A 45611-nucleotide genomic window follows, 5' to 3' on the forward strand; every position below is an offset into this window, starting at 1 on the left:
GAACTACACCACACTAAGGGGCACTACTCGGTCGGCGGGGTTGGCTCTTTTCTTCGCTGCTCCATCTTGGATGGTGGCTACTCCGCGATGTGCCGCCCCGTCGACGCCGACGCTCGGTGGAATGATGTGGCCTGATAGGGAGCCTGCGCGACTGTCGTCGTGCTCGATTGAGGCGTGCCCATCGGCCGCTGGGCGTCGGGCCGTCATTGGTGGAACGACGAAGGAGTCGGCATGATCACGGTTGGTATCGACGCGCACAAGGACAGCTACACACTCGTCGCGATCGACGAAGTAGGTAAGCGCGTCGCCGCGCTCACGGTCCCGGCCCGGAAGGCGGGTCACACCCGCATGCTCGAGTGGCTCGACGGGTTCGGGATGGTGAAGGTTGCGGTCGAGGACTGCCGTCACCTCACCCGCGCCCTGGAGGCGAGCCTTCTGCTCGCCGGTCATCAGGTCCTGCGGGTGCATACCCGGTTGATGGCCGGGATGCGGAGGTCATCCCGTGAACCGGGCAAGTCCGACCCGATCGATGCTGAGGCCGTCGCTCGTGTCGCCCTGCGGGAAGACCACCTCCCCACGGCTCATCTCGCCGGACCGGATCGCGACTTGAAGCTCTTCTCCGATCACCGCAAGAGGCTCGTCGAGCACCGCACTGGATTGCAGGCGAAACTGCGCTGGTTCTTGCACGAGCTGGTGCCCGACTTCGAGGTTCCGTCCCGCGGGATTCGACGTCCCGCCGTGTTCGAGCAGATCACCCGTGCGATCGCCGGAGTCGACGGGGCAGTCGCCGAGATCGCTCGTGACCTGCTCGCCGATATCGTCGCTCTCACTCAGCGGATCACCGCCATCGAACGACAGCTGACAGCGATCGTGAAAGTCGAGTATCCGATGCTCCTCGCCGTCCCGGGAATGGGCGCTCTCGGCGCGGCAGCGATCATCGGCGAGACCGCCGGTGTCAACCGCTTCACCAGTAAGGACGCCTTCGCGCGGTTCAACGGCACCGCACCCATCCCCGTCTGGTCCGGCAACAACGTGAAGGTCCGACTCTCGCGAGGAGGCAACCGACGCATCAACACATCCCTCCATATGGCTGCGGTGACCCAGCAGCGACTCGGCGGCGAAGGCGCTATCTACTTCGCAAAGCAGGTCAGCGCCGGCAAGACACGAGTCGAGGCACTCCGGCTGCTGCGACGGCGGATCTCCGACCGCGTTTTCGCCGCCCTCCGCCAGGACGAAGCCGCGCGAGCCGAGACCGAGCAACGAACCCTGATCACCCTGAACACGACCCCAAAGAGCATTCTCGCCACCGCAGCTTGACATAGGAGCATCGGGGAACTCGACCCCCGACGCCGCTGATCCTCGCGTTCATCGAGGAGCAACGCGTCAAGCACCGCTCGGTCGGGTCGATCTGCAAGGTCCTGCGGGAGCAGGGCGTGCCGGTCGCCGAGCGGACATATCGAGCGTGGAAACACGCGCAGCCCAGTGATCGCGACCTCGCGGACGCGGTCGTCATCGACACGATCCGAGCCGTGCGGATCAACGAGAAGGGCGAGGCAACACCGGAGTCGATGTATGGGCGGAGGAAGATGACCGCGCTGCTGCGCCGACAAGACCTCGCTGTGTCGAAACGACAAGTGGATCGGCTGATGCGTCAGCTCGGGATCAATGGCCTCGTGCGCGGCAAGGGCGTGCGGACCACGACCCCTGATCGCAACGCCGCGAGGGCACCTGACCTCCTGGATCGGGACTTCACCGCGCCAGCTCCGAACCGGCGTTGGGTCGCGGACTTCACGTATGTGAGGACGTGGGCCGGGTTCGTCTATGTGTCGTTCGCTGAAACACTTGCCCTCGAGGGCATCGCTGCGTCGATCGGATCCATCGGGGACGCGTACGACAACGCCCTCGCCGAGTCCACGATCGGGCTGTTCGAGAACGAAGCGATCCGCGATGGCTCACCCTTCCGGACAGGGCCACTACGCACGATCGACGACGTCGAATGGGTCACCACCGATTGGGTCGATTGGTACAACGCGAGACGCCTGCACTCGACCATCGGCGATGTCCCGCCCGACGAGCTCGAAGCCGCGTACTACGCTGGCCTCGAAACGCCAGCCCACCCGGTGCTGGCACCCGCATAGGAGCGGCAGGAAACCGGGGTCGGTTCACCCATCACGTCCAGCGACGTGGTGGAGGGGTATGGCCCTGTCATTCTTGACTGGCCGAGGGGTGTCGTTTTGTCTGGCCCAACTCGGCGGTGCGTGGGGTGTCGTTGTCGCTGCTGCGGCTCAGGATCCTGCTGTCGCCGCCAGTGGTCTGGATGATTGCCACGCCGCAGGGCTGCGCTTGGGTCGCTGCTATTTCCGGCGGCCGGGATCGCGGTGCTCCTGCTCGCCGTCGCGCTCCCCGGGGAAGACTCGCCCCGCGTCGACAGCCGATCGCGCGCGGTCACTCGTCGTCGTCGATCAGCCCTGCCGCATCCCAGGCCTGTTCGACGCCGTGCGCGTGGGCGAGTGCGTCACCCCCCGCGGCGGACAGAAGCACGGCGTGAGCGACGCTGGTGAGCGCGACGAGCGAGGGCGCCGGTCCCGCCGAGGCGGTGGAGGCGACCACCACCTCATCTGCGTGCGCTTCGAGCCGAGAGCCCTCGATGTCGGTCAGCAGACACACCGCCACCGCGCGGGATCGGGCGAGTGCGACGAGCTGGCGCAGCGTGCGGGTGGTGCGCCAGACGTTCACCGCGACCAGGCAATCGCCCGCGCCCAGGAGCTGCACGGCCGCGATCTGTGAGGTGGCGGCGCCCAGTGCGACCCGGACGTCGAGTCCTGCGATGAGGCCCAGATGCCCAAAGACATCCGCCGGCACCGATCCGAGGCCGCTGCCCACCACCAGGATCCGACGCGAGCGCGCCACGCGCGCGCCGACCGCTTCGATGGCCGCGCGGGTCTTCGGGTTCTGCAGGCCGGAGACGTTCTCGATGTCGTGCTGGATGAGCTGTTCGACGACGGATCCGGATGCTGAGGACGGCCGGGCTTCGACGCCGTCCGCACTGACCGAACGCACGTACACCTCGCGTAGGGACCCGCGCAGATCGGGCCAGCCCTCATAACCGAGCGCCTGGGAGACCCGCGTGACCGAGGAGGGGTTGATGTTCGCCCGTGTCGCCAGCTCCCCGGTAGTCGCGTAACTGGCGAAGTGGGGTTCGCGGACGATGGTGGCGAGCATGCGCGAGGCGCTCTTGCCGAGCCGGCCGTGAGCGGACCTGCCCCGGATGTCGGCGACCCATTGCGCGACGCTGGGGGCGGAGCTCTCGTCCGTCTGCGCGCTCACCCTTCCAGCGTACTATTGCGCAGCCCACCCGCCGAGGACAGCCGTACGCCATAGCCGGACGAGCTCACATCCTCCATCGAGGCGATGAAGGCCGCCAGCCCGATCGCCCATTCCTGGCGACGCGGATCGCTGTACCAGCGCTGCATCTGCGCGAGGTCGCTCCAGCCGGTCACGACGATGAGGGTGTCCGGGTCGGTGTCCTCGACGGCCAGGTGGGACCACAGGCAGTCGGCGGCGTCCAGGATGCCGTGGTGGCGGTAGTAATCGATGATGTCGGAGGCGGTTCCCGGTTTCGCGTGTAGTCGCAGAATCGAAATGTGCATGCAACAATCATTGCGTAGCTTTGTGTTTGCATCTAGATTCAGTCCACTTCGATCCGATCGGAAGGACGGCCCGTGCCCACCTCTCCCCCATCGAACACACAAGCCGCAGCGCTTCTCACTCGCCTCGACCAGCTCCCCCTCACCAAGGAGCACCGCCGCGTCCGCCGCCTCGGCGGTCTCGGCTATCTCTTCGACACCTTCGACGGCACCCTCATGGGGTACGCGATGGCGGCGGTGATCGCCCTGTGGGCGATCGAGGAATCCACCGCCGGCTGGCTGCTGTCGGCGATCTTCTTCGGCTACCTCATCGGCTCCCTCGCCTCGGGAGTGCTCGCCGACCGATTCGGCCGGAGACGCCTCATGATGGCGGCGCTGCTCATCTTCACCGTCTTCAGCGTGCTGATGGCCACCTCCCAGTCCCCCACGGAGCTGTTCATCTGGCGCATGCTGAGCGGCATCGGGTTGGGCGCCGAGAGCGTCCTGGTCGTGCCGTACCTGTCCGAGCTCGTGCCCGCCCGCTACCGGGCCAGTTTCCTCGGACGGACGGTCGCCTTCTTCGGATACGGCGGGGTGCTCGCCGGCATCGTCGCACTCCTGGTGATCGGCCCGAACGCGCACACCTGGTGGGGCTGGCGCATCGCCGGCGTCATCGCCGTGGTGCCCATCGTCCTGCTGCTGATCATGCGCCGCTCGCTGCCCGAGTCGCCGCGCTTCCTCATCTCGCAGGGCCGCATGACCGAGGCGGAGCAGATCGTCGAGCGCTTCGAGCGCTCGGCGGGTGTCGATTCGGCTCAGGCCGCCGCGCAGGCGACCGCCCAGGCGGAGGCGCAGGCACTGCCGGATGCCTCGCCGGTCGCGGCGAGCAGGCTCAGCCTGGGAGCGCAGCTGCGCGCGGTCTTCGCACCCGGTCTGCGCAGACGCACCCTGGTCATCTGGCTGCTGTGGTTCTCTCTCACCGGCGTCAACTACGGATTCGCCAGCTGGATGGTGAACATGCTCATCATCGCCAAGGGCTTCACGGTCAGCAACAGCTTCCTGTTCGCCTTCACGGCGAGCGGCGCACAGATTCCCGGCTACCTGTTGGCGGCATGGCTGGTGAACAAGTTCGAGAAGAAGTGGGTGATCGCCTCCTTCGCCGCCGCAGCCGCGTTGTCGGCCATCGGCGTGGCGATGGCCGAGGACGTCGTGGTGCTGCTGATCGCGTCCGCCCTGCTGGCCGCCTTCATCAACGGTTCCGCCGCCGCCTACTACGGATACACCGCGGAACTGTACCCGACGGCCATCCGCACCACCGGGGTCGGGTTCGCCTCCGCCGCCGGGCGCGTGGGCGCCATCCTCGCACCGATCACCATCGGCTACGTGTTCGCGGCCGCCGGTTTCGCGACCGTGTTCCTGGGGTTGACCGCCCTGCTGCTGTTCGCGGTGACGATCACGGTCATCTTCGGGGAACGCACCAACGGCCTCAGCCTTGAGAACATCGAATCTCTGGCACAGACGGAAGGGACAGCTGTATGAGCACCGGAGTCCTCATCACCTCGGCGACGCTGATCGATCCGGAGGACGGCGAGCGGACGGAGGGATGGCTGCGCACCGCCGACGGCAAGATCGTCGAACGTGGCAGCGGACCCGCACCCGCCGTCGGCGACGATGTCCAGGTCATCGATGCCGCCGGAGCCAGCGTCATCCCGGGCCTCATCGACGCCCACGTGCACCTGGCGGTGACCTCTCTGAACATGGGCGACGTGTCTTCGTGGACGCAGGCCTATGCCGCCGCCCGCACGTTCGCCGAGGCGAAGCGAATGCTGCACCGCGGCTTCACGACCGTGCGCGACGTGGGCGGAGCGGACCGGGGCCTCGTGCGGGCACTGGCCGAGGGCCTGGCTTCGGGCCCGCGGGTGGTCCACGCCGGGCACATGATCTCCCAGACCGGCGGCCACGGCGACCTGCGTTCGCTCGACGAGACCCACCGCTGCGCGTGCGACGCCGTCTCGGGGATCGCGGTGATCGTCGACGGCGTCGACGCGATGCGCGCCGCGGTGCGCGAGGAGCTGCGTCAGGGCGCGTCGTTCATCAAGATCGCCGCCTCCGGAGGCGTCGCCTCACCGCACGACCACATCTCCGCGGTGCAGTACACCGAGGAGGAGCTGCGCGCGGCGGTGGTCGAGGCCGAGAATGCCAACACCTATGTCACGGTGCACGCGTACCACCCCCGCTCGATGGGGCAGGCGCTGCGCGCCGGGGTGACCTGCATCGAGCACGGGAACCTGCTCGACGAGCCGACCGCCCAGCTCATGAAGGAGAAGGATGCGTGGCTCGTGCCCACCCTGATCACCTATGAGCTGCTGGCCAGCCAGGGCGCGGCCTCGGGCCTGCCCGCCGAGTCGATCGCGAAGGTCTCGGACGTGCGCGATCGGGGCCTGGCCGCCTACGCCCTGGCCCACCAGGCAGGTGTCAAAGTCGCCTTCGGCACCGACCTGCTCGCCGAGATGGGTGTGGCACAGCCCCACGAGTTCGCCCTGCGGGCGCAGGTGGCCCCCACCGCCGACATCCTGCGGGAGGCGACGGTCGCCGGTGCTGATCTGCTGGGCTACGCCGGGCAGCTGGGAACGCTGGCCCCCGGAGCCATCGCCGATCTGCTGATCGTGGACGGCGACCCGCTGGAGGACATCACTCTGCTCGCCCGTCCCGAGCAGAGCCTGCGTCACGTCATTCAGCGGGGTGTGGTCGCCGCCCCGTAGATCTCGGCCCACGCCGCGGCCGGTGCCGGCGCGCAGCGCCCGACCGGCGCGCGCCGGGCCGCGGCGACGCGGGCGTAAGTGAGCAGTTCACGGCGCGGCCGTTCGGGAAGATCGACGTGCCGCTCCGTAACCTGCCCCCCGTTACTTTCTTCGTAGCCCGGATGGAGGGATCCTGAGGGGTGACGGCCTGCCGGGTCCGGCATGACTCTCTGCCCCCTGTCCTTGATGATCTGGGGGGGTGTTGTCACCGGGCCTGGTTGGCGGTGTGTGATCGCTGATAGGGGCTGGACCCGAGTGCTCTGGTGCTTGAGGCCGTTCGTAACGTGGATGCCGAGACTCACCGCCGGTGGACGCCGTCATGCACCGGAAGCGGAGGACCAATGATGGTCAGCAGCATCGACAGATACGACGAGGTCGACGTGTTCATCGGCCTCGACGTCGGCAAAGGCGAGCACCACGCCGTCGCTCTCGATCGGGCAGGAAAGCGCCTGTTCGATCACGCGTTACCGAACGACGAGGCGCGGTTGCGGGGCGTGCTCGAGCAGCTGAGCACGCATGGGCTGATCCTGCTCGTCGTTGATCAGCCCGCGACGATCGGTGCACTGCCGGTCGCGGTCGCGCAAGCGAGCGGCGCGCTGGTCGGTTACCTGCCGGGTCTGGCGATGCGCCGCATCGCGGACCTGCACCCGGGTGAGGCGAAGACTGACGCGCGGGACGCGGCGATCATCGCCGAGACCGCCCGGACGATGCCGCACACGCTCCGTTCGATCCAGGCCGCCGACGAGCAGGTCGCTGAGCTGTCGATGCTCTGCGGTTTCGATGATGACCTCGCCGGGCAGATCACCGCGGTCTCCAACCGGATCAGGGGCCTGCTCACCCAGATCCACCCCGCCCTCGAGCGCGTGATCGGGCCCAGGCTGGCCCATCCGGCGATCTTGGACCTGCTGCAGCGTTACCCGTCGCCCGCGTTGATGCGGGCCGCCGGCGAAAGGCGGCTCGGGACTCGGCTGCTGAAGAACGCGCCTCGCAAAGGCCGCGTCTGGGCCACCCTGATCATCCAGGCCCTCGACGAGCAGACCGTCGTCGTCACCGGCACGGACGCTGCAGCCCTGGCCCTGCCACGCCTGGCAGAGCAACTGACCGCGTTGCGCCGGCAACGTGATGAGATCGCGGCTGAGGTCGAGAGGATCGTCGACGCGCACCCTCTTTCCCCGGTCCTGACGAGCATGCCCGGAGTCGGCGTCAGGACCGCCGCGAGGCTCCTCACCGAAGTCACCACCAAGACCTTCCCCACCGCCGGCCACCTCGCCGCCTACGCCGGCATCGCACCCGTCACCAGACGATCCGGGAGCTCGATCCGCGGCGAGCACCCCTCCCGAAGCGGCAACAAGATCCTGAAACGGACCCTGTTCCTCTCCGCCTTCGCCGCCCTCCGCGATCCCGAATCACGCGCCTACTACGACCGCAAGATCGCCGAAGGCAAGCGCCACAATCAAGCTCTCATCGCCCTCGCCCGACGCCGAGCCGACGTCCTCTTCGCCATGCTCCGCGACGGCACCCTCTACCAACGACACGACTCAGCAGCCAGCCTCGCCGCTTGACAAACGACATAGGGGCACCCCCCGGGGCCACGCGAGATCGGGAAACAGGCTCACGACCCGCCCGGCCGCGACCAGGCGGATGTGGCTGACCAGGTCGGCCACCTCATAGCGGACGTTCGGCTCGAAACTGGCGGTCGGCACCGCTGGACGCACCCCTGCCGCGCGGTTCCATCACCCATGGCAGCGCGCAGCCGTGCTCGATCGGATGCCGCGCCGCTCGCTCACCACCGAATACGTCCGTAACGGGACGGACCTCGCCGACCTGCTGGAGGGTATGCGGAAGAACACGGTCGGCGTCGCGCCCACGGTTCTTCAGCCGCGTCTCGCGTCGAGCCCGGAGGCGATCTTCCAGTTGCTTCGCCGCCGTACCGACCAGCTGGAGCACCCCCGCGCCGAGCTACTCGATGCGTACGGGATCAGCGGTGGCGACCAAACGCCCATGAGGGCGCGCCTGCTGTTGCCCGTGAGCACAGCGCCCTCCTCCGGTGCGGTGGTGTGCGGCGCCGTGCTGCTGCGCCGAAGGTCGGCCATATGATCCCTCGGAACCTGGCAGGGTGCGTCAGGCCGCGCCCGCGGCCTCCCCGGCCAGGGGCGCGATGCGTTCGACGAATCTCTCGGCGATGAGATCGAGCCCCTCCTGATCGGGGTGCAGTCGGTCGTACAGCAGCCCTGCGTCGGCTGCGCCGAAGAGTTCCTGCCCGTCGACCAGCGTCAGATTCGGGTCTGGCCGCGCGGCGACGACCTCGGCCAAGATTTCGCGGGTGCGGCGCAGCGTGAGCGCCCCGGCATCCTGCTCGACCGTGCGGGTCGCGGTCCGCGCGATACCGTCCGCATCCATCACGACCGGGCCCGGCGTCTCTTCGTGGATGGGGCACGCGAGTGCGGTGATGAGCACGATCGGCGTGTGGGGCTGGCCCTCACGGATCGTGTCGAGGAACGCGTGCGCGGCGGGCCGGAACGCGCGCTCGCGCATCGAGTCGGAGTTGAGCAGGTTGACGCCGACCTTGAGCGTGATGATGTCGGCCGGAACATCGCGGATCATGCGCGCGGCGAACCCATCGAACTGCGCGTTGCCCGCGAAGGAGAGATTGCGCAGGTTCCACCCGAGCTTACGAGCGGCGGCGACCGGCCACGTCCGGGCAGCAGACACCGCATTCAGTCCCTGGCTGATCGAACTGCCGTAGTGGGTCCAGCGCAGTCCGGCTGCGGATGCGGGGCGCAGCGGCGCGGACGCCGTGAGCGACACCAGTTCGATCCGGGCATTGTGCGGCAGCAGCACCTCGACGAGTCCGGACCCCGGCAACGGCAGCGTGATCTCCTGCGGCGCATGCGGCAGGACACCGATCGGTTCGTTCTGCGGGCTGAGGACGATGACGGTCGGCACAGGTCCGGGAACGCTGCTCTCCTCTCCCGACCGCGAGACGATCAGGGGCGCGATCGTGGGCATGTCGGCACCCTCGGCAGCAACGGTCGTCGCGCCGATAGTGAGCGTCGCCTCAGTGGCATCCGTGTCGAAGCGCAGGGCGACACCTCCCGGGCATGCCTCGACGTAGGAGAGCATCGCGTCGTCGACCTGCGCGCGCGCCCAGGCCGGCAGCCGGTGGGGAACGACCGCGCCCGCAGTGCCCGGCTCGAGTTCGGCGGCGCCGTGGATGATCGACTCCCACGCCTCTCCCGCGATCATGCGTCACCTCCCGACGCTGCGACGACGTCGCGCACCATCTGCTCCGTAAGGCCGAGCCCCCACGTCGTGAGCTTGATGACGGGGGTCGACTGCACCATCGCGACCAGCTCCGGCGCGCGTTCGGCTATCTCGGCCGGGATGCCCTCGCGCATGCGTGCGACGAACTCCGCACCGGCGGGATGCGCGGCCCACTCCGCCAGCGTCGAGTCCATCCGCAGCGGGTCGACGATGCCGTCTCCCTCGCTGTGCACCGTCTCGGTCAGTCGGATGTCGCGCGAGTGCGAGCCGACCTCCACCCGGTAGAGGCCCGGATCGACCTGCCATCGCCGTGCGCGCGTATTCCAGTACGCGAGGTCGCGTTCGGCGAGGACGAGGTGCACATGCGTGCCTTCTCCGGGCTCGAGGTGCACCTTCGTGAAGCCGCGCAGTTCACGCACGGGTCGGGCCGGAGCGGATGACTCGGCGCCCACGTACAGCTGGACGACTTCGGAGCCCGCGCGGTCGCCGGTGTTGCGCAGGGCGATGCGCACGCCCCACCCGCCGTCCGAGTGCGGCACCACTTCGATCGACTCGTACGTGAAGCTCGTGTACGACAGTCCGTACCCGAACGGGTAGGCGACCTCGGTGCCGCGCGTGTCGTACCCGCGGTAGCCCACGAACACGTCCTCGCCATAGAGGACCTCGCCGTCTGCACCGGGGAACGTGTCGTGGCTCGGAGAGTCCTGGATGCGGTGCGGGATCGTCTCGGTCAGCCGGCCGCTGGGGTTGACGATGCCGTAGATGACTTCGGCGAGGGCGCGACCGCCCTCCTGGCCGAGAAGCCATCCCTCGACCATGGCGGCCACACCCTCACGCCAGGACGACACCTCGAGCACCCCGCCGTTCGAGAGCACGACCACGACAGGCGTGCCGGTCTGGACGAGGCGTCGCAGGAGCGCGAGCTGGTCGGCAGGCAGCGAGATGTCGCTGCGGTCGAACCCCTCGGACTCGGCGCGGTCGCTGAGTCCGAGGAACGCGATCACCACCTCGGCGTCGTGTGCCTGTGCCACCGCGTCGTCGGCGAGATCGGCGGACGATTCGCCCGTGAGGGAGAACCCCGGGGCGAACGAGACTTCGTCCGCGGCGAGGTCGCGGAGGGCATCCAGAGCGGTGATGACGCGCGTGGGGACCACGCGGGACGAACCGCCGCCCTGGAAGCGGGGTGTGCGCGCGAACTCTCCCACCACCAGCACGCGCGTGTGCGCGTTCGGGTCGAGGGGCAGCGTGCCGTCGTTCTCGAGCAGCGTGGCCGCTTCGCGGGCGACCTGCAGCGCGACCTCCTGAGCGCCGTCGACATCGCGTTCGATCGGCTCCGTTCCGGTCGTCCGTGCCGCCAGTCGGCGCAGGCGCTCGATCGCGACATCGAGCACCGACTCGTCGATCTCGCCGTGGTCGACAGCGTCGACGATGCGCTGCGCGCGACCGCTCGGCGGCATCTCCAGGTCGAGTCCGGCAGCCACCGAGGCGGCCGTGTCGTCCACGGCGCCCCAGTCCGACATGACCAGACCGTCGAATCCCCACTCGTCGCGGAGGATCTCTGTGAGCAGGCGGTGGCTCTCGCTCGCGAACGTTCCATTGACCCGGTTGTAGGCGGACATCATCGCCCAGGGCGCGGCCTCGCGGACGACCTGTTCGAACGCGGCCAGGTAGATCTCGCGCAGCGCGCGCTCGCTGACCGTGGCGCTCACGCGCATCCGGTCGGTCTCCTGGTTGTTCACGGCGAAGTGCTTCGGGGTCGCGGCCACCTGCATGCTCTGGATGCCGCGCACCATCGCCGCGGCGAGGGTGCCGCTGACGCGCGGGTCCTCCGAGAAGTACTCGAAGTTCCGACCACCCAGCGGTGACCGCTTGATGTTCAGCCCCGGTCCGAGGAGCACCTGGACATCCAGGGCGCGTGCTTCACGTCCGAGCGCCTGACCCACCTGCTCGGCCAGCGCAGGATTCCAGGTCGCGCCGAGCGCGACGGACGGAGGGAAGCACACGGCCGGAAGGCTCGTGCCGACGCCCAGATTGTCGCCGTCGGGTCCCTGGCGACGCAATCCGTGCGGACCGTCGCTGAGATTGAGTGCGGGGAGGATGCCTTCGACCTCGTGCGTCGACCACGTCGTCGCGCCGGCGACGAGAGTCGCCTTCTGCTCGATGCTCAGGGCGGGGATGTCAGTCATGCGGGCTCCTTGGTTCCGGTAGGGAGAGCGGGAAGGGAGACGCCGAGTCCGGCGAGATGCGTGCGAACGCGGGCAGCCATGTCGATCTCGCCGTCGAACAGCAGCCACTGGACCTGCAGTCCGTCCATGAGGGCGACGATGCTCTCGGCGGCCTCACGGGGGGTGATCTCGAACCTCGGAGGGGCCACCGCGAAGTGCGCGGCGAAGGATGCCTCGAGCGCACCGATCACGCGTGTGTAGCGCCGCACGAAATAGGCCCGTGCGGGGTGCTCGTCACTGCTCGCCTCGGCCGAAAGAGTCACGAAGAGGCGGATGCGGTCGGGGTGGGCGATGTTCTTGTCGACGATGTCGACGATCCATGCGAACAGGCGGTCGATGCCGAGGTCGGCGAACCGGGCGGCATCCTCCTCGTCCTGCTTCTCGCGGAACTCCAGGATGCGAACGAGCATGTCGTCCTTGCTGGGGAAGTGGTGCATCAAGCCGACGTGGGTGATGTCGGCGCGGGTCGCGATGTCGCGGACCGAGGTCTGCGAGAAGCCCTGCTCGCTGAACACCTCCAGCGCGGCCTCCAGGATGCGAGTCTTCGTGCGCTCGCCTTTGGAGAGCTTGCGGGGGACGGGCGTCGTCATCGGGACCCTTTCATCATTGACTCATCAAACTTACCATGTGGTAGAAAATTATGATACTGTCCATCGCGTTCGGGCCGAGCATCATCTTCGGTCCATCACCACAGCAAACAACGGAGTCTGTAATGAACAAGCGATTGATCGGCGGCATCGCCGCAGGGGTAGCCGCGCTGCTCGTGCTGACGGGATGCGCCGGAGGCGACCAACCGGCTGCGCACGACGACACGCTCAAGATCGGCACGATGTCCAAGCCGACGAGCCTCGACCCCATCGACGCGATCGGTGGAACGATGCCGTACTTCCAGGCGGTCTACGACACGCTCATCCGCCGCGCCCCCGACGGCACGTACGAGCCGTCCCTGGCGACCGAATGGTCCTACAACGACAACCGCACGGTGCTCACGCTCACCCTCCGTGACGACGTCACCTTCGATGACGGCACGAAGCTGGATGCCGCAGCGGTCAAGGCGAACATGGACCGCTTCCGCGACGGCGGCGGGCCCAACGCGTCGTTCCTGGCCGGCGCGGAGATCGCCGTTGTCGACCCGACCCATGTCACCGTGACGCTCCCGCAGGCCGACCCTGGGCTCGAGTTCTACCTGTCCGACTCCGCCGGACTGATGGCCAACCCAGCGAAGTTCAGCACCGACGATGCCCTGGTCACCACTCCGGACGGCACCGGCCCCTACACGCTCGACAGCGGCAAGACGGCCATCGGCACGAGCTGGGTGTTCGACCGTCGCGCCACCTACTGGGGCTCCAAGCTCGACTTCTCCACGATCACGATCTCCGCGTTCGACAATGAGAACGCGATGGTCAACGGCCTGAAGACGGGCCAGCTCGACAGTGCGCTCCTGCAGACCGCGGATCAGCAGCTCGCCGCAGAGAACGACCCGAAGCTGAAGGCGCAGGACGTCCTGTTCGATTTCCAGGGTGTGCTGCTGTTCGACCGGGGCGGCGCGCTCACGCCCGCGCTCGCGAAGCCCGAGGTGCGCCAGGCGCTGAACTACGCCGTCGACCGCGAGACCATGCTCAAGGTCATCCGTGACGGTCGCGGCGAGATCACCAGCCAGGTCTGGGGCGTCGACACGCAGGGGTACGAGAAGTCGCTCGACGACTACTACGCCTACGACCCCGCCAAGGCGAAGGAGCTCCTCGCCGACGCCGGCTACGCCGATGGCTTCGAGCTCGTCCTCCCGCGTCTGACGACCATCGTCACCGACAACATCGCCACCGCCTTGCAGACCGATCTCGCCGCCGTGGGCGTCACGCTCACGTGGCAGGACGTCGATGCGGCGACAGCGCTCAAGCAGATCTTCGTCCAGCGCGAGTTCTCCGGCATGGTCATGAACATGGGGCAGTCGTCGGATGACTGGATCGTCTACAAGGGCCTCATCGCCCCCGGCACGTTCAACTTCTTCGGAACGACCGACGAGACGGTGCAGAAGCTCGCGGCCTCCGCACGCACGGCGTCGGGCGACGAGGCCAAGAAGATCTATCAGCAGCTCAACGAGCACATCGTGAAGGATGCCTGGTTCCTGCCCTTCTACCGGATGACATACAAGCTCGTCACGGTTCCCGGCATCACCGCGGTCACCCAGGCGGGCCAGGCCGAGACGTCCATCTACAACTACTCCCTGTCGCACTGACAGGGACGGTGGGAGCCGGTCCGAACCGGCTCCCAACGAAACAGGGGTACCGCTCATGGTCATCTTCCTCGCGCGACGAATCGGCGCCAGCATCGTGCTGCTGTTCGTCACCTCCCTGGTCACCTTCCTCCTGCTGTCCCTCTCGGGGCAGGATGTGGGCAGGCAGCTCCTGGGGCTCAACGCCTCGCAAGCGGCGATCGACGCCAAGAACGCGGCGCTCGGAGTGGATCGTCCGATCCTTGTGCAGTACGGAGATTGGCTCACCCGCGCGCTGAGGGGAGACCTCGGTCGCTCCTGGTTCTCCAGTGAGTACGTCACGACCGCGATCGCCGGACGTCTCCCGGTCACCCTCAGCCTCATGGTCGGGGTGACGCTGGTCACGGCCGTCGTCGGCTACCTCCTCGGCGTCTGGGCGGGTATCCGGCGAGGAGCCGTCGACCGCTTCGTACAGATCTTCAGCGTCGCCGGGTACGCCCTGCCGGGCTTTCTCGTGACGATCGTCATCGTGATCGTCTTCGCGGTGCAGCTGCGCTGGTTCCCCGCGATCGGCTACATCCCGATCACACAGTCGTTCAGCGGATGGCTCTCGACGATCACCCTGCCCGCGATCTCACTCTCGATCGCGGCGGTCGCCGGGATCGCACAACAGGTGCGCTCCTCGGTCATCGAAGTCGCCCGCTCCGACTACATCCGCACGCTCGCCACACGCGGCCTGCCGCACCGCAACATCCTCTTCCGCCACGTGCTGCGCAACGCGTCGGCGCCCGCACTCACCGTCCTCGGAATGCAGTTCGTCGGCCTGCTCGGCGGAGCGGTCATCGTCGAGCAGATCTTCGGTCTGCCCGGCATCGGATCCATGGCGATCCAGTACACGACTCAAGGAGACATCCCGATCATCATGGGCCTCGTGATGCTCTCCGCGATCGGCGTCGTCATCGTCAACCTCCTGGTCGATCTCGGCATCGGCTGGCTACTGCCCAAAGCGAGGACCTCGTGACCCAGCAGGCCACTGTGCCCACCGAAGAGCCGCGCGTCGCCGACGCCGCCGCCGTCAAGGCCCCGAGCGTCCTGGGGGCGCTCCTTTCCCGACCGCTCGCGCTCACCGCCGCGATCGTGCTCGTGCTCATCGTGCTCGTCGTCGTCTGCGCACCTCTTCTCGCCCCCTTCGGGCCCAACGACGCCATCCCGAAGAACGCGTTCCAGGGCCCGCAGCCGGGGCATCCTCTCGGGTTCGACACCGCAGGGCGCGACGTTCTCGCCCGCCTGCTCTACGGCGGACAGAACACACTGGGCGGCGCGGTCATCGCCCTCCTGGTCGCCCTCGTGATCGGCGTGCCGACCGGTCTGCTCGCCGGGTATTACGGCGGATGGTTCGACTCGGCGTCGGGCTGGGTGACCAACTTCGTCATGTCGCTGCCCGCGATGATCGTGCTCCTGGCCTCCCGCGCCGTCCTCGGCCCCACGGTTTGGGTGCTCATGATCGTGCTCGGCTTCCTGGTGGCACCCTCGTTCTACCGACTGGTCCGCGGCGCCGTCGCGGCCGTGCGCAACGAGCTGTACGTGGATGCCGCACGCGTGTCCGGTCTGCCGGACTGGCGCATCATCGGCCGCCACATCCTGACCGTCGTCCGTGCCCCCGTCATCATCCAGATCGCCCTCGTCGCCGGAATCGCGATCGGCCTGCAGGCCGGCCTCGAGTTCATCGGAATCGGCAGCGGGAACACCCCGACGTGGGGTGCGATGCTCAACGAGGCGTTCAACAACTTCAACCGGGCGCCCCTGCTCCTGGTGTGGCCCGGAGTGGCGCTCGGCCTCACGAGCGCGGCCCTCGTGTTGCTCGCCTCGGGGATCCGTGACGCCCTCGACGACCGCAGCGGCGAGATGCGTCGGGTCACCCGACGAGAGCGCGCCACCCTCGCCGCCGGCCGCGCGAGCGAGCGCTCCGCCATCGCCGGGGACGGGCGCGGCGCGCTACTGTCCATCCGCGGGCTGAAAGTGGCCTACCGCAAGCCGACCGGACCCGACGTGGAGGTCGTCCACGGCGTCGACCTCGACGTGGCGCCGGGGCAGATCGTCGGCCTCGTCGGTGAGTCTGGGTCGGGCAAGAGCCAGACCGCGTTCTCCGCACTGGGCATCCTTCCCGAAGGCGGCTACGTCGCCGGCGGCAGCATCCTGATCCAGGGCGAGGAGGTCATCGACGTCGAGCCGTCCACCGCGGCCGCCCGCCGACGCGCGCTCGGATACGTGCCGCAGGAGCCGATGAGCAACCTCGACCCGTCCTTCACGATCGGCTCCCAGCTCAGCGAACCGCTGCGCGTGCGCAGCCGTCGCGGGCCGCGGCTGACCAAGGCGCAGGCGAAGGCGCGCGTGCTCGAACTGCTCGCCGCGGTCGAGATCGCCGATCCCGAGCGCGTGTACGCGTCGTACCCGCACGAGATCTCGGGCGGTATGGCACAGCGTGTGCTCATCGCGGGCGCCCTGTCGACCGACCCCGACCTCATCATCGCGGACGAGCCGACCACCGCCCTCGACGTCACGGTGCAGGCGGAGGTGCTCGGTATCCTGCGGCGACTGCGCGACGAGCGCGGGGTGGGAGTGCTCATCGTCACACACAACCTCGGAGTGATCGCCGACCTGTGCGACCGGGTGGCCGTCATGAACGACGGGCGCATCGTCGAGCGCGGCGAGACCGAGACGCTCCTCCTCTCACCGACCGAGGACTACACCCGGCGACTGGTGGCAGCCGTCCCCGATGCGGACGTCGTCCGAGAGCCCTGGCAGCCGCGCGCCGCGACGAAGGAGATCGCATGAACCTCGAGTCCGAGCCCCTCCTGCGAGTGGACGATCTGTCCGTCTCGTTCCCCGGACGAGGCTTCCGCGCCCCGCGCAATCAGGTGCTGCGCGATGTCTCGCTGTCGATCCGCCCCGGCGAGACGCTCGGTCTGGTGGGAGAGTCCGGCTCTGGCAAGACCACGATCGGTCGCGCCGTGCTGGGTCTCGTGCCCGCCGATTCGGGAACGATCACTTTCGAGGGCGCCGAGATCCAGAACGCGTCACGCCGCGATCGCCGACGGCTCTCGCGCGACATGCAGGTCATCTTCCAAGACCCGTACACCTCCCTGAACCCGTCGATGACGGTCGGCGACACCCTCATGGAACCCCTGCTCGCGCAGGGGGAAGGGCGGCACCGCGCCAGCGCACGGATCGCTGACCTGCTCGATCGCGTGCGACTGCCCAGAGGGGCGGCGGGTCGACTCCCCCGCGAGTTCTCCGGCGGTCAGCGGCAGCGGATCGCGATCGCCCGCGCGCTCGCCCTAGCCCCGAAGTTGATCGTCTGCGACGAGCCTGTCTCCGCGCTCGACCTGACGACGCAGGAGACGGTGCTGGAGCTGCTCATCGAGATCCAGCAGGCGACCGATGTCGCGTATCTGTTCATCTCGCACGATCTGACCGTCGTTCGTCACATAAGCCACCGCGTCGCGGTGATCTACCGAGGCGAGATCATTGAGCAAGGCGATGCGGCGCAGGTGACCGAGCGCCCCGAGCAGGCGTACACCCGAAAGCTCCTGCTGGCCGCGCCCGTCGTCGATCCGGCCGCCCAGCGCGCGCGCCGCGAAGCGTTCGAGCGCGAGTTCGGTCGCACGGCGGTCGTGCGATGATCCTGCCGCTGCCGCAGTCGGCCGACGACGCCGAGCGTGTCGCCCTGCCGCGTGACGTCCTGCGGGTGGCCGCTGGGGGGATGGACGTCCGGGCCGTCGCCGACCTCGTCTCGCGCGCCTTCGGCATCCGACTCATCGCCGACGAGGACGCACCGCACGTCGTGCTCGAGCGCGGGGCGGTGACGGCGCCGACGCCGGTCGGCGCCGAGCCTCGACCGATGCCGGCGGCGGCCGAGCCGGAAGCCTACGAGATCCGGGTCGCCGGCGAAAGGCTCGTCGTCACGGGCGCGGGCGACGAGGCGTTCTTCCGCGCACTCGTGACCGTGGCCACCCTCACCGCGCACGGCCGACCTGTGCCGCGGATCGGCGACCACCCGCGCTTCTCGTGGCGCGGTCTCTCGCTGGACATCGTGCGCCGGTGGTACCCGGTCGAAGAGATCCGCCGCATCGTCGACCTGCTCGCGCTGCACAAGTTGAACGTGCTGCACCTGCACCTCACCGACTCTCAGGCGTGGCGTTTCGCGGTGCCCGGATACGACGCCCTCACCCCGTGCGACGCGCACCTCACGGGCGAGGAGCTGTCGGGGCTTGTCGCGTACGCGCGGGAGCGGCACGTGACCGTCGTGCCCGAGCTCGACCTTCCCGGTCACGTCGCCGAAACCGTGTCCGCAGCCGGGGTCGACGTCGTCACCGGCCCGCACCCGGTGCTCCGCTACGTCGAATGGGGCGCCGAGGGCGTCGCCGACCTCGTGCGCGCCGCACTGGCGGAGCTCGCTTCTCGCTGCGACTCGCCCTACCTGCACATCGGCGGCGACGAGGCATTCGGCGACCCCCACGAGAGCTACAACGCCTTCGTCGTCGAGGCCGTCGCGGCCGTCCGTGCCCTCGGGCGCCGTGTCGTCGGCTGGCAGGAGACCAGTCGGTCCGGCGCCCTGACCCCGCAGGACCTCGGGCAGCTCTGGATCGCCGAACGCGATCGGTTCGACCCGGTCAAGGCCCGGGATGAGATGCCCGAGGCCTACCACCCGTTCATCCCGCTGCTGGCCGAGACCTTCGCCGAGTCGGTCGGCGATGCGGTGCGGCTCGGCGCGGCGGGCATCCCGACGATCGTCTCCTCGAGCGACCCGCTCTACCTCGACCGCAAACCCGTCGAGTCGAGCGTCGACCCCGCACAGACGAAGTTGCTGGAGCGGCTGGGCTTTCCGAACTACGAACGCACGTCATCCACCGACGTTCTGCGGTGGGAGCCGACGGCGCAGGACGACATCGTCGCCGCGGGCATCCGCGTCGCAGGGGTCGAAGCGGCGCTGTGGGCGGAGACGATCACGTCCCTCGACGACGCCGCGACGCTGCTGCTGCCGCGACTGGCCTTCGTCGCACAGCGGGCCTGGGGCGCGGAGCGCGTGGATGAGGCGGTCGCCACGGCGGCGGCGCGCGCGTACTCGGATGCCTGGACGCGGCTCGGGTTCGGATCGTTCTATCGGAGTGCGGAGGTGTTCTCGTGACGCTGTTGCCCACGAGGTTCGTGATCGGGGCGTCGACGTCGGCGCATCAGACCGAGGGGAACAACGTCGCGAGCGACTGGTGGGCCCTCGAGCACGCCGACGGCTCGCCGATGGCAGCCAGCGGCGATGCCTGTGACAGCTTCGAGAGGTGGCCGCAGGACATGGACATCGCGGCTGCCGCGGGGCTGAACGCCTACCGCTTCAGCATCGAGTGGGCTCGCATCGAACCGGCCCCGGGGCAGTGGTCGGCTGCCGCCATCGACCATTACCGACGAATGGTCCAGGGCGCGCGCGAACGAGGACTCGAGCCCATCGTCACGCTGCACCACTTCACGAACCCGGCCTGGTTCGCCCGCGCGGGCGGCTGGCTCGCCCCGGATGCCGTCGAGCGCTTCACCGCCTACGTCGAGACGGTGCTGCCGGTTCTCGATGCCGGCGTCTCACGCGTCGTCACGATCAACGAACCCAACATGGTGGCGATCATGCATCGCGTGCTCACGGGCGAGGTGACGCTCGGGTCGGGTCTCGGCGGACTGCTGCCCTTGCCGCATGAGGGTGTGCGCGACGTGCTCATCGCCGCTCACGGCGCGGCGCGCAGTCTGCTGCGCGCCCACCGGGGCGACCTCGCCGTGGGGTGGAGCGTCGCGAACCAGACCGTGCAGTGGACGGCCGCGGGGGCCGAGCAAGGCCGCGCCTACCGTGCCGCCGTCGAGGATGTCTGGCTGAGCGCGGCCGTCCACGACGACTTCATCGGGGTGCAGGCGTACACGCGCACCGTCTTCGACGCCGACGGCAAGGTGGAGCCGGAGGCCCACGTCGCGCGCACGACGACGGGGTGGGAGTACTACCCGGAGGCGCTCGGCGAGTCGATCCGCCACACCGCAGATCTGCTGCCCGGCGTGCCGATCCTGGTGACCGAGAACGGCATCTCCACCCGCTCCGACGAGCAGCGCATCGCGTACACGACCGGCGCCCTGCAGGGGCTCGGCGCGTGCCTGGACGACGGCATCGACGTGCGCGGATACCTGCACTGGAGCCTCCTCGACAACTACGAGTGGGGCAACTGGGAGCCCACGTTCGGACTGATCGCGGTAGACCGGACGACGTTCGCCCGCACCCCCAAGCCGTCGCTCGCCTGGCTCGGTGAGATCGCCCGCACGGGGCGCATGCCGTGAGTATGACCCCATGAAGCGGTGGAAGAAGACCGTGCTGTGGATCGCGGGCGCTCTCGTCTCAGTCATCGCCGCCGGTGTGGTGTTCTGGAACGTCAGCGTCTGGCCGAGCGTGTGGCTTCTGCGGCAGATTCCCGACCCCGGGGGTCTCGCCAACGCGCAGACCGCCGCGCGGCTCGTGCCCGACGGCATCCATTCGGATCTGGACCTGGTCTACGACGCGCGCAGTGACCAGGGTCGCATCGACGTGTTCCGGCCCGACGATGCGACCGGATCCCTCCCGGTCGTGTTCTGGGTTCACGGAGGCGGATTCATCGCGGGTCAGAAGGAGCCGTTGCGCGACTACCTGCGGATTCTCGCCTCGCACGGGTTCGTCGTCGTCAACGTCGAGTACACGCACGCGCCCGAGGCCATCTATCCCATCGCCGTCCGGCAGGTGGGCGCCGCGATCGCCTACGCGACCGGCAAGGCCGAAGACCTGCACATCGATCCTGATCGGGTCGTGATCGCCGGTGACTCGGCGGGTGCCCATATCGCGGCGCAGGCGGCGATGGCGATCGCCCAGCCGGATTATGCGACGCGCGCTGGGCTTCCGACGCCGATCGCACCGCAGCAGCTGGTCGGAACCGTGCAGTTCAGTGGCCCGTATGACCCGACGACCGTGAACTACGACAACGCCACCTTCGGCTTCTTCATGCGCACGGTGATGTGGGCGTACTCGGGGAGGAAGGAGTTCTTGCAGGACGACTCCTTCCTCATGACCGCACTGCCGAAGCATGTCGACGCCGACTATCCGCCCCTGTTCGTCTCGACGGGGCCGGCCGATCCGTTGCTGGCACAGAATCTTGCCTGGGCGAAGGCTGCGGCGGAAGCCGGGGTCGATGTCACGACGCTGTTCTTCGATGCGGGCGGGGTCCCCGAGACCATTGGGCACGAGTATCAGCTGGCGCTCGACACGGAACAGGCGAGGGATGCCATGAAGCAGTACGTCTCGTTCCTGCGCACCGTCACCAGTGCCCCGATGCGCGCTGGTGTCTCCGACTCCTGGTGAGCGGCGACGACACTCGGGGGACTGGGCTGCTCATGGCTCGAGAGGGAGGACGACGGAGACGAGTGCAACCACCAAGGCGCGCCCGACGACGAGTTGGGGCGAAGCGCGGGCGAAACGGGCGCCGGATGAGGGGGCTGTCGCACGGCATCAGGAGCGATTCGGCGCGGAGGTGCGTGCTTACCGTCTGCGTGAAATCCGCGAGGATCGCGGTATCGCACAGAAGGAGCTCGCCGACCGAATGGCGCTCACTCAGCCGACCATCTCTGCGCTCGAGGCCGGCGATCTCGACCTGTCCGGGCTCGCAACCCTGCCTGCGTACGTTGAAGTGCTCGGCGGTATTGTCGAGGTCGTCGCGACGTTCGGCGAACGCCGGATCGTGCTGTCCTCGGGCGAGCCGACGGCTGCGTAAGAATCGCGTAAATCTGGGCAACTCTGACCATTGCTGAACGGAGCCAAAAGTACCCGCTACTCGCGTCGAATCAACGTGAACGCACCCGACCGCCTCCGGGCATGACCTCCACCGCGGGGTTCAAATCCCTCCGTCTCCGCCGTAAACTCCCTGGTCAGACAGACCTTTCTGGCTGTCGCTCAGATGAGCGTCGTTCAGGATTTCGGGTCGTTTTCGGGTCCAGGTGTCCGCGGGTGAGTCCCATAGGGTGGTGTCATTTCCCGCGGGGCTTCTCGTCGTCGTAGACGATGAAGGGCCATCGTGGGATGACCAGTTGTTTCCGGCAAGAAGCAAAGAAGAGATCCCACGATGACCCAGTACCAGTCTGCCTTGACGCCCCTGATCGGTGAAGTCCTCGCCGACCCTGAGCTCGCGCATCAGGACGTGTTCCGCCGGATGCTGCAAGCCGGTCTGCAAGACCTCGTTGACGCGGAAGCGACCGTGAAGATCGGCGCCGCCCGTTACGAGCGCACCCCTGAGCGGACCACCCGCCGCAACGGAACCCGATCGAAGGTGCTCGCGACCCCGGCTGGCGAAGTCGACCTTCAGATCCCGAAGTTGCGGGAGGGGTCGTTCTTCCCGAGCCTGCTGCACCCGCGCCGCCGGGTCGACAAGGCCCTCTACGCGGTGATCTGTCAGGCGTGGATCGAGGGAGTCAGCACTCGCAAGGTGGAGTAGCTGATCCGTGCCCTGGGCAACGACACCGGCATCAGCCGGTCGACGGTGTCGCGGATCTGCGGGGAGATCGATGAGGCGGTGCAGGAGGTCCTGCATCGCCGGATCGATCACACCTGGTTCCCGTATCTGTTCCTGGACGCCACCTACCTCGACGTGCGCCACCGCAGCCGTGTCGTCTCCCAAGCCCTCGTCGTGGCCACCGGCGTTAGCGGCGACGGCCACCGGGAGATCCTCGGGATGGCGCTGGGTGACGCGGAGACCACGGACTTCTGGACCGAGTTCCTCCGCGGCCTCCGCGACCGCGGGCTGAAGGTCGCCACCGACGCCGATCCGCTCGGCGTCGCGCTGGTCACCAGTGACGCGCACGCCGGCCTGAAAGCGGCGGTCAAGGCGATCTTGCCGGGCGCGGGGTGGCAGCGTTGTCGGGTCCATTTCGCGCGCAACGTCACCCAGAAACTCGGCTCCGCCCGCTCGAAGCCGGCCAACGCGCTGATCTCCACGATCTTCGCGCAGACCACGACCGAGGCCGTGACCGCCCATTACAAGGCCGTCACCGACAGCCTGCGGTCCTCGTTCCCCGAGATCGCCGTCATGCTCGAGGCCGCCGAAGGCGATCTGACCGGATTCGCGGCGCTGCCTCGAGAGCACTGGCAGAAGATCTGGTCCAACAACCCCATCGAGCGTCTGAACCGGGAGATCAAACGCCGCGCCGATGTCGTCCAGATCTTCCCCGACCGCGACAGCGTGACCCGCCTCATCGGTGCCATCCTCCAAGAGCAACACGAGGAATGGTCCTATGGCGAACGCCGCTACTTCTCCGACATCTCCATGCGCAAACTCATCCACACCCTCCACGACCACGCCGACCCCACACACCCCGAGCTCTACCTCACCGCCTGACCATCACCCACCATCAGGAAGCGACGCAATAACACCACGCCAAGCGACTTGACCTCGCCTGCTGTCACGGCTCGTGTCACTTCGGGTGCCCCGAAACACTTACTTTGGCTGGCAGCAGCTGTCACGGCGGATGTCACCCGACAGCAGACCCTCCGCTCGATTGCGGCATCTGTCCGGATTCCATCGCGGCTCTCCTGTCAGCAGTGACCACGCACGATGTCTACGCTTGAGGTGTGGCGGATTCTCGCGGACGGGTGTGGACGGGCGTCATCAGGGTCGCCCCGTCGCGCGGCGACCATCGTGTCGCGATCCGAGCCGCGGTCAGCGTCGGCGTCCCCTTGCTGGTCCTGTGGGCGATCGGGCGGCTCGACCTCAGCATCTACGCCAGTTTCGGGTCGTTCGCGGCGCTCTACGGACGCGGCGACGTCTTCTCGGATCGCCTGCGCATGCAGGCGATCGCCGGAGGCGTGCTGCTGCTCTCGATGCTCGCCGGCAGCGCGCTGTCGTTCCTCCGCGTGCCGGCGCTCGTCGCCGTCGTCGCGGTCGCCGCGGTCGCGTCGCTTGTCACGCTGCTCGCCTACGCGATGCGCTGGCATCCTCCTGGGGCGCTCTTCGCGGTGTTCGCGATCGGAGCCACCGCCAGCATCCCCGCATCCGACACCGCGTTCGCGAACGTGCTCGTCGTGGGCGTGGGGAGCGTGCTCTTCGCACTGCTGGTGACGACGCTGTTCGCGGTCGCCAGGGACTGGGCCCTCCCCGAGATCGCCCCGGCCCAGGCTCGGCAGCGGATCGGCGGCGTCGCCTGGGAGATGGCCGTCACGGTCGGTGCCGCCACTCTGCTCGCCGGCGCGATCGGACTGCTGCTGGTGGGTACGCATTGGTACTGGGCGATGGTCGGCGCGGCCGCCGCCGTCAGTGGCGCACACGTGAACGCGCGGATCATCCGGGGAATCCAGCGCCTCGTCGGCACCCTGGTCGGAATACTGGTCGCCGCGGGCATCCTCGCCCTGCATCTGCCGCCACTGGCCGTCGTCGCGCTCGCGGTGGTGTTCCAGGCCTGCGCCGAGATGTTCGTGGGACGCAATTACGGCATCGCGATGGTCTTCGTCACGCCCCTCGCTCTGCTCATGGTGGAGCTCGCCGCGCCGACCTCTGTCGACGCGCTGCTCAGGGACCGGATGCTCGAGACGGTCATCGGCGTCGCGGCGGGAACCCTGATCGCGGTCATCTCCGCGGCACTGCGCCGCAAGTAGTCGACGCGGTCCTGCGGTCAGCGCCGTCCGAACAGCGCGTGCAGCATCACTCGGACACCTCGCCCGGCAGCGGCCAGCGACCGCGGGCCTCCTTGAACCGGATCGCCGCGAGCAGGGGCGACATGTCGTACATGGCGGGGTTCAGGGCGAGCTTGGCCCCGTTCGACGCGGTGATGCGCAGGTTCGGCTGCCCGTTCACCTCGGTCATCCTGTAGTCGACGATGTCGCTGTAGATGATCCGTCCCTCACGCCCGAGGACCGTCCGGTAGTGCACGGCGTCCCGTTCCGGCGCCACGTACCAGTTGCGGTACAGCATCAGGAACAGCACTCCGCCGAAGAGGATCGCGACGGAGGCGATCCGGAACGCGGTGGGGTCGTCGGCGTCGTCCGAGGTGAAGGCCACCAGCGACATCAGCACGCCGAGGGCGAGCAGGATCCAGCCGAGGACGGCGATGAGTTTCGGCATCCGCTGCCGATCCGGATGCTGTTTCGAACGGTTCGGATGCCGCCGCATCCACCACGCCACGGCCGGGACGAGCGCCACCACCACGATCAACAGGACGACCTTGGTCAGTACGACGGTGCTCATCATCCGACGGTAGCGGTCCTACGGTCAGCGCCGCCCGAAGAGCGCGTGCAGCAGAGGCACTGCCGAGATGCACATCAGCACGATCCCCAGCGGAGGAGCGGTCGCCAGCAGCAGCGCCCCTCCGATCAGCAGCCCGCCGAACAGCACCGCCGACACCACGCGGTACGCCACCCGGATGATCCGGTCGAGGCGGTTCTCCAGGCTGGAGATGTCGAAGGTGAGAGTGCCGGCATCCAATCTGTCGAGGGTCGAGTCCACGCGCGCGGGCAGCCGCCAGAGGCTCCCGAGGTTGGCCGCCGTCTGCGCGCCGATGTCCTTGAGCAGGCCGCCGCTCTGATCGCGCAGCAGTCGCGCGGCGTACGGCTCGACGGGCTCCCAGATGTTGAAGGTCGGGTCCAGCGCGCTGCACAGCCCGGACGTGAGCGAGACGGCGCGGATGAGCAGCAGCATCCGCTCCGGGAACTGCACGGGCAGCGACCGCATGGTCTCGCCGAACTCCACGCCGAAGTCGGTCAGCTCGCGCGGATCGACGTCGCGCAGCTCGTGGAACCCCATACCGCCGAAGCGCGCGAACAGGACCGTCAGGGCGCGCTCGAGCTCGGCCGTGCGGGCGGAGGGAAGCAGCACGCCGATCTGCTGCGCCGCTTCGACCAGACCGTGGCTGTCGCGCCCGGCGACAGCGATCACCAGAGTGCGAAGCCCTGCCCGGATGCTGTCGGGGACCTCGGCCATCATCCCGAAGTCGATGAAGGTGAGGCGCCAGGGGTGGCCGCCCGCGTCGCCCTGCACGGGGGTCACGAACACGTTCCCCGGATGCGGGTCTGCGTGCACGAAGGAGTGCGTGAACACCTGGTCGAGCATCACGTCGCCGAACACCTGCGCGACCTCGGCCGGATCGATGCCGGCCGCACGCAGCGCGTCGGTGTCGTTGATCTTGATGGCCGTGACGTCCTCGAGGGTGAGCACCTTGCGGGTCGTTCGCTCCCAGACGACCGCAGGCGCGGCGACCCTGGCATCCGCTTCGAAGCAGGCCGCGAAGCGCTCGGCGTTCGCGGCCTCGTGCAGGTAGTCGATCTCCTCGCGGCAGGTCTGCGCGAACTCCTCGACGAGCGCCGGGGCGTCGACCCGGTCGCGAACCATCCGCACGCGCTGCGCCCAGCGCGCGACGCGGCGGAGCGCCGAGAGGTCGACCGCGACGATCTCGTCGATCCCGGGCCGCTGAACCTTCACGACGACGCGTTCGAGCCCGGTGTCGGCCGCGTCGGTCGCGGCGAGCGTGGCGCGATGCGCCTGTCCGAGGGATGCCGCGGCCAGCGGCGTCTCGTCGAAGGACGCGAAGGCGCGCTCCAGCGGCATCCCCAGCTCGGACTCAGCGGATGCCCGGATCTCGGCGAACGCCACCGCGGGCACCTCGTCCTGCAGGTCGGCGAGCTCGGCGGTCATCTCCGGGGGCAGCACGTCAAGGCGCGACGAGAGGAACTGCCCGACCTTGATCATCAGGCCGCCGAGGTCGACGGCGAGGTCGCGGAAGCGCCGGGCCAGGCGCAGCATCCGCTCGTTCCGGCCACGGTCGGCGACCCTGGTCATGCCGAGACGTGGCAGGACGAGCTCGAACCACCACACCTGCACGAACACGCGCGCGGCGAACGCCAGGATGCGACGGTAGCGGGCGCGATGCGCCGTACCGGCGGGGCCCGGCAGAGCTTCAGCCATGCGAGCTCCCTCTGTGTTCGTCACCCCTCGGCGAGGATGGCGTACAGCCTACGCCGGGCGTCTTCGAGCACGGCGACGCCGTCGGCCACCTGATCGGGCGTGCCGGTGCGGGCGAGCTGAGCTGTGGCACTGGCGAGTTCCATGCCCGCCTTGGGGAGCGCCGAGAGATGCCCGCCGGGCCGTCCGCCGACCGACTCCCAGGGCGCGGGCTTGTCGGCGGCCTCCTCGGATGCTGCGACACCGGCATCCGTGAGCGAGTAGGTCTTGCGCCCGCCCTGCTCCTCGGCGGTGATCAGGCCCTCATCGGCGAGCTGCTGCAGCGTGGGGTAGACGGACCCGGCGCTGGGCTTCCAGGCGCCGCCGGAGCGATCGGCGATCTCGGTGATGATCTGGTAGCCGTGCATGGGCCGCTCGGCGAGCAGGCTGATGACGGCCGCGCGCACGTCGCCGCGCGCCATGCGGGAGCCGCCGGAGCGCTGCTCGAACTGCGAGCGCAGCTGGTCCATCGCCTCCCAGACGCCGGCGAGCGGGTTGCCCGACCCGTTGCTCGCGCCGAACCCGAAACCACCGGAGGGGAATGATCCGTTCATGATGCCTCCTCAGACGTGAACGATGGTTAACGATATGTCGCTAGCTGTCGTTCGGCAAGGGGTTCGAGGACGTTCTCAGCATCCTTGCGGCGCCGCACGCGACGAATCGAGGCTCCAGGTCGCACTTCGTCGCGAAAACGCGCTTCTCCCTGCGTCCAGGTCGCGGTTGGTCCCGCTATCTGCCGGCGAGAGCGAGACCAAGTGCGACCTGGATGGCAGAGGAGCCGGGATAGCGACACGAACTGCGACCTGGGCAGAGGTGACCCGCACGCCGGGGCAACCCGAACGCCGGGCCGCAGGGATGACGGGGAGCGATCGACCGCGACGGCCGAAGCGTCAGCGGGCCGCCTGCGCGAGTTCCACCGCCGCGGCGTGCAGCGCCTTCACGACCTCGGGGACCACGGCATCCGTGATCCGTGCCGCGGGCCCGGACACCGAGATCGCAGCCGGCTGTCCCAGGCCGGGGACGGCGACGGCGATGCAGCGCACGCCGACCTCCTGCTCGCTGTCGTCGGCCGCGAACCCGCGGGCCCGCGACCGGCGCAGATCGGCGATGAACGCGTCCGCATCCACCAGGGTCTGCGGCGTGAACCGCGGCAGCCCGGTCCGCAGGATCAGCGCCCGCACCTGCGGCTCCGGCATCGTCGACAGCATCGCCTTCCCCACCCCCGTGGAATGCGGCAGCACCCGCCGACCCACCTCCGTGAACATCCGCATCCGCTGCCGCGACGGCACCTGCCCCGCATACAGCACCAGATCCCCGTCAAGCACCGCCAGGTTCGCCGTCTCGTGGAACGCCTCCTCCAGGCCAGCCAGCAACGGCATCGCCGCATCCGCCACCTGCGGCACCGCCTGCCGTCCCAACCCGATCAACCCCGCCCCCAACGCATACCGCCGATCCTCGAGCTGACGCACATACCCCAGCTGGTGCAGCGTCCCGAGCAGGCGATGCGCGGTGGGCACCGCGAGGCCGGTCGCGGATGCCAGGGATGCCAGCGGCGCCTCACCATCGGCCGCGGCGAGCGCTTCGAGCAGGGCGAAGGCGCGCGCGACCGACTGGACGGAACCGGGCACCTTGGAGGCGGTGAGGGCAGAGGGCATGACTTTCACAATACGGAATCCGCGCTCCGAAACGTAGGCGGGATCTCTACCGTGGACAGCGAGCCCCCAGACCGAAGGAGCGGCACCGTGCCCGACACCACCCTCACCGCTGAGACCACCTACCTCGACCGCGCCGACCTGCGGGTCGCGAGCGAGATCGTCGACTTCGCCGAGCCATCCCTGGCGGATGCCGGGCTCGACGCCGACGCGTTCTGGGCAGGCGTCTCGGGCATCGTGCACGACCTCGGCCCGCGCAACGCGGAGCTGCTGCGCACCCGCGACGAACTGCAGGCCCGCATCGACGACTTCCACCGCGCGAACCCGGGCCGCCCCGACCCCGAGACCTACCGCGCGCTGCTCACCGAGATCGGCTACCTCGTCCCCGAGCCCGCCCCCTTCGCGATCACGACCGAGAACGTCGACCCCGAGATCGCCACGATGGCCGGCCCGCAACTGGTGGTCCCGCTGCTGAACGCGCGCTTCGCGCTGAACGCCGCGAACGCCCGCTGGGGTTCGCTGTACGACGCGCTGTACGGCACGGATGCCATCGCCCAGACCGGCGACCTCGCCCCCGGCCAGGGCTACAACCCGGTCCGCGGCGCCGAGGTCATCGCGCGCGGCCGCGCGCTGCTCGATCAGGCCGCTCCCCTCTCGCAGGGATCGCACACCGACGCCACCGCCTACCGCGTGGACGCCGAAGGGCTCGCGCTCGACACCGCCACGGGCATCCGTCGCCTGGCCGACCCGGCCGCGTTCGTCGGCCACGCCGGCGACGCCGATGCGCCGACCGCGATCCTGCTGCAGCACCACGGGCTGCACGTCGAGATCGTCATCGACCGCGACGGCGTGATCGGGCGGACGGATGCCGCCGGCGTGCAGGACATCGTGCTGGAGTCGGCGATCACGACGATCGTCGACCTGGAGGACTCCGTCGCCGCGGTGGATGCCGAGGACAAGGCTCTCGGCTACGCGAACTGGCGCGGGCTGATGGACGGCACCCTCAGCGAGGAGGTCAGCAAGGGCGGGCGCACGTTCACCCGCCGCCTGGCCGCCGATCGCACCTACACGGGCCGCGACGGCACCGAGCTCACGCTCCCGGGCCGCTCGGTGCTGTTCATCCGCAACGTCGGTCACCTGATGCGCACGGATGCCGTGCTCGACCGCGATGGCGAGGAGGTGTACGAGGGCATCCTGGACGCCATCATGACCGCGCTCGGCGCCCTGCCCGAGCTGACCGGACCGAACCGAGGCGCCAACAGCCGCACGGGCTCGATGTACATCGTCAAGCCGAAGATGCACGGTCCGGACGAGGCCGCGTTCGCCGCCGAGCTGTTCGGACGGGTCGAGCAGCTGCTCGGGCTGCCGGAGCGGACACTCAAGGTCGGGATCATGGACGAGGAGCGCCGCACCTCCTCGAACCTCGCCGCGTCGATCGCCGCGGCATCCGATCGCGTCGTGTTCATCAACACCGGGTTCCTCGACCGCACCGGCGACGAGATCCACACCTCGCTCCACGCCGGCCCGTTCCTGCCGAAGGGCGGCATCAAGTCGCAGCCGTTCATGCAGACCTACGAGGACCGCAACGTGCGCATCGGCCTGGCCGCCGGCCTCGACGGCCGCGCGCAGATCGGCAAGGGCATGTGGGCCATGCCCGACCTGATGCACGACATGCTCGAGCAGAAGATCGGGCACGTGCGCTCCGGGGCATCCACCGCCTGGGTGCCCTCGCCGACGGCCGCGACCCTGCACGCCCTGCACTACCACCAGGTCGGCCCGTTCGCGGTGCGCCCGACGCTGCCGGCGTACGACCCGGCGTCGCTGGACGTGCTGCTGCAGCCGCCGCTGGCATCCGACGGCGACCTCACGCCCGAGATCGTCGCGACCGAGCTCGACAACAACGTGCAGTCCATCCTCGGCTACGTCGTGCGCTGGATCGACCAGGGCGTCGGATGCTCGAAGGTGCCCGACATCCACGGCATCGCGCTCATGGAGGACCGCGCGACCCTGCGCATCTCGAGCCAGCTGCTCGCGAACTGGCTGCAGCACGGCGTGATCACCGAGGCCGAGGTGGATGCTGCGCTGCAGCGCCTCGCAACGGTGGTCGACGAGCAGAACGCCGGGGATGCCGCTTACGAGCCGCTCGCGTTCGGACCGGATGCCGGACCGGGCATCGCCTACACGGCCGCCCGCCGCCTGATCCTGGAGGGTGCCACGCAGCCCAGCGGCTACACCGAGCCGCTGCTGCACGCGCTGCGTCGGGCGAAGAAGGCCCAGCAGCCCTGATCCGGCCTGGTCCCACACGCCGTCCGGGTACAGATGTCGGCTCAGAGTACAGATATCCGCCGGGTGCCGCGGCTGAGCCGGCATCCGTGATCTCGACCGGCATCTGCGCCCTGGACGGATGCCGAGCCCGCCTCAGGCGCGGTCGTGCAGGGTGATCCGGTATCCATCCGGGTCGGCGAAGGTGAAGGTACGGCCGAAGGGCCCATCGATCGGAGCGGCGACGATCGAGTGGCCGTCGGCGACCAGCGCGTCGTGGATCTCCTGCACGTCAGTGGCGTGCAGCCAGACTGCTGCACCGATTCCCGGGTACGGAGCGGATGCCAGATCCGTGCCCGGCACGATGTCGCGCAGCGCGAATGCGATCGGGGTCGTCTCGAAGAGGACGGCGTGGGGCGGTCCGGCCGGCGAGCGGACCATTCCGAGGTAACGCTCGTAGAACGCCTGCGACGCCGCGAGATCGCGAACCTGCAGAGAGATGAAGTCGGGGCCGGTGACGGACATGCTGTGCTCCTCAATTTCGTGTCAGTTATCTGACATGCGCCAATGTATGTCAGAATACTGACATGAGTCAAGCGGCAGACCGGATCGACTTGGAGACGTCCATCGGTTACGCGCTCAAAGAGGCTGCCAGCGCGCTGCGACTGGCGATGGAGACCGTGCTGCGGCCGCTCGGGCTGACCATCACCGAGTATTCGTGTCTGGAGCTGCTCGCCCAGCATCCCGGGTTGTCGAACTCCGAGCTCGCCCGCGGCGCCTTCGTCACGCGGCAGTCGATGAGTGTGCTGCTGCAGGCCCTCGAGCGGGACGGACTCGTGAGCAGACCCGCCGAGGCGCCGGTCGGCAAGGTGCTGCCGACGCGGCTCACGCCGAAAGGCCGCAAGTCACTCGACGCCGCGAGCGCCGCTGTACGGGCGGTCGAGCTTCGGATGCTGAGCGGAATGACGGCTGCTGAGCAGGCGGTCGCGCTCGCCGGCCTGCAGGGCATGATCCGCTCGCTGCGCACCGACGAGTAGCGGCTCACCGCCCCGCGAGCAGCTCCTTCAGCCGCGCGGCCTCATCGGCCGGCATCCCGTACCCGTGCTCCGGCGCCGGGTACTCCCCCGACCGCACCTCGCGGGCGTACTCGCTGACGCCGACCACCGAGGCCGCCCGCACGTCGGCGTACCGCTTGACGAACTTCGCCGCGGGCCCGTCGTAGATGCCGAGCAGGTCGTGCCACACGAGCACCTGGCCGTCGGCATCCGCTCCGGCGCCGATCCCGATCACGGGGATCCGCAGGCGCTCCACGAGCAGCGCCGTCACCTCAGACGGCACCGCCTCGACGACGATCAGCACGCAGCCCGCCTCCTGCAGGGCGAGGGCGTCATCGATCACGGCGAGCGCGGCCTCGGCCGTGCGGCCCTGCGCACGGTAGCCGCCGAGCGCGGTGACGCTCTGCGGGGTCAGGCCGACGTGTCCGACCACGGGGATCCCGGCGGCGACGATCGCGCGTGCCCGGTCGACCGTGGTGCCGCCGCGCTCGATCTTGACCAGATCGCAGCCGGCCTCCTTCACGAAGCGCTGCGCAGTCTGCACCGCGAGGGAGTCGGATGCCTCGTACGACCCGAACGGCAGGTCGCCGACGAGCAGCGGCCGGGACAGTCCGCGTCGCACCGCGCGCGTGAGCATCAGCATCTCGTCGATCGTGACCGGCACGGTCGAGTCGTATCCGAGCACAGTCATGGCCGCGGAGTCGCCGACCAGCACCATGTCGACGCCGGCCTCCTCGGCGATCTGAGCGCTGGGGTGGTCGTAGGCGGTGACCATGACGATCGGCTCGCCGGCCTCCTTCTTCGCGGCCAGATCGCCCAGCCCGAGCGGGCGGGCGGCGGCCTGCGCGCTCACTTCGTCTCCCTTCGGTCGCTCAGCGCACCGCATGCCGTCGCCTCGGTGAGCAGCTGGTCCACGGCGTCGTCGATCCTGATGATCCGGTTGGAGCGGTCGACGTGCACGACGGTCGGCTCGTACGTCTTCAGGTCCTTCGCGGAGTACTCGCCGTAGGAGATGATGATGATCGTGTCGCCGGAGTGCACCAGGCGGGCGGCCGCACCGTTCACCTGGATCACGCCGGTGCCGCGCTCGCCGGCGATCGTGTAGGTCTCGAAGCGCGAGCCGTTGTTCACATCGACGATCGTCACCTGCTCGTGCTCGAGGATGTCGGACGCGTCGAGCAGGTCGGCGTCGATCGTGATGGAGCCGACGTAGTTCAGGTCGCTGCCGGTGATGGTCGCGCGGTGGATCTTCGACTTCAGCATGGTGCGTCGCATCATTCGCCGCCTCTCTGATGGGCTTCGGAGCGGATGCCGGTGGTTGCCGGCTCCGCGATCAGGACGTGATTGTCGATCAGACGAGCGGCGCCCACGCGGGCGGCGACCGCCAGCAGGGCGTCGCGGTCGACGTGGGTGAGCGGGCTGAGGTCGTCGTTCGAGCGCAGCTCGAGATAGTCGGGTCGGATGCCGGCATCCGCCAGCACGCGCTCAGCTGCGGCGACGATGCGCGACGCATCCCGCTCCCCGCGCGCATGCAGGTCGGCCGCCGCGTCGAGGGCGCGGTTCAGTGCGGTGGCCTGCTTACGGGCATCCGCGTCGAGGTAGACGTTGCGCGAGCTCATCGCGAGCCCGTCGGCCTCGCGGATGATCGGGCAGGCCTCGATCCGCACGTCGAGGTCGAGATCGCGCACGACGCGGCGCACGACCAAGACCTGCTGGGCGTCCTTCTGTCCGAAGAAGGCGACGTCGGGGCGGACGATGCCGAACAGCTTGGTGACGACGGTCGCGACGCCATCGAAATGGAAGGCGCCGCGGGAGGCGCCGTCGAGCACCTCGGTGATGCCGCCGACGTGGATGCTGGTGGCGAAGCCGTCGGGGTAGATCTCGGCGGGCTCGGGGGCGAAGAGGATGTCGACGCCCTGCTGCTCGGCGAGCGAGGCGTCGCGGGCCTCGTCGCGCGGGTAGGCGGCGAGATCCTCGGTAGGACCGAACTGGGTGGGGTTGACGAACAGCGAGACGACAACGAGGTCGGATGCCGCGCGCGCAGCGCGCATGAGGGAGAGGTGGCCCTCGTGGAAGGCGCCCATGGTGGGGACGAGGCCGACCCGGTGACCTTCGAGTCGAGCTTCGCGGACGGCGGCGCGGATCTCGGTGATGGTGCGGACGATCTTCATGCGGAGCCCTTCGGGGTCGCGAGTGCGCGGGCGCTGTCGCAGAGCCGGTCGAACAGGGGGAGAAGTGCGGGGGTCTGCTGGGTGATCGCGGCGCGCTGGCGGGCCACGGTCTGCTCGTCGCCGCGGGCGATCGGGCCGGTGAGCGCGCTCTTCGCGCCGTGGGAGCGCCAGTTCTCGACGGTGCGGGTTACGAGAGGGGTCAGCAGGTCGCGCGCCTCGTCCGAGCGGATGCCTGAGGCCCGGGCGACCTGTTCGGCGGCATCGAGCACGGTGAGAACGAGGTTCGACGCGATCGAGGCGGCGGCGTGATAGCCGGCGCGGTGGGCGTCGTCGATGTGGAACGGGTGGGCGCCGAGGGCTCGCGCGAGCCGCTCGGCCTGGTGCTCGGCCTCCGGTGTGCGGCCGGCGATGGCGGCGCCGATGCCGTGGAACACGTCGGGCGCCTCGGTGCCGGTGAAGGTCTGCAGCGGATGCATGCTGAAGTCGACGTCGTCGAGGGGCGTGGCGCCGGAGACGTGGCCGACGAGGTTCACGTGCGGCCGGGCGCTCCTCGCGGCGGCCGCGATCTCGGCATCCGGAACGCAGAGCAGGGCGATGTCGGATGCCGGAAGTTGTTCGTGCTTTCGGAGTGGGACGCGTACGGTGAACTCGGCCTGCGTGAGCGCACGTGCGAGCACGCCGCCGAGACGGCCCGCGCCGATGACGGCGATGGTCGTTCGGGAGGTTTCGGAGGCATCCGGAGAGGTGCTCATGACGGGATGAGTATCCGCCTGGCATCGATGTCAGGCAAAATCTGGGATCAAAGTGACAAGCGTGCGCCACTTACTGTTGAAGTTTCTGATAGGCCTTCGAACGCAGAAATAGTCCTTTTGATCTCGGCGCTCAGAACAGTTCGGCGAGCCGCTCCCAGGCGTAACTCCAATCGATTCGCTCCTGCTCCAGGCGAATGGTGCCGTGCTCTGCCAGCAGGTCGAACGTCCGGCGCTCCTGCGGGGTCAGCAATTCCAGTTCACCGCGGAACGGTTTGGGCTCGGAGACCCACTGGTCTCGGTGCGCCTCAAGCGTTGCGGACTCCATCAGCGCGCTGCGCGCATCGAGTCCTGCGGAACGCACCCGGTTCAGGATCGCGAACCCGTGCGTGTCGAGGTCACCCCAGTAGATCACCCGAACCGTCGAAGCCCACGGCAGCGCCGCGATCCGATGCGCGCGGTAGCCACCACCGTGGAAGGCGACCACACCCTCAACATCGGGCAGCGCGAGCAGCGACTCCAGGTTCTCGACGATCAGCACCGTCCGCAGACCGTCCGGCCGCAGGGCTGCGAGCTGATCGACCGGCGCGGTCACATCGCGCAATCCGCCCGGGCGCAGCAGCGGGTCGAGCACCAGCATCCGCAACCGCTCCTCGGAATCGATGAGCCCGAGACCCGGCATCCCTGTCCCCGCGGCGACCAGCGACTCGACGACGGCACGATGGCGCTCCAGCCACTTCGTGTGCACGCCGCGTACCGGCACCTGCCGCACGCGCAGGCCCGAGACCGGATTTCGCACGAGCCAGGCGGCCACGCTCTGCAGCACGAGAGCGTCTGTGTCGTCGAGGGCGGCGATCGTCCGGGCGTAAGTGCGGAGGGCGACATCCAGCTCGTCCCTGTGCGCGCCGTCGACCAGCACGGCATCGCGCAGCGCGCTGATCCGGGCACGCCACGCCCGCCAATCCCCGGACCGGCCCACCACCGTCGCGATGTCGGATGCTCCGTCGATCACCGCCCGCACCGGCACATCCTGCCGTCCGACCCGTGACCACTGCCGCTGCTCCCAGACCAGGTCCACCGGCATCCGGTCGGCGGTGCGGCGCCAGTCCTGCACCCAGCGCACAGACGACTCGGGATCCGCCATCGCGGCGCGCTCGGTCGGTGGATGAAGTGGCACGTCGATCCGGGCATCCGCCACCGCCCCGGTGACCCACGCCCGCGCCGACCGCTCGTAGAGCCTGCCCGCGCGGGAGACGAGATCCTCGGGAGTGACCGGCTTCATGCCCGCTCGATCACGACGTGGGCGAGCAGCGACTGGTCGCGATCGGGGTTGGACACGCTCGTCACAGCGCCGATGTACGGCTCCAGGGTCTGCAGCAGCTTCTGCGGCGTGGCGAGGATCATGTGGAATCCGAACTCACGGAAGATGTCCATCGCCATCCGGGTGTACTGCGAGTCCGCCTTGTCGAACGCCTCGTCGAGCACCACGGTGCCATACGAGGGGACCAGATCGTCACGGTCCGCGAGTTGGAATCGCAGTGCGGCGGCCAGGCAGAAGATCACCAGCTTCTGGCGCTGACCGCCCGACAGCCCGGCGCTGGAGTCGTGCACCGCCATGACCCGTCCGGCGGCATCCTTCTCCTGCGCCAGGAACGACACGTGTTCGCGGGTGTCGAGTACGCGTGAGCGCCAGGCGCGCTCCGCGTTCTCGCTGGAGGCCAGCCTGCGCATCACCTTGGAGAGCACCTGGAAGCGCTGTTCAGCCCCGGCGAGGTCCTCCTCGGCCCAGTTGCCCTCGACGATGCGTTTCAAGTCGTCAAGGAACTCCTCCACCTCACCGGAGCGGCGCGTCTTGACGACGATCTCCAGGAACCTTTCGCGGTCGTACGGCGAGCGCCCCAACGACTCGTTGACGGGGTCGATCCTCTCGGCGACTCGACGAGGGGCGGAGAGCAGATCGTCGCGCAGGTGGATGATCATGTCGCGCGAGCGATCACGGAGGAGTCCGAGGAACTGTGCCTCATACTCCGGCAGGCCGCGAGTGACGATCTCGTCCAGGCGCTGCCGGTATCCGGCTCGATCCTCGATGCCAGGGGTGAGCCCTGCGGCCGACGCCTCCCAGCGGCCGAGGAACTCGGTGGCATGCTGCACGAACCGCGTCTCGGCCATCCGGGCGCGAGCGGACGCGGCCTGTACCTCGGTGGCGAGCTGGCCCACCACCTGCGTCGAGATCTGATCGATGTTGGCCAGCACGATCGAACGTCGTGCGGTGCGGAAACGGCGCTCCAGGTCGGCGGCATCCGCATCGTCGATCTCGACGATCGGATCGGCTCGCAGCTCTTCCAGCATCCGTTCCAGTCGTTGCACGTCCTGTTCGGCCGTGACCAGCGCAACCTCGGCCTGCGCCGATTGGCTTCGCGCCGCCTCGTACGCCGCGCGGGCCTCACCCTCGATGCGCACGGACTCAGCCATCTCGCCGTCGGGTGCGGTCAGCAGTCGCAGCTCCTGCTCGCGCACCTCCAGCACTTGCCGTGCGGCCTCGACGTCCAGCATCGACCAGCGCAGCTGCACGATGTCGGCGAACAGGATCCGACGGGCTACCTGCTCGTCGCGCACCGCCTGCGCCCGCTCCCAGCTCTTCCGCGCGGCTTCCGCGCGCCCCTCCGCAATCCGGAGCTCGGCCAGCAGATGCTCCAGCTTGTCCCGGTTGTCGGCACCGAGCACCCAGCGCCGGCGATCTCCGACCGGGAAGCGGTCGTTCTTCTCGTATCTCCGTGACGACCGCTTGAGAAGTCCGGCGATGGTGACTCCGCGGTCGACGTCGTCCAGGTCGTCGGGATCGTCGACGCAGGCGTAGTCGAACTCGGCGCCCAGCCGGCGATGCAGGTAGGCGGCAAACGGCCCGTCCGCGACACGCACGCGATGCACGACGCTGCGCTCATCACGCACAGGCAGCGGTGGGTCGGACTGGAACGGGACGGCGTCGATCACCAGACGTGTCTCCAGATGCATCCCGTCGACGACGCGACGCACGCGTGCGAGTATGTCGTCCCGCACCAGCAGCGCGGTCGAGACCGGCGCCAGCACCCGCTCGATGGCGCCAGCCCAATCCGCGAACTCGCCCCGCACGTCGAGCAGCTCACCGGCATACGGCAGCGCATTCTCGGGCATGCCGAGCCGCTCAGTTATGAGGCGACGGGCCACGAGCAGGTCGGGTGGGATGTTCGTGCGCCGCCCGCGCAGCGACTCGATCTCCGCCTCCAGTGACCGCACGGCCTGCTGCGCCTGCGACAGGGCGTCGTTCACGTCGAACCCGATGGCCGCCGGCGCGTCGGCGACGGCCTCCGCCTGTGCGGTGGCGAGCAGCTGGCCGAACTCGTCGGCGTCTCCTGGCATCGGCACGTCCACCGCGCGCAGGCGTCCAGCCAGGCGGTCGCGCGCATCCGCGACCTCGTCCAACCGCGTCCTCGCGTCGTCGATGCGTCCGCGCAGGTGAGCGACCTGGGCGCCACCGCGCTGGTCGAGACGCTGCCGGGCCGCCGCGTGCAGCGCCTCGGCCTGTTCACTCTCGGCGCGCAGACGCTCGGACTCGCGTCCGGCGCGAGCGGCCTCGGTTCGCGCCGCATCGAGGTCGGATGCTGCGAGTCGCAGCTTCCACGCCGCGGTGAACGGCTGAACCAGTGCACGTCGCCGTTCGCCGGCACGGACCTCGGCATCGGCATGGTCGAACTCTCCCGCCGCCGTGACGATAACCCCGAGCGCTTCGGCCTGCCGACGCAGATCCACGACGTGACTGTGCGACTCACTCAGCTCGCCGAACTGCTCGACCGCGTTGTCCGCGCGCGCGAACGTGGTGGGCTCATCCAGCATGAACGTGCGGAACAGCGTGTCCAGGCTGCCGAGGTTCTTCGCCGCCTGCGTCTTGTGCAGCAGGTGCAGTGCGTTCTCGCTGGCGATGCCGAGCACGCTGCGCATCCGGGCGTAGAACGCCCCGTGCGAGCGCGAGCTCGTCGCCACCGCGGGCGCGACGTCGTTCTTCAGCCGCCGCACATCGATCCCGCGAGCCGCATACGGGGCGAGATCGGGCAGTGCGATGTCAGCGCGCAGCAGCACGCAGGCGTCCCTGAGATCGCCCGGGTCGGTGGTCGTCCCCTTCAGGTGGAACAGGCGCACCAGCGTCACCGGGTCGCCGCGCAGGTCGTCGAAGCGCAGCAGGATGCCGCTCCACGTCGCGTTCCGGCGCAGATACGTGCTGACCGCGCGGTCGTAAGTGGCATCCGCCTCTTTCGTCCACGCACCGCGCACGTAGGTGACCAGGCTGCGGTCGCCGGAGCGCGACGCACCCTCCTGGGCGGCGGCGTTCAGGCGCAGCCAGCGATCGGGGGTGAGCACCACTGCGATCGCGTCGAACAGGGAGGACTTCCCCGACCCGGATGCCCCGGTGAACAGATGCCCCTCGCGTGCGACCGGGATCACGTGATGCCCGTCGAACGTGCCCCAGTTCAGCACCTCGATGCGCGAGAGCCGCCACTGCCCCGGATGCCGCGGGTCGTGGACCTCATCGTCGAGTGCGAACAGCCCGGTCATCAGTCGCTCCCCTCGGCGATGGCGTCGTAGACCGCCTGCAGGGCGTCGACCTGCTCGGCACCGACGAGCATCCGCACCACGGGCGAGATCTCGGCCCGGTCCTCGCCGATCGGGTGCAGCACGCGCAGCTTGTTGACCATCTTGCTCCACGACGCATTCAGACGCTTGCGGAAATCAGTCGCATCGCGGTCGGCGGTACGGTACACGTCGAGAGCCTCGTACAGTTCGTCCTGCCCGATGATGACCCGGCCGTGACGGTCTTCGTTCAACAGGGTGTGTCGAAGCGAGAGCAGCATCGCGGTGTCGAGGAAGGTCAACGACTCGGCGCGCACCGCGCGCGGCACCTGGACGTCGGTGGATTCGGCGTTCCGCACGAACGCGAACTCGGCGTCGCGATCCAGCACCAGTTCCAGGAACAGGTCATTGAGTCGAGAACGGATCGCCGGCTCATCGGCGAGCAGCGCGGACCAGTTCTGCGCCGAGCGCGCACGAGACAGATACGGCCCGCGCACGAGTTCGAGCAGCGCCCGCCGGGACCGCTCGGTGAGGGTCCCGGCGTCGCCGGGCCACAGCCCGGGCGCCTCCGTCACGTCAGCCTCGAGCACGTCGGCTGCGATGTCCGTCATCAGGGGATCCTTCCCGTGAAACGATGTGTGGTGACCAGGGCCGTGCTGCGCACATCGTCGGCGCTGGTCCATGAGATCTGCTCGACGCCGTCTTCCATCGCGCCGTGCTCAGCAGCCAGGCTGAGGAGGCCCACCACGCTCGCGACGCCCTGAGTGGCGGGGAATGCCGCGAGCACGTCGCCGACGGTCGGATGCTCGTTCGCCTGGAGCACTTCGTTGACGTTGGACGCCAGTTCGGTGAAGTCGATCTCGGTCTCACGTGCCAGCGCGCGCAGCATCTCGATGTCGACCTCGTGCGAGATGTGCGTGACGACCTCGGCTCGGGTGTCGAACTCGGACGGGTCGTGCAGTGTGATCGCGCCCACGCTGCTCACCGGGACCCCGGTCAGCTCCAGGTTCAGGCCGATGGCCGCGTACGGTTTGATGTCGGGCGCGGCCCGGTGCGCTGCGCCCATCGCGGCGAGCAGCTTGCCGCGCAGCACACGGTCGCGCTGATAGTCCTGCGACTGCACATACCTGCGCAGCCCGCGCGCGAACACCGTGATCACGTCGTGCACTTCGGCAGTGCGATCCTTCAGGTCGTCGAGGAAGCCGCGCAGACGACGCCGCTGCGCGGGCGCGAGGTCCCGTGCGAATTCGCGGTCGAGCACATCGGCGATGTCCCGCTCGAACGCCGCCCCCAGTGCGGGATCGAGGACGAGCGCGGAGAAGGCTGCGAAACTGCGACCGGCATCCGAGTCACCGATGTGGTCGACGCCGCGGAACACGTCGTCGAGCACCGACCGCTGCGACGCATCCGACTCCAGCACCTTGGCGCGCAGGGTGCTGCTGAGCTCTTCGAACACACCGCGCACCCGGGTGAAGTCGTCGGGAACCTCTGCCGCCTGTGCGAGCAGCTCGCGCAGGCGTTCGAGTGCGCGAGCGCCGCCCAGCACCTCCTCCTCGCCGTCGAGGACCGCCTGGATCTGGGCGTCGATGCGGTCGCGCTCGGCGCGCAGCCGCTCCAGTCGACGGGCGGACTCCGGATCGGTGTCGATCGCGAGCCGGGTGAGCTGCATCGACAGACTCGCCAGGCGGGAAGCCGTGGCTGCTTCCTGCGGCTCTTCACGGGTCTGCAGGAACCTGATCGCCGCCAGAGCATCGACGGTCAGCTCGTACGTCTCACCTCGACTCACCTCGGACGGCCTCCGGTGAATGAGCCCAGCGGTACGCCAGCTGGTCAGGTAGCCCCGGGCGCTCAGCGGCATGTCGTGTCCGTATGAGCGGATCTCTTCGAGATCGGTGTCGATGGCTTCGGCCAGCTGATCGGCATCGACGCGGTGTTCACCGCCGCCGAGATGCTCGGCGAGCAGGGCGATCGCGAACGGCGCGTTGTCGGCACGCAGCAACGTCCACGCGTCGTCCTCTTCGAGGCGCCGCACGAGCCGCAATGCACGAGCCGTCGCAGACATCCGAACCTCCTGGGCTCTATTGTGTCGGCGCACCACCGACATCGGAACGCATCCGCGGACGACTCGAGCTTGCGACGAGATCAGAAAAGCATCTCCGCCTCCGAACTCACGGCCGGCTCGTCCGTCGACAGGATGTGCATAAAGCGCTGGTTGATGAACAGCCGCTCACGTCCGAGCCGGATGCTCACCAGCGCGTCGGCGGCGACCAGCGCGTTCAGCCAGCCCGTCGCCGTCGGGCGGGAGACACCGCAGCGCTCCACGACATTCGCGATGCGTGCATACGGGTTCTCGAACAGAACATCCACGAGGTCTGCGTTGCTGCCTGCGGTCGTGTGCTCTCTGATCTCGCCGCGCATGTCTCCCTGCAGAGTCTGGATTCGGTCGATCTTCGACAGTGTGCGGACCGCCGTCTCTTCAATCCCTCGCAGCACGAAAAGGATCCAGTTCTCCCATGCCTCCTCTGCTGTGACACTCAGCAGCAGGCGGTAGTACTCGTCTTTGCTCTGGATGATGAACCTCGACAGGTACAGGATCGGTTCGCGCAGAAGTCCCGCTTCGACGAGCTGCAGCACGTTGAGGATGCGTCCGGTGCGCCCGTTGCCATCAGTGAACGGATGGATCGCCTCGAACTGGTAATGGGTGATGGCCATGACCACGAGCGGATCGATGTCAGCGGTCGTGTGTACGAAGTCGACCCAGTTGCTCAGCTTCTGCACAATGACGGCCTCGCCTGTAGGAGGCGTGTAGATGGCACGACGGGTCTTCGGATTGCCGATGATCGTGCCGGGCAGATTCCGCACCCCGATGTCGCGACGGTGGATGTTCGTGCACACCTCGATGGCGGTGTTCACAGACAGGGGCCGACGCCTGATGGACTCCATCCCGCTGAACAGCGCGGCGCGATATCGCAGCGTCTCCTTCGTCTCTGCGGTCGCAGAGTCGGCGACATCCTGCGCGTATCGAAACAGTTCATCCGTGGTCGTCACGATGTTCTCGATCTCGGAACTCGCTTGCGCTTCAAGCAGGGAGAGGGAGTTCACCAGCACCATCGGGTTCTGCATCCGTTTGGTCGCCTCATCCATTGCGGCGAGCGCGGTGCGCGCGCGCACCGTCGCCTTGAGTACGGCGCGAGTCTCGAACTCCGCACGGGGCGGCAGCAGCGGCAACTCGTTGTACGGCTCATCAGCGTTCCAGGCCATGTGTCAAAGATAGTCACACTTCGGCATGACGTGTAAAAAATATGATGAATTCTTTACATGTTTCTGGAACGTGGGAGATCGCTTTACACGTCGGCGCCGAGCACCGACCGAGGTGTGAACGCCGCGGCGTCCCGCCCTTGCCGTCGGCTTTCTACGCGGGGAGATCAATGTCCCCCGCAGTCGCTATAGTTCGATTCAGCCGGTCCTCGCGGACCACGGAGATCTCCCCCGACTCCACGCTCGACGCCAACTGGGAGGGCGCTGATCGGAGTGCGCGGGGACCGGCTCCCTGCGACGTCCGTCGCGATCGTCGGCTTCATCTTCGCGTGCATTCCCGGCGCTCTGATCGTCGGCTGGATCCTGCTGCCGATCGCATTCATCCTCAGCATCGTGTCGCTGTTCTTGAAGGGCGACCGCAAGTGGATGGGCATCGTGGGTCTGATCGTCGCGGTCGTCGGGACAATCGTCGGCTTCATCGTCTTCTTCGCCGTGGTCGCCACGTCGTTCAACAACGCGTTCGGCAGCGGCGAGACGACGGTGTCGCAGCCCGTCGAGAAGCCTGCCGACGATGCGAAGCCCGCGGATGACAAGAAGCCGGCGGATGCCGCACACGGCACGCGCGAGAACCCGTACCCGCTGTCGTCGCAGATCAGCAACGACGACTGGACCGTCGTGGTCAACAGCGTCAACACCGACGGCAACCCCGTGGTCGCTGAGGCGAACCAGTTCAATGAGAAGGCTCCGGCCGGTTCGCACTACGAGATCGTGAACTACACGGTCACCTACAACGGCGGCGACAAGGGGATCGCCGCGGAGGTGCAGGTCGCGATGGTCACCAGCGCCGGCAACGTCGTGAACAGCTACGACAACCTGGTGATGCTGAAGGACGGCTTCGGCCTGGACGAGATGTACAAGGGCGCGTCGGCCACCGGCTCGGTCGCGTTCGCCGTGCCCGACGGCGACGCCGCCGTCGGGCGAGTGACGCCCGGTCTGCTCGCGGACGAGGTGTTCGTCAAGCCGTAAGGCGGATGCCTGAGGCGGATGCCGGGCGGCAGGGGCTCCGTGTGAGGGGAAGCCCCTGCCGCCCGGCGCATTCAGAGTGGTTCTATTCGTCGAGCGTGCTTCCGTTCCAGCGGCGCTTCCGTCCGATCTGACGGTTCACGCGCCAGGGCGAACGGCGAGCCTTGCCCTGTCCACGCCACTGGTGGGGCTTACAGAGAGCACAGCCGCGGTGCCGACGATGAGGTGAGTGTGCCATGTGCACGTCCTTCCCGGAACATCTCCCGCCCGGGCAGGCGGGATAGGAACCGGAGCGACATGGCCATGGAGCGAGTGTAGTTCGTGGTGGGGACGCTCAGACGAGCTTCTCGAACACCATCGTCGCCTGGATGCGGTCGCCGCCGCCAAAGCCGGTACTCCCGGAGGACGCGGTCGTGATCGTGTGCAGGCGATAGCCCAGCGCAGCCTGCCGGTTGATCACACCCTCGAGCTCGGTGAGATTGCCCGAGCCACTGCCGAAGAACTTCTCCTTGAGCACGACCTGCAGCACCACGTAGCTCATGCCCTGCGGGGCGGGACGCGGCTGCGCGCCGGCCTCGGCGTCCGCTCGGGCCCGATTGATGAACCCGTCGAGCCCCGGCTGCTGCGGCGCGGGTGGCTGAACCTGATCGGTCCACTGCTGCCCGTCCCACCACCGCATGGTGCCGGATCCGTCGTCGTACCAGCCGGCCTGCGTGTCTGCCATCAGAGCCCCTTCTCCTACCCGCTCGCGGGCCTTGTTATGTGCCCAACGTAGCGGCTCATGCCACAGGTCAGCATTAGTGGGACGCCGCGACGTCAGCCTTGCGACAGACCGAGCGGTCGCACTCCGGACGGCGACATCGCGAGCGCCCAGGGCCCCGGGCCGAGCTTGATGATCTCCCGCCTCAGCCGGGCCTCATGCTTGAGGAACATCTCGACCTGATCCTGCGGTCGGAGATCCTGCTTGGCGCCGATCCACACCGAGCGGATTCCGTGTTCTCGATAGGCACGAAGTTCCGCTGGGCGCGTCCGGATCCTCCGGTCACGCGTCACGACGATGAGTCCGAGTCGTCCGACGATCGGCATCCACTCGAGGTCCAGGCTGCCGAGCGGCACCTCGGCAAGACTCGGATGCCCAGGAAACAGGACATCCTCACGCCCGGAACGATGCAGGACCTTGCCCATGCCCAGCGCGTTCTCATCGGTGAAGTACACCGGGGAGAACGCGGCGGACATCATGCCGCCCGGCCGCTGCCCGCGATCAGTTCGAAGCGAATCGCCTCGTCCACCTGCGACGCCGTCAGGTCATAAAGCTCGGCGATCTCGTCGCGCGTGGATCCGGCACGGAAGTCCTCCGCGAGGATCTCGGTACGTACGTTCCGGATCGCCGGCTGACCGAATGTGCGCGCTGGATCCATGGTGACATCCGGAGTACGAAGGTCTGGCCGGAACCTGCCCACGACACCTGCTTCATACTCGACAGCTTCGCTGAAGCGCTCGGTCGCCTCAGCCATCATCAATTGCCCGTTGCGGACGACGACGAGCTGCAGCGGGCGCTCGAGTCCGACCTTCGTCTGCACGAGGCGTACGAGCTCACGTCCTTCGACGTCGAGGAACGGATGCGCGTGCGCGAGCGGGTACTGGCCGAACTCCTCTCGCAGCAGCTCGATCGCCGGTCTTAGC

At 68.5% G+C, this 45611-nt stretch carries 40 protein-coding genes and 1 pseudogene; 19 read left to right on the top strand and 22 right to left on the bottom strand.

Annotated features, from left to right (window positions below; all coding sequences use genetic code 11):
• Window positions 1–231: 231 nt before the first annotated feature.
• Window positions 232–1317 carry an IS110 family transposase gene (locus tag BGN97_RS08230; protein WP_292699942.1) on the top strand — a complete coding sequence of 362 codons (1086 nt, stop codon included), beginning with the start codon at window positions 232–234 and terminating at the stop codon, window positions 1315–1317.
• Between the two features lie 116 nt (window positions 1318–1433).
• Window positions 1434–2138 (top strand): IS3 family transposase, encoded by a 705-nt coding sequence (locus tag BGN97_RS08235; protein ID WP_292699947.1) that lies wholly within the window; start codon window positions 1434–1436, stop codon window positions 2136–2138.
• 307 nt (window positions 2139–2445) lie between these two features.
• On the opposite strand, the gene BGN97_RS08240 is transcribed toward BGN97_RS08235, so the two are convergent.
• Both BGN97_RS08240 and BGN97_RS08245 read right to left on the bottom strand, forming a co-directional pair.
• Complete coding sequence (locus BGN97_RS08240) at window positions 2446–3327, bottom strand: MurR/RpiR family transcriptional regulator (RefSeq protein ID WP_292699948.1); 882 nt, start codon at window positions 3325–3327, stop codon at window positions 2446–2448.
• On the bottom strand, window positions 3324–3650 hold the full coding sequence (locus tag BGN97_RS08245) for an antibiotic biosynthesis monooxygenase (protein ID WP_292699949.1): 327 nt from the start codon (window positions 3648–3650) through the stop codon (window positions 3324–3326). The genes BGN97_RS08240 and BGN97_RS08245 overlap by 4 nt, the downstream gene beginning before the upstream one ends.
• A gap of 72 nt (window positions 3651–3722) precedes the next feature.
• Here BGN97_RS08245 and BGN97_RS08250 point away from each other — a divergent pair, with 72 nt between their 5' ends.
• From BGN97_RS08250 to BGN97_RS08265, 4 genes are all read left to right on the top strand, one after another.
• Entirely contained in the window at window positions 3723–5165 is a 1443-nt protein-coding gene (locus BGN97_RS08250; protein WP_292699950.1) for an MFS transporter, read from the top strand.
• Window positions 5162–6388, top strand: coding sequence for an amidohydrolase family protein (locus BGN97_RS08255; protein WP_292699951.1), 1227 nt, complete (start codon window positions 5162–5164; stop codon window positions 6386–6388). The genes BGN97_RS08250 and BGN97_RS08255 overlap by 4 nt, the downstream gene beginning before the upstream one ends.
• Window positions 6389–6771: 383 nt before the next feature.
• Window positions 6772–7989 (top strand): IS110 family transposase, encoded by a 1218-nt coding sequence (locus BGN97_RS08260; RefSeq protein WP_292700032.1) that lies wholly within the window; start codon window positions 6772–6774, stop codon window positions 7987–7989.
• 193 nt (window positions 7990–8182) lie between these two features.
• The gene (locus tag BGN97_RS08265) at window positions 8183–8524 is read left to right on the top strand and encodes a hypothetical protein (protein WP_292699952.1); all 342 of its coding nucleotides are present in this window, start codon (window positions 8183–8185) and stop codon (window positions 8522–8524) included.
• A gap of 24 nt (window positions 8525–8548) precedes the next feature.
• Here BGN97_RS08265 and BGN97_RS08270 read toward each other — a convergent pair whose 3' ends face one another.
• The 3 genes from BGN97_RS08270 to BGN97_RS08280 are packed head-to-tail and all read right to left on the bottom strand — an operon-like array spanning window position 8549 to window position 12506.
• Window positions 8549–9673, bottom strand: a complete 1125-nt coding sequence (locus BGN97_RS08270; protein WP_292699953.1) for an SGNH/GDSL hydrolase family protein — start codon at window positions 9671–9673, stop codon at window positions 8549–8551.
• The gene (locus tag BGN97_RS08275) at window positions 9670–11877 is read right to left on the bottom strand and encodes a glycoside hydrolase family 3 C-terminal domain-containing protein (protein WP_292699954.1); all 2208 of its coding nucleotides are present in this window, start codon (window positions 11875–11877) and stop codon (window positions 9670–9672) included. Before BGN97_RS08275 ends, BGN97_RS08270 begins: the two co-directional genes overlap by 4 nt.
• A complete protein-coding gene (locus BGN97_RS08280) occupies window positions 11874–12506 on the bottom strand; it encodes a TetR/AcrR family transcriptional regulator (protein ID WP_292699955.1) in 633 nt (210 codons plus the stop codon). The genes BGN97_RS08275 and BGN97_RS08280 overlap by 4 nt, the downstream gene beginning before the upstream one ends.
• Before the next feature lie 122 nt (window positions 12507–12628).
• On the opposite strand from BGN97_RS08280, the gene BGN97_RS08285 reads away from it, so the two are divergent.
• From BGN97_RS08285 to BGN97_RS08330, 10 genes and pseudogenes are all read left to right on the top strand, one after another.
• Complete coding sequence (locus tag BGN97_RS08285) at window positions 12629–14152, top strand: ABC transporter substrate-binding protein (RefSeq protein WP_292699956.1); 1524 nt, start codon at window positions 12629–12631, stop codon at window positions 14150–14152.
• 55 nt (window positions 14153–14207) lie between these two features.
• Window positions 14208–15149 (top strand): ABC transporter permease, encoded by a 942-nt coding sequence (locus tag BGN97_RS08290; RefSeq protein ID WP_292699957.1) that lies wholly within the window; start codon window positions 14208–14210, stop codon window positions 15147–15149.
• Window positions 15150–15163: 14 nt separating this feature from the next.
• Entirely contained in the window at window positions 15164–16963 is a 1800-nt protein-coding gene (locus BGN97_RS08295) for a dipeptide/oligopeptide/nickel ABC transporter permease/ATP-binding protein (RefSeq protein WP_292699958.1), read from the top strand.
• Complete coding sequence (locus BGN97_RS08300) at window positions 16960–17811, top strand: ATP-binding cassette domain-containing protein (RefSeq protein WP_292699959.1); 852 nt, start codon at window positions 16960–16962, stop codon at window positions 17809–17811. Before BGN97_RS08295 ends, BGN97_RS08300 begins: the two co-directional genes overlap by 4 nt.
• Window positions 17808–19316, top strand: coding sequence for a family 20 glycosylhydrolase (locus BGN97_RS08305; RefSeq protein WP_292699960.1), 1509 nt, complete (start codon window positions 17808–17810; stop codon window positions 19314–19316). Before BGN97_RS08300 ends, BGN97_RS08305 begins: the two co-directional genes overlap by 4 nt.
• Window positions 19313–20491, top strand: coding sequence for a family 1 glycosylhydrolase (locus tag BGN97_RS08310; RefSeq protein ID WP_292699961.1), 1179 nt, complete (start codon window positions 19313–19315; stop codon window positions 20489–20491). The genes BGN97_RS08305 and BGN97_RS08310 overlap by 4 nt, the downstream gene beginning before the upstream one ends.
• Before the next feature lie 10 nt (window positions 20492–20501).
• Window positions 20502–21539 carry an alpha/beta hydrolase gene (locus tag BGN97_RS08315; RefSeq protein WP_292699962.1) on the top strand — a complete coding sequence of 346 codons (1038 nt, stop codon included), beginning with the start codon at window positions 20502–20504 and terminating at the stop codon, window positions 21537–21539.
• Between the two features lie 169 nt (window positions 21540–21708).
• Window positions 21709–21948, top strand: a complete 240-nt coding sequence (locus BGN97_RS08320; RefSeq protein WP_292699963.1) for a helix-turn-helix transcriptional regulator — start codon at window positions 21709–21711, stop codon at window positions 21946–21948.
• A gap of 348 nt (window positions 21949–22296) precedes the next feature.
• Window positions 22297–23565: pseudogene (locus tag BGN97_RS08325) on the top strand (IS256 family transposase).
• A gap of 233 nt (window positions 23566–23798) precedes the next feature.
• Entirely contained in the window at window positions 23799–24818 is a 1020-nt protein-coding gene (locus BGN97_RS08330) for an FUSC family protein (protein WP_292699965.1), read from the top strand.
• Between the two features lie 46 nt (window positions 24819–24864).
• On the opposite strand, the gene BGN97_RS08335 is transcribed toward BGN97_RS08330, so the two are convergent.
• From BGN97_RS08335 to BGN97_RS08350, 4 genes are all read right to left on the bottom strand, one after another.
• Complete coding sequence (locus BGN97_RS08335) at window positions 24865–25407, bottom strand: hypothetical protein (RefSeq protein ID WP_292699967.1); 543 nt, start codon at window positions 25405–25407, stop codon at window positions 24865–24867.
• Window positions 25408–25431: 24 nt separating this feature from the next.
• Window positions 25432–27120 (bottom strand): AarF/UbiB family protein, encoded by a 1689-nt coding sequence (locus tag BGN97_RS08340; protein ID WP_292699969.1) that lies wholly within the window; start codon window positions 27118–27120, stop codon window positions 25432–25434.
• A gap of 20 nt (window positions 27121–27140) precedes the next feature.
• Entirely contained in the window at window positions 27141–27710 is a 570-nt protein-coding gene (locus tag BGN97_RS08345; protein WP_292699971.1) for a PadR family transcriptional regulator, read from the bottom strand.
• Window positions 27711–28046: 336 nt separating this feature from the next.
• The gene (locus BGN97_RS08350) at window positions 28047–28811 is read right to left on the bottom strand and encodes an IclR family transcriptional regulator (RefSeq protein ID WP_292699972.1); all 765 of its coding nucleotides are present in this window, start codon (window positions 28809–28811) and stop codon (window positions 28047–28049) included.
• A gap of 87 nt (window positions 28812–28898) precedes the next feature.
• Between BGN97_RS08350 and BGN97_RS08355 the strand changes: the two genes are divergently transcribed.
• Window positions 28899–31094 carry a malate synthase G gene (locus tag BGN97_RS08355; protein WP_292699976.1) on the top strand — a complete coding sequence of 732 codons (2196 nt, stop codon included), beginning with the start codon at window positions 28899–28901 and terminating at the stop codon, window positions 31092–31094.
• Window positions 31095–31226: 132 nt separating this feature from the next.
• Here the strand turns inward: BGN97_RS08355 and BGN97_RS08360 are convergent, their stop codons facing one another.
• Window positions 31227–31595, bottom strand: coding sequence for a VOC family protein (locus BGN97_RS08360; RefSeq protein WP_292699978.1), 369 nt, complete (start codon window positions 31593–31595; stop codon window positions 31227–31229).
• A 62-nt stretch (window positions 31596–31657) separates the two neighbouring features.
• Here BGN97_RS08360 and BGN97_RS08365 point away from each other — a divergent pair, with 62 nt between their 5' ends.
• Window positions 31658–32107 carry a MarR family transcriptional regulator gene (locus tag BGN97_RS08365; RefSeq protein WP_292699980.1) on the top strand — a complete coding sequence of 150 codons (450 nt, stop codon included), beginning with the start codon at window positions 31658–31660 and terminating at the stop codon, window positions 32105–32107.
• Window positions 32108–32111: 4 nt separating this feature from the next.
• Here the strand turns inward: BGN97_RS08365 and panB are convergent, their stop codons facing one another.
• From panB to BGN97_RS08410, 9 genes are all read right to left on the bottom strand, one after another.
• Window positions 32112–32978, bottom strand: coding sequence for a 3-methyl-2-oxobutanoate hydroxymethyltransferase (panB, locus tag BGN97_RS08370; protein ID WP_292699982.1), 867 nt, complete (start codon window positions 32976–32978; stop codon window positions 32112–32114).
• Entirely contained in the window at window positions 32975–33400 is a 426-nt protein-coding gene (gene panD / locus BGN97_RS08375) for an aspartate 1-decarboxylase (RefSeq protein WP_292700034.1), read from the bottom strand. Before panD ends, panB begins: the two co-directional genes overlap by 4 nt.
• Window positions 33400–34296 (bottom strand): pantoate--beta-alanine ligase, encoded by an 897-nt coding sequence (gene panC, locus BGN97_RS08380; RefSeq protein ID WP_292699983.1) that lies wholly within the window; start codon window positions 34294–34296, stop codon window positions 33400–33402. The genes panD and panC overlap by 1 nt, the downstream gene beginning before the upstream one ends.
• Complete coding sequence (locus BGN97_RS08385) at window positions 34293–35048, bottom strand: Rossmann-like and DUF2520 domain-containing protein (RefSeq protein WP_292699985.1); 756 nt, start codon at window positions 35046–35048, stop codon at window positions 34293–34295. Before BGN97_RS08385 ends, panC begins: the two co-directional genes overlap by 4 nt.
• A 130-nt stretch (window positions 35049–35178) precedes the next feature.
• The gene (locus BGN97_RS08390; RefSeq protein ID WP_292699987.1) at window positions 35179–36327 is read right to left on the bottom strand and encodes a DUF3322 and DUF2220 domain-containing protein; all 1149 of its coding nucleotides are present in this window, start codon (window positions 36325–36327) and stop codon (window positions 35179–35181) included.
• Window positions 36324–39632, bottom strand: a complete 3309-nt coding sequence (locus BGN97_RS08395; RefSeq protein WP_292699989.1) for an SbcC/MukB-like Walker B domain-containing protein — start codon at window positions 39630–39632, stop codon at window positions 36324–36326. The genes BGN97_RS08390 and BGN97_RS08395 overlap by 4 nt, the downstream gene beginning before the upstream one ends.
• Window positions 39632–40258: a DUF4194 domain-containing protein gene (locus tag BGN97_RS08400; RefSeq protein ID WP_292699991.1), complete on the bottom strand. Its 627-nt coding sequence runs from the start codon at window positions 40256–40258 to the stop codon at window positions 39632–39634. The genes BGN97_RS08395 and BGN97_RS08400 overlap by 1 nt, the downstream gene beginning before the upstream one ends.
• A complete protein-coding gene (locus BGN97_RS08405) occupies window positions 40258–41709 on the bottom strand; it encodes a DUF3375 domain-containing protein (RefSeq protein ID WP_292699993.1) in 1452 nt (483 codons plus the stop codon). The genes BGN97_RS08400 and BGN97_RS08405 overlap by 1 nt, the downstream gene beginning before the upstream one ends.
• An 80-nt stretch (window positions 41710–41789) precedes the next feature.
• A complete protein-coding gene (locus tag BGN97_RS08410; RefSeq protein WP_292699995.1) occupies window positions 41790–42875 on the bottom strand; it encodes a Fic family protein in 1086 nt (361 codons plus the stop codon).
• Between the two features lie 303 nt (window positions 42876–43178).
• On the opposite strand from BGN97_RS08410, the gene BGN97_RS08415 reads away from it, so the two are divergent.
• Window positions 43179–43931 (top strand): hypothetical protein, encoded by a 753-nt coding sequence (locus BGN97_RS08415; protein ID WP_292699996.1) that lies wholly within the window; start codon window positions 43179–43181, stop codon window positions 43929–43931.
• Between the two features lie 331 nt (window positions 43932–44262).
• On the opposite strand, the gene BGN97_RS08420 is transcribed toward BGN97_RS08415, so the two are convergent.
• The 3 genes from BGN97_RS08420 to BGN97_RS08430 all read right to left on the bottom strand — a co-directional run.
• Window positions 44263–44652 (bottom strand): DUF2510 domain-containing protein, encoded by a 390-nt coding sequence (locus BGN97_RS08420; protein WP_292699998.1) that lies wholly within the window; start codon window positions 44650–44652, stop codon window positions 44263–44265.
• A gap of 92 nt (window positions 44653–44744) precedes the next feature.
• Window positions 44745–45167 (bottom strand): hypothetical protein, encoded by a 423-nt coding sequence (locus BGN97_RS08425; RefSeq protein ID WP_292700001.1) that lies wholly within the window; start codon window positions 45165–45167, stop codon window positions 44745–44747.
• A partial coding sequence (locus tag BGN97_RS08430; protein ID WP_292700004.1) for a DUF433 domain-containing protein occupies window positions 45164–45611 on the bottom strand: 448 nt, incomplete at its 5' end. The genes BGN97_RS08425 and BGN97_RS08430, both read right to left, overlap by 4 nt.

Origin of the sequence: Microbacterium sp. 69-10, assembly GCF_001897945.1 — a bacterium.
Lineage (GTDB): Bacteria > Actinomycetota > Actinomycetes > Actinomycetales > Microbacteriaceae > Microbacterium.

Coding starts and splice junctions, on each gene's coding strand:
- BGN97_RS08405 (WP_292699993.1), bottom strand. CDS start 41,709: ATGTCTGCGACGGCTCGTGCATTGCGGCTCGTGCGGCGCCTCGAAGAG.
- BGN97_RS08245 (WP_292699949.1), bottom strand. CDS start 3,650: ATGCACATTTCGATTCTGCGACTACACGCGAAACCGGGAACCGCCTCC.
- BGN97_RS08305 (WP_292699960.1), top strand. CDS start 17,808: ATGATCCTGCCGCTGCCGCAGTCGGCCGACGACGCCGAGCGTGTCGCC.
- BGN97_RS08400 (WP_292699991.1), bottom strand. CDS start 40,258: ATGACGGACATCGCAGCCGACGTGCTCGAGGCTGACGTGACGGAGGCG.
- BGN97_RS08425 (WP_292700001.1), bottom strand. CDS start 45,167: ATGATGTCCGCCGCGTTCTCCCCGGTGTACTTCACCGATGAGAACGCG.
- BGN97_RS08420 (WP_292699998.1), bottom strand. CDS start 44,652: ATGGCAGACACGCAGGCCGGCTGGTACGACGACGGATCCGGCACCATG.
- BGN97_RS08230 (WP_292699942.1), top strand. CDS start 232: ATGATCACGGTTGGTATCGACGCGCACAAGGACAGCTACACACTCGTC.
- BGN97_RS08345 (WP_292699971.1), bottom strand. CDS start 27,710: ATGAACGGATCATTCCCCTCCGGTGGTTTCGGGTTCGGCGCGAGCAAC.
- BGN97_RS08255 (WP_292699951.1), top strand. CDS start 5,162: ATGAGCACCGGAGTCCTCATCACCTCGGCGACGCTGATCGATCCGGAG.
- BGN97_RS08385 (WP_292699985.1), bottom strand. CDS start 35,048: ATGAGCACCTCTCCGGATGCCTCCGAAACCTCCCGAACGACCATCGCC.
- BGN97_RS08340 (WP_292699969.1), bottom strand. CDS start 27,120: ATGGCTGAAGCTCTGCCGGGCCCCGCCGGTACGGCGCATCGCGCCCGC.
- BGN97_RS08270 (WP_292699953.1), bottom strand. CDS start 9,673: ATGATCGCGGGAGAGGCGTGGGAGTCGATCATCCACGGCGCCGCCGAA.
- BGN97_RS08275 (WP_292699954.1), bottom strand. CDS start 11,877: ATGACTGACATCCCCGCCCTGAGCATCGAGCAGAAGGCGACTCTCGTC.
- BGN97_RS08350 (WP_292699972.1), bottom strand. CDS start 28,811: ATGCCCTCTGCCCTCACCGCCTCCAAGGTGCCCGGTTCCGTCCAGTCG.
- BGN97_RS08335 (WP_292699967.1), bottom strand. CDS start 25,407: ATGAGCACCGTCGTACTGACCAAGGTCGTCCTGTTGATCGTGGTGGTG.
- BGN97_RS08360 (WP_292699978.1), bottom strand. CDS start 31,595: ATGTCCGTCACCGGCCCCGACTTCATCTCTCTGCAGGTTCGCGATCTC.
- BGN97_RS08285 (WP_292699956.1), top strand. CDS start 12,629: ATGAACAAGCGATTGATCGGCGGCATCGCCGCAGGGGTAGCCGCGCTG.
- BGN97_RS08260 (WP_292700032.1), top strand. CDS start 6,772: ATGGTCAGCAGCATCGACAGATACGACGAGGTCGACGTGTTCATCGGC.
- BGN97_RS08395 (WP_292699989.1), bottom strand. CDS start 39,632: ATGACCGGGCTGTTCGCACTCGACGATGAGGTCCACGACCCGCGGCAT.
- BGN97_RS08390 (WP_292699987.1), bottom strand. CDS start 36,327: ATGAAGCCGGTCACTCCCGAGGATCTCGTCTCCCGCGCGGGCAGGCTC.
- BGN97_RS08290 (WP_292699957.1), top strand. CDS start 14,208: ATGGTCATCTTCCTCGCGCGACGAATCGGCGCCAGCATCGTGCTGCTG.
- BGN97_RS08300 (WP_292699959.1), top strand. CDS start 16,960: ATGAACCTCGAGTCCGAGCCCCTCCTGCGAGTGGACGATCTGTCCGTC.
- panD (WP_292700034.1), bottom strand. CDS start 33,400: ATGCGACGCACCATGCTGAAGTCGAAGATCCACCGCGCGACCATCACC.
- BGN97_RS08315 (WP_292699962.1), top strand. CDS start 20,502: ATGAAGCGGTGGAAGAAGACCGTGCTGTGGATCGCGGGCGCTCTCGTC.
- panC (WP_292699983.1), bottom strand. CDS start 34,296: ATGAAGATCGTCCGCACCATCACCGAGATCCGCGCCGCCGTCCGCGAA.
- BGN97_RS08280 (WP_292699955.1), bottom strand. CDS start 12,506: ATGACGACGCCCGTCCCCCGCAAGCTCTCCAAAGGCGAGCGCACGAAG.
- BGN97_RS08365 (WP_292699980.1), top strand. CDS start 31,658: ATGAGTCAAGCGGCAGACCGGATCGACTTGGAGACGTCCATCGGTTAC.